The 57,671-nt window shown below is 49.8% G+C and carries 51 protein-coding genes and 3 tRNA genes; 34 read left to right on the top strand and 20 right to left on the bottom strand.

Annotated elements, in window-relative coordinates; all coding sequences use genetic code 11:
* Nucleotides 1-58: 58 nt before the first annotated feature.
* The gene (locus KG631_RS04290; RefSeq protein ID WP_213995647.1) at nt 59-916 is read left to right on the top strand and encodes an HprK-related kinase A; all 858 of its coding nucleotides are present in this window, start codon (nt 59-61) and stop codon (nt 914-916) included.
* On the top strand, nt 910-1,968 hold the full coding sequence (locus KG631_RS04295) for a nucleotidyltransferase family protein (protein ID WP_213995648.1): 1,059 nt from the start codon (nt 910-912) through the stop codon (nt 1,966-1,968). Before KG631_RS04290 ends, KG631_RS04295 begins: the two co-directional genes overlap by 7 nt.
* Nucleotides 1,969-1,985: 17 nt before the next feature.
* On the opposite strand, the gene KG631_RS04300 is transcribed toward KG631_RS04295, so the two are convergent.
* Nucleotides 1,986-3,002: a Na+/H+ antiporter NhaC family protein gene (locus tag KG631_RS04300; RefSeq protein WP_301003601.1), complete on the bottom strand. Its 1,017-nt coding sequence runs from the start codon at nt 3,000-3,002 to the stop codon at nt 1,986-1,988.
* Between KG631_RS04300 and KG631_RS18790 the strand changes: the two genes are divergently transcribed.
* The 7 genes from KG631_RS18790 (at nt 2,986) to greA (ending at nt 12,778) form a co-directional block, all read left to right on the top strand.
* Nucleotides 2,986-3,150, top strand: coding sequence for a hypothetical protein (locus KG631_RS18790; RefSeq protein ID WP_301003602.1), 165 nt, complete (start codon nt 2,986-2,988; stop codon nt 3,148-3,150). The genes KG631_RS04300 and KG631_RS18790 overlap by 17 nt on opposite strands.
* A 338-nt stretch (nt 3,151-3,488) precedes the next feature.
* The gene (locus tag KG631_RS04305) at nt 3,489-5,360 is read left to right on the top strand and encodes an MFS transporter (RefSeq protein WP_213995649.1); all 1,872 of its coding nucleotides are present in this window, start codon (nt 3,489-3,491) and stop codon (nt 5,358-5,360) included.
* A 111-nt stretch (nt 5,361-5,471) separates the two neighbouring features.
* A complete protein-coding gene (locus KG631_RS04310; RefSeq protein ID WP_213995650.1) occupies nt 5,472-6,626 on the top strand; it encodes an iron-containing alcohol dehydrogenase in 1,155 nt (384 codons plus the stop codon).
* Between the two features lie 254 nt (nt 6,627-6,880).
* Entirely contained in the window at nt 6,881-7,690 is an 810-nt protein-coding gene (gene dapB, locus KG631_RS04315) for a 4-hydroxy-tetrahydrodipicolinate reductase (RefSeq protein WP_213995651.1), read from the top strand.
* Between the two features lie 232 nt (nt 7,691-7,922).
* Nucleotides 7,923-9,053, top strand: coding sequence for a glutamine-hydrolyzing carbamoyl-phosphate synthase small subunit (gene carA / locus KG631_RS04320; protein ID WP_213995652.1), 1,131 nt, complete (start codon nt 7,923-7,925; stop codon nt 9,051-9,053).
* 30 nt (nt 9,054-9,083) lie between these two features.
* Nucleotides 9,084-12,305, top strand: a complete 3,222-nt coding sequence (carB, locus tag KG631_RS04325) for a carbamoyl-phosphate synthase large subunit (RefSeq protein ID WP_213995653.1) — start codon at nt 9,084-9,086, stop codon at nt 12,303-12,305.
* Nucleotides 12,302-12,778, top strand: coding sequence for a transcription elongation factor GreA (gene greA / locus KG631_RS04330; protein WP_213995654.1), 477 nt, complete (start codon nt 12,302-12,304; stop codon nt 12,776-12,778). Before carB ends, greA begins: the two co-directional genes overlap by 4 nt.
* A 50-nt stretch (nt 12,779-12,828) precedes the next feature.
* Here greA and KG631_RS04335 read toward each other — a convergent pair whose 3' ends face one another.
* The 3 genes from KG631_RS04335 to KG631_RS04345 form a co-directional block, all read right to left on the bottom strand.
* Nucleotides 12,829-13,965, bottom strand: coding sequence for a sigma-70 family RNA polymerase sigma factor (locus tag KG631_RS04335; RefSeq protein WP_301003603.1), 1,137 nt, complete (start codon nt 13,963-13,965; stop codon nt 12,829-12,831).
* Between the two features lie 4 nt (nt 13,966-13,969).
* The gene (locus tag KG631_RS04340; protein WP_213995655.1) at nt 13,970-14,278 is read right to left on the bottom strand and encodes a hypothetical protein; all 309 of its coding nucleotides are present in this window, start codon (nt 14,276-14,278) and stop codon (nt 13,970-13,972) included.
* Nucleotides 14,279-14,376: 98 nt separating this feature from the next.
* Nucleotides 14,377-14,450, bottom strand: a tRNA-Gly gene (locus KG631_RS04345).
* 235 nt (nt 14,451-14,685) lie between these two features.
* Between KG631_RS04345 and KG631_RS04350 the strand changes: the two genes are divergently transcribed.
* Complete coding sequence (locus KG631_RS04350) at nt 14,686-14,952, top strand: DksA/TraR family C4-type zinc finger protein (RefSeq protein WP_213995656.1); 267 nt, start codon at nt 14,686-14,688, stop codon at nt 14,950-14,952.
* 59 nt (nt 14,953-15,011) lie between these two features.
* Nucleotides 15,012-17,717 (top strand): DUF2339 domain-containing protein, encoded by a 2,706-nt coding sequence (locus KG631_RS04355; protein WP_213995657.1) that lies wholly within the window; start codon nt 15,012-15,014, stop codon nt 17,715-17,717.
* Here KG631_RS04355 and KG631_RS04360 read toward each other — a convergent pair.
* Nucleotides 17,706-19,469: a DEAD/DEAH box helicase gene (locus tag KG631_RS04360; RefSeq protein WP_213995658.1), complete on the bottom strand. Its 1,764-nt coding sequence runs from the start codon at nt 19,467-19,469 to the stop codon at nt 17,706-17,708. The genes KG631_RS04355 and KG631_RS04360 overlap by 12 nt on opposite strands.
* Before the next feature lie 157 nt (nt 19,470-19,626).
* Here KG631_RS04360 and KG631_RS04365 point away from each other — a divergent pair, with 157 nt between their 5' ends.
* Nucleotides 19,627-20,028, top strand: coding sequence for a hypothetical protein (locus tag KG631_RS04365; protein WP_213995659.1), 402 nt, complete (start codon nt 19,627-19,629; stop codon nt 20,026-20,028).
* Here KG631_RS04365 and yhbY read toward each other — a convergent pair whose 3' ends face one another.
* A complete protein-coding gene (yhbY, locus tag KG631_RS04370) occupies nt 20,029-20,325 on the bottom strand; it encodes a ribosome assembly RNA-binding protein YhbY (protein WP_213995660.1) in 297 nt (98 codons plus the stop codon).
* 82 nt (nt 20,326-20,407) lie between these two features.
* Here yhbY and rlmE point away from each other — a divergent pair, with 82 nt between their 5' ends.
* The 17 genes from rlmE (at nt 20,408) to KG631_RS04455 (ending at nt 37,847) form a co-directional block, all read left to right on the top strand.
* Nucleotides 20,408-21,037: a 23S rRNA (uridine(2552)-2'-O)-methyltransferase RlmE gene (gene rlmE / locus KG631_RS04375; protein WP_213995661.1), complete on the top strand. Its 630-nt coding sequence runs from the start codon at nt 20,408-20,410 to the stop codon at nt 21,035-21,037.
* 56 nt (nt 21,038-21,093) lie between these two features.
* Entirely contained in the window at nt 21,094-23,016 is a 1,923-nt protein-coding gene (gene ftsH / locus KG631_RS04380; protein WP_301003604.1) for an ATP-dependent zinc metalloprotease FtsH, read from the top strand.
* A gap of 146 nt (nt 23,017-23,162) precedes the next feature.
* Nucleotides 23,163-24,002: a dihydropteroate synthase gene (gene folP / locus KG631_RS04385; protein WP_213995662.1), complete on the top strand. Its 840-nt coding sequence runs from the start codon at nt 23,163-23,165 to the stop codon at nt 24,000-24,002.
* Nucleotides 23,999-25,333: a phosphoglucosamine mutase gene (glmM, locus tag KG631_RS04390; protein WP_213995663.1), complete on the top strand. Its 1,335-nt coding sequence runs from the start codon at nt 23,999-24,001 to the stop codon at nt 25,331-25,333. Before folP ends, glmM begins: the two co-directional genes overlap by 4 nt.
* Before the next feature lie 120 nt (nt 25,334-25,453).
* Complete coding sequence (gene tpiA / locus KG631_RS04395; RefSeq protein ID WP_213995664.1) at nt 25,454-26,191, top strand: triose-phosphate isomerase; 738 nt, start codon at nt 25,454-25,456, stop codon at nt 26,189-26,191.
* Between the two features lie 2 nt (nt 26,192-26,193).
* Nucleotides 26,194-26,517, top strand: a complete 324-nt coding sequence (secG, locus tag KG631_RS04400; protein WP_213995665.1) for a preprotein translocase subunit SecG — start codon at nt 26,194-26,196, stop codon at nt 26,515-26,517.
* A 12-nt stretch (nt 26,518-26,529) separates the two neighbouring features.
* A tRNA-Leu gene (locus tag KG631_RS04405) sits at nt 26,530-26,614 on the top strand.
* A gap of 75 nt (nt 26,615-26,689) precedes the next feature.
* A tRNA-Met gene (locus KG631_RS04410) sits at nt 26,690-26,766 on the top strand.
* 147 nt (nt 26,767-26,913) lie between these two features.
* Complete coding sequence (rimP, locus tag KG631_RS04415) at nt 26,914-27,369, top strand: ribosome maturation factor RimP (RefSeq protein WP_213995666.1); 456 nt, start codon at nt 26,914-26,916, stop codon at nt 27,367-27,369.
* 34 nt (nt 27,370-27,403) lie between these two features.
* Nucleotides 27,404-28,900 carry a transcription termination factor NusA gene (gene nusA / locus KG631_RS04420; RefSeq protein WP_213995667.1) on the top strand — a complete coding sequence of 499 codons (1,497 nt, stop codon included), beginning with the start codon at nt 27,404-27,406 and terminating at the stop codon, nt 28,898-28,900.
* Between the two features lie 25 nt (nt 28,901-28,925).
* A complete protein-coding gene (gene infB, locus KG631_RS04425; RefSeq protein ID WP_213995668.1) occupies nt 28,926-31,610 on the top strand; it encodes a translation initiation factor IF-2 in 2,685 nt (894 codons plus the stop codon).
* 86 nt (nt 31,611-31,696) lie between these two features.
* On the top strand, nt 31,697-32,113 hold the full coding sequence (rbfA, locus tag KG631_RS04430) for a 30S ribosome-binding factor RbfA (RefSeq protein WP_097111798.1): 417 nt from the start codon (nt 31,697-31,699) through the stop codon (nt 32,111-32,113).
* Nucleotides 32,113-33,066, top strand: coding sequence for a tRNA pseudouridine(55) synthase TruB (truB, locus tag KG631_RS04435; protein ID WP_213995669.1), 954 nt, complete (start codon nt 32,113-32,115; stop codon nt 33,064-33,066). Before rbfA ends, truB begins: the two co-directional genes overlap by 1 nt.
* A 99-nt stretch (nt 33,067-33,165) precedes the next feature.
* Nucleotides 33,166-33,435 (top strand): 30S ribosomal protein S15, encoded by a 270-nt coding sequence (gene rpsO / locus KG631_RS04440; protein ID WP_097111796.1) that lies wholly within the window; start codon nt 33,166-33,168, stop codon nt 33,433-33,435.
* Nucleotides 33,436-33,624: 189 nt separating this feature from the next.
* Nucleotides 33,625-35,754: a polyribonucleotide nucleotidyltransferase gene (gene pnp, locus KG631_RS04445; protein WP_213995670.1), complete on the top strand. Its 2,130-nt coding sequence runs from the start codon at nt 33,625-33,627 to the stop codon at nt 35,752-35,754.
* Nucleotide 35,755: 1 nt separating this feature from the next.
* Nucleotides 35,756-36,652 carry a lipoprotein NlpI gene (nlpI, locus tag KG631_RS04450; protein WP_213995671.1) on the top strand — a complete coding sequence of 299 codons (897 nt, stop codon included), beginning with the start codon at nt 35,756-35,758 and terminating at the stop codon, nt 36,650-36,652.
* On the top strand, nt 36,639-37,847 hold the full coding sequence (locus KG631_RS04455) for a hypothetical protein (protein ID WP_213995672.1): 1,209 nt from the start codon (nt 36,639-36,641) through the stop codon (nt 37,845-37,847). Before nlpI ends, KG631_RS04455 begins: the two co-directional genes overlap by 14 nt.
* Nucleotides 37,848-37,863: 16 nt before the next feature.
* Here KG631_RS04455 and KG631_RS04460 read toward each other — a convergent pair whose 3' ends face one another.
* The 14 genes from KG631_RS04460 to leuS form a co-directional block, all read right to left on the bottom strand.
* On the bottom strand, nt 37,864-38,229 hold the full coding sequence (locus KG631_RS04460; protein ID WP_213995673.1) for a PilZ domain-containing protein: 366 nt from the start codon (nt 38,227-38,229) through the stop codon (nt 37,864-37,866).
* Nucleotides 38,230-38,355: 126 nt separating this feature from the next.
* Complete coding sequence (lipA, locus tag KG631_RS04465) at nt 38,356-39,321, bottom strand: lipoyl synthase (protein WP_213995674.1); 966 nt, start codon at nt 39,319-39,321, stop codon at nt 38,356-38,358.
* A complete protein-coding gene (lipB, locus tag KG631_RS04470) occupies nt 39,314-39,976 on the bottom strand; it encodes a lipoyl(octanoyl) transferase LipB (RefSeq protein WP_213995675.1) in 663 nt (220 codons plus the stop codon). The genes lipA and lipB overlap by 8 nt, the downstream gene beginning before the upstream one ends.
* A 65-nt stretch (nt 39,977-40,041) precedes the next feature.
* A complete protein-coding gene (gene ybeD, locus KG631_RS04475) occupies nt 40,042-40,323 on the bottom strand; it encodes a DUF493 family protein YbeD (RefSeq protein ID WP_213995676.1) in 282 nt (93 codons plus the stop codon).
* Nucleotides 40,324-40,445: 122 nt separating this feature from the next.
* Nucleotides 40,446-41,609, bottom strand: coding sequence for a serine hydrolase (locus KG631_RS04480; RefSeq protein WP_213995677.1), 1,164 nt, complete (start codon nt 41,607-41,609; stop codon nt 40,446-40,448).
* A gap of 109 nt (nt 41,610-41,718) precedes the next feature.
* Complete coding sequence (locus tag KG631_RS04485) at nt 41,719-42,531, bottom strand: septal ring lytic transglycosylase RlpA family protein (RefSeq protein ID WP_213995678.1); 813 nt, start codon at nt 42,529-42,531, stop codon at nt 41,719-41,721.
* Nucleotides 42,524-43,645 (bottom strand): rod shape-determining protein RodA, encoded by a 1,122-nt coding sequence (gene rodA, locus KG631_RS04490; RefSeq protein ID WP_213995679.1) that lies wholly within the window; start codon nt 43,643-43,645, stop codon nt 42,524-42,526. The genes KG631_RS04485 and rodA overlap by 8 nt, the downstream gene beginning before the upstream one ends.
* On the bottom strand, nt 43,638-45,506 hold the full coding sequence (mrdA, locus tag KG631_RS04495; RefSeq protein WP_213995680.1) for a penicillin-binding protein 2: 1,869 nt from the start codon (nt 45,504-45,506) through the stop codon (nt 43,638-43,640). The genes rodA and mrdA overlap by 8 nt, the downstream gene beginning before the upstream one ends.
* Nucleotides 45,507-45,508: 2 nt before the next feature.
* On the bottom strand, nt 45,509-45,979 hold the full coding sequence (gene rlmH, locus KG631_RS04500) for a 23S rRNA (pseudouridine(1915)-N(3))-methyltransferase RlmH (RefSeq protein WP_213995681.1): 471 nt from the start codon (nt 45,977-45,979) through the stop codon (nt 45,509-45,511).
* 6 nt (nt 45,980-45,985) lie between these two features.
* Entirely contained in the window at nt 45,986-46,306 is a 321-nt protein-coding gene (gene rsfS, locus KG631_RS04505) for a ribosome silencing factor (protein ID WP_097111785.1), read from the bottom strand.
* 63 nt (nt 46,307-46,369) lie between these two features.
* Nucleotides 46,370-47,020 (bottom strand): nicotinate-nucleotide adenylyltransferase, encoded by a 651-nt coding sequence (gene nadD, locus KG631_RS04510; RefSeq protein ID WP_213995682.1) that lies wholly within the window; start codon nt 47,018-47,020, stop codon nt 46,370-46,372.
* Nucleotides 47,013-48,056, bottom strand: coding sequence for a DNA polymerase III subunit delta (gene holA / locus KG631_RS04515; protein ID WP_213995683.1), 1,044 nt, complete (start codon nt 48,054-48,056; stop codon nt 47,013-47,015). Before holA ends, nadD begins: the two co-directional genes overlap by 8 nt.
* On the bottom strand, nt 48,056-48,529 hold the full coding sequence (gene lptE / locus KG631_RS04520) for an LPS assembly lipoprotein LptE (RefSeq protein ID WP_213995684.1): 474 nt from the start codon (nt 48,527-48,529) through the stop codon (nt 48,056-48,058). The genes holA and lptE overlap by 1 nt, the downstream gene beginning before the upstream one ends.
* Before the next feature lies 1 nt (nt 48,530).
* Nucleotides 48,531-51,116, bottom strand: a complete 2,586-nt coding sequence (gene leuS, locus KG631_RS04525) for a leucine--tRNA ligase (protein ID WP_213995685.1) — start codon at nt 51,114-51,116, stop codon at nt 48,531-48,533.
* A 132-nt stretch (nt 51,117-51,248) separates the two neighbouring features.
* On the opposite strand from leuS, the gene KG631_RS04530 reads away from it, so the two are divergent.
* The 5 genes from KG631_RS04530 (at nt 51,249) to nhaD (KG631_RS04550) (ending at nt 57,559) form a co-directional block, all read left to right on the top strand.
* On the top strand, nt 51,249-51,740 hold the full coding sequence (locus KG631_RS04530; RefSeq protein ID WP_213995686.1) for a hypothetical protein: 492 nt from the start codon (nt 51,249-51,251) through the stop codon (nt 51,738-51,740).
* Between the two features lie 323 nt (nt 51,741-52,063).
* Nucleotides 52,064-53,548, top strand: a complete 1,485-nt coding sequence (locus KG631_RS04535) for a SulP family inorganic anion transporter (RefSeq protein WP_213995687.1) — start codon at nt 52,064-52,066, stop codon at nt 53,546-53,548.
* An 85-nt stretch (nt 53,549-53,633) separates the two neighbouring features.
* Complete coding sequence (locus KG631_RS04540; protein WP_213995688.1) at nt 53,634-54,488, top strand: universal stress protein; 855 nt, start codon at nt 53,634-53,636, stop codon at nt 54,486-54,488.
* An 80-nt stretch (nt 54,489-54,568) separates the two neighbouring features.
* Nucleotides 54,569-56,020: a sodium:proton antiporter NhaD gene (gene nhaD / locus KG631_RS04545; protein WP_213995689.1), complete on the top strand. Its 1,452-nt coding sequence runs from the start codon at nt 54,569-54,571 to the stop codon at nt 56,018-56,020.
* Between the two features lie 108 nt (nt 56,021-56,128).
* Nucleotides 56,129-57,559, top strand: coding sequence for a sodium:proton antiporter NhaD (nhaD, locus tag KG631_RS04550; RefSeq protein ID WP_301003611.1), 1,431 nt, complete (start codon nt 56,129-56,131; stop codon nt 57,557-57,559).
* Nucleotides 57,560-57,671 lie beyond the last annotated feature (112 nt).

Below are 57,671 nucleotides of genomic sequence, written 5' to 3' on the forward strand. Positions count from 1 at the left end.
GCATAAGCTATGCTACCTACAAGGTTTTGCCGGGAAAACACCCCGAGCAGGAGTAAGTTTGCCGCTTTTTTCATTGCATACCCCGCCTTTTTCCGTTCGTATAGCCTCTGACAGTCCGACGTTATTCAGTGATTTAGCCAGGCTTTATCCGGAAAACGTGCTGCGTCCGGAAGCTGATGAGCAACATATCTATGATTTTCATATCGATTATAATCGACGCTTCAGTGGTAAAAGCCGGCCCTATCATTTTCGAACAGGTACTGAACATTTCCGGATGGCTGATGCTAAGCAGCTGATTCCGACGTTTGAGTGGGGCCTGAACTGGTGTGTGTCGGCATATCAGCAGCAATATCTGGCTATTCATGCGGCGGTGCTGGAAAAAGCGGGGAAAGCGCTGATTATGCCAGCACCTCCTGGTAGTGGTAAAAGTACATTGTGTGCCCTGTTAATGCTACAGGGCTGGCGCTTGCTATCAGATGAGATGTGTCTGATCGATCCTGCTAATGGTCAGTTACAACCCTATGTCCGTCCAGTTAGTTTAAAGAATGCCTCGATTGACGTGATTCAGAGTTATCAAAATGATGTCAGAATATTTCATCGAACACCAGATACTGAAAAAGGCACAGTAGCGTATTTGCGCCCGTCAGATCTCAGTTGGCAGCAGGCCAACTCAACTGCAACGCCCGCCTGGATAGTCTTTCCCGCCTATCAGGCATCGGCAGAGCCGGTAGCGGTATATGACATGCCAAAGGCAGATACCGTGTTGTATCTTGCTCAAAATAGTTTTAATTATGCTGTTTTTGGTGCTGAGGGTTTTAGTTTGCTAAGTCAACTGGTAGAAAATACTGCCAGCTACCGGTTAGAGTATAGCGATACCAGTCAGATGCTGGCATTGCTGGAGCAGCTACTATGCTAGCACCTGCTCTGATTGCCTGCTTTCGCGATCCGCAAGCGTTTCTGCTTAGCGCCAGTGCCGCCAGCTGGACCACTTTGTTACAGGATGCCCGCAGTTTAGGCCTGACCGCACAGCTAAAAGCGCTGTTTGAACGCCATCAAGTATGGCAAGAACTGCCGCCGACAGTACAAAAACACTGCAACTGGGGCTGGCGTTATTATCAGAAGCAGCAAGCCAGTTTATTTTATGAGTTAATGCAGCTGGAACCCTGTCTGGTGCAGGCTAAATACCCTTGTCTGCTATTAAAAGGCGCAGCCTATCAGGCTCTGGGTCTGACAGTTAGTGAAGGCCGGCTTTATTCTGATATCGATTTGCTGGTTGACCGGTCGCAGTTAAAGGACTGTAAAAGCAAACTGTTTTTTGCCGGTTTTTATGAACCTGCGATGTCGGCCTATGATAAACACTTTTATCTGGAACTGTCGCATGAAAACCCGCCGTTGTACCATGTAAAACGTGGCACCGCGCTGGATTTACATTTTGCTTTGTTTCCGTTGGCGGGCCGTAAAAACCTGGCTATGCAACAGGTTTTTGCCAGTGCCAGCCCGATTGAAGGCTCGTGTTTTCGGGTGCCCAGCCTCAGCTATTTATATATCCATGCCGCCATCCATTTCTTCTGGCAGGAGGAGCAGCACAAGCTGGTGAAGGATCTAATTGATTTAGATCTGCTTTACAGCCAGCTGGTAAGTAAAGCGCTGTTGCCACAATTATTACGGGACGCTGAGCAGTTTGGCGCGTTGGAACCGGTTGTTAATACTTTATTGTTAATTGAAAAGCTTTTTAAGCGTTCTCTGCCAGATGAAATTGCCAGACAGCTTGGACAAAGTCCGCAGCGACGAGATGTAGCCCGAACCCTGGTACTGATGCAACTGCAACCCGGTATAAAAGCACATCTGGCCGGTGCAATCTGGTACTTGCGTGGTTATCGGCATAAAATGCACTGGCGGGTTTTAATCCGCCATGTTTGGGTGAAAACCAGCCTGACATGGCGGCAGTATCGGCAACGAACCGATTAGTTGTGCTGTTGGATCACTCAGGCCGGGTTGCTTGCTGTCGGGACGGAGTCTGGAGCGCGCAGTAATATAATGCCGCTGGCCACAACCAATAAAATCAGGCAATAGAAGCTATAAGTTACCACTTGCCAGGGCGAGATGCCGAAGCTGGCCCCCAGCAGCAGCGCCTGCGCCCCATACGGCACCAGTCCCTGACTGATACAAGCGTAAATATCCAGCAAACTGGCACTTCGCCTTGGCGTGATCTGATGTTGCTGCGCTAAATTTTTAGCCACATCACCGGTTAGAACAATAGCAACGGTGTTATTGGCGATACACAGGTTGCTGCTAAAGGCCAGTGCAGCGATAGCCAACTGCTGGGCTTTATTGCCTGCCAGTTTTAATTTGCTGGTTATGCGCTGAATTTTGCCAGAGATCCAACTTAAGCCCCCTTGCTGTTTTATAAACTCACTTAAGCCGCTTACCAGCATCGCTAACAGGAATATTTCCTGGACGCTGGCAAAGCCAGCAGCGATGTCTTTGCCTAAGCCAACGATTTGATAATCTGCAAATAGGCTGCCTTGCAGGGCTGCCAGGACAATACCCAGTAACAGCACCAGGAACACGTTTAAGCCCATTACTGCCAGCACTAAAATGGCGGCATAGGGTAATACCGCGGTCCAGCTGAAGTCGGCGGCAGCAACGTCTGCCGTATCACTGGTAATAAAGCTGTAAATTATCAGGGTTAGTAAGGCGGCTGGCAGGGCAATTTTTATGTTTTCTTTAAACTTATCCGCCATTTTCGCGCCCTGGGTGCGGGTCGAGGCGATAGTGGTGTCGGAAATGATCGATAAGTTGTCGCCAAACATGGCGCCACTTAGCAGCACCCCGGCGACCAGTGCCGGCTCCATATTGGTCTTGGTCGCCAGCCCGACAGCGATAGGGGCCAATGCGCCTATGGTGCCCATCGAGGTCCCCATGGCGGTTGAGATCAGCGCAGCGATAATAAACAGGCCCGGCAGTAACCAGGCAGCCGGCACTATGCTTAAACCAGGCATTAACGGCGGCATCAACGCCGCCAGTCGCCGTCGCCACGCTGGCGAAGGCGCCGGCCAGCAGGTAAATCAGGCACATGGTAATAATATTGTGGTTGCCGGCACCTTTAATCAGCACGTCAATAGAATGCTGCAGGGGTGCCCGGTGTAACCAGATTGCCAGCATTAACGCCGGAATAATTGCCACGTGGCCAGGCAACTGATAAAAGGCATATTCAACATTTTGTGCCTGAAAATATAAACCGCTGCCCAGAAACAACAGGATAAATAGCCCGAGCGGGATAAGTGAGCGTTTAGCGCCCGGTGGACTTAACGGGTTGACCATGATTTACCTCATCAAAAACGGCTGCGAACTATATAGATGGCCAGACGTCTTGTCAATATTTGCAGGAACTGCTGGCACTGAGCAACTAACTTAGGGTATTTTGTTGAAAAAACCTACCGTTTTCAGCGCTGTGTTTTGCAGCCGCAATCGCAAAAGGTGTTGCAATGTCAGCCAGCAAAATTATAAAAAGCCGCCGTTTTCTACCGTTTTTTCTAACGCAGGCGCTGGGCGCTTTTAACGATAATGTGTTTAAAAACTCGCTGATGTTGCTGCTTGCCTTTACTGCAGCGAGCGCCTTGCCCTGGAGTACCGATATTACGATGAACCTGGCGGCAGGTTTGTTCATTTTGCCGTTTCTGTTGTTTTCCGCCACCGCCGGCACCCTGGCCGACAGCATGTGTAAAACCCGGTTGATCCGGATGCTGAAACTAACTGAAATTGTGCTGATGCTGCTGGCGGCGGCTGCATTTTATTTTCAGCAGTACTTGTTGTTGCTGGGTTTATTGTTTCTGATGGGTAGCCAGTCGGCGTTTTTTGGCCCGGCAAAGTACGCTATTTTACCGCAATTGCTGGATGACAAAGAACTGCTGGCTGGCAATGCCTGGGTCGAAATGGGCACCTTTATTGCCATTTTACTTGGTACCATTGTCGGTGGCTTAATTGTCGGGGCAACCCACGCCTCATTATGGATTGGCGGTTTAGTCATATTGTTTGCCGGTTTAGGGTATGTTGCCAGCCGGTTGATACCTGCGGTCGGCCGGATAGATAACGCCGAACACTTTCGTTTCGCGCCCCTGCAGCAGACGTTGCAAACCATCAAAATCAGTTATGCTGATCGTACCCTGTATCTGGCAATTATGGCGATCAGCTGGTTCTGGTTTTTAGGTGCCAGCTATTTAACGCAGTTTCCCAACTTTACCAAGACGGTGCTCGGTGGTGACAATACCGTGGTCACGGCATTGCTGGTGGCATTCTCGGTTGGTGTGGGGTTGGGGTCAATGTTATGTGAGCGCTTATCTGGCAACCGGGTAGAGCTGGGTATGGTACCGCTGGGCTCTATTGGTTTGACGATATTTGGTTGCAGTTTGTATTTCAGTACACCAGAGCAGGTAGCCGGCGAATTACTTGGTCTGGGCGCATTTCTACAGTCTGGCTATGGCTGGTGGGTATTATTCGATTTAACGCTGATAGGCGTGTCGGGTGGCCTGTTTATTGTCCCCTTATACGCCTTGTTGCAAAAGCGGGCAGAGCCGGGCCAACGCGCCAGGATGATCGCGGCCAATAATATTTTTAATGCGCTGTTTATGGTAGTTAGTGCTATCGCCGGTATTATCTTTCTCGGGGTATTAGGCCTGTCTATTACCGAGTATTTTTTAATTCTGGCCATTATGAATGCGGTTGTCGCGCTCTATGTCTACAGTCAGGTACCTGAATTTGCCCTGCGCTTTGTTATTTATCTGCTCAGCCACACGTTATACCGCGTACGCAGCCAGGGGCTGGATAATATTCCGGACGAAGGCGCAGCGGTATTAGTCGCCAACCATGTCAGCTATGTGGATGCGATGCTGATTGCCGGGGCAGTGCGCCGGCCGGTGCGGTTTGTGATGGAAAAAGCGATTTATGATATGCCGGTCGCTAACTGGTTATTTCGTGCTGCCCGCACTATACCTATTTGCAGCAAACAAAAAAGTGAGCAGGTGTATGAAGCCGCATTTGCAGCAATCAAGTATGAACTGGAGGCCGGTAATCTGGTCTGTATTTTCCCGGAAGGCCGGCTAACTAAAACCGGCGAAATGGATAAGTTCCGGCCGGGTATTGAGCGGATTATCAGCGAAAGTCCGGTCCCGGTAGTGCCCATGGCTTTGCAGGGGCTATGGGGCTCGTTTTTCAGTCATCACGGTAAAGGTGCTTTTAAGCTAAAAGGCCGTTGGTGGTCAAAGGTGCAGTTAATTGCCGCTGAAGCCTTACCGGCTGCTGCCGTCAGTGCTGCTGAATTAGAGCAACAGGTTCGCAGCCTGCGGGGTGATAAGCGTTGAACATAAGAATAAATGGGATGTAAGCCCTGCTGGCTGACCTTGAAGCAAGCCAGATTTGCCCTCATAACTAAGTGATGTCTGCAAATCAGCAACAGCTTACCCGGAGTATAAATGCTTAATTTTTCCTATCAGAACCCTACGCGTATCGTATTTGGTAAAAATCAGCTCAGCCAGTTGGCGAAACTTATTCCCGCTGGCAGTAAAGTGCTTATGTTGTACGGTGGCGGGTCAATCAAACATAACGGCGTGTATGATCAGGTGGTAGCGGCGCTTAACGGCTTTGACTGGCAGGAGTTCAGCGGTATTGAACCTAACCCCAGTTTCGAAACCCTGATGAGGGCTGCCGATTTTGTCCGCGAGCAAAAAATTGACTTTTTGCTGCCGGTGGGCGGCGGCAGCGTGATTGATGGCGCGAAGTTTGTCGCTGCCGCGGCGGTATACCCTGGCGATGCCTGGGACATACTAGCCAACGCTGGCAAGATAGAAAATGCGATACCCCTTGGCTGCGTACTAACCTTGCCGGCTACCGGAACCGAGAGCAACGGCAATTCAGTTGTCACCCGCTATGAAACCCAGCAGAAGTTGTCATTCAGCAGCCCGCTGGTGTATCCAACGTTTGCTATTCTTGACCCCACTGTGACCTTTAGTTTGCCGCCACGCCAGGTCGCCAACGGCGTCGTCGATGCCTTTGTCCATGTGATAGAGCAGTATTTAACTTATCCGGTTAATGCGCCGGTACAGGACCGCTTTGCCGAAGGTTTATTGCAAACGTTGGTAGAACAGGGCCCCAAAGCGCTGAGTGAGCCGGATAACTACGAGGTGCGGGCCAATATTATGTGGGCGGCTACTATGGCGCTAAATGGTCTGATTGGTCAGGGCGTACCACAAGACTGGGCCACCCATATGATTGGCCATGAAATTACCGCGGCCTATGGCCTTGATCATGCCCAGACCCTGGCTATTGTCCTGCCGGCGTTAATGCAACAGCAGCGGACGCAAAAGCGCGAAAAATTGCTGCAGTTTGGCCGGCGGGTCTGGCAGCTTAATCATCAGGATGATGAGCGCTTAATCGACGATACTATTAGTCACACCCGGACGTTTTTTGAGCAAATGGGCGTGCCGACCCGGCTGGCTGATTACGGCATCGCCGCCGATGCGGTAGACAAGCTGGTGGCTAAACTGCAAGCCAATGGTATGCTGAAGCTGGGCGAGCATGGTGATATTAGCCTTGAGGTATCGCGGCAGATTCTGCAAAAAGCAGTGTAGCAAAAGCGTATTGAGGTGAAATAAAGGTCGGAACATCTGCCGGGCTCGCCACAGCAACTCGCTCCCGCTGGCGCGTCCGCTCAGACACTCTGTGTCGACCCAACAGACGCCACGACCTTTATTTTTCAAGATCTGCTTACTCATCTCAACAACGCCTTATATAAGAAATAGCCATTAAGATGGCTATTTTGCTTTCTAGTATTGGCCACTTTTGTTTTAATAGCCGCCAATGTTATTTTTATACCGAGTAAGTTATGCCCACTATCGGAATTTTTGGCGCTAACGGCCGCATGGGCCGCGCCCTTACCACTGTTGCCAACGAGCAGCAGTTAAACTTAACTGCTGCTACTGTGCGTGCCGGTTCGTCACTTATTGGTGTCGATGCCGGCGAGCTGGCCGGTTGTGGCAAGCTGGGGTTGGCACTGAGCGAAACGGACGACAGCAGTATTAATAAGGCGGATATCTGGGTTGATTTCACCATGCCCGAGGCGATGCTGGCACATCTTAACCTGGCAGTAGCAGCCAAAAAAGCCATGGTGATTGGCGTTACAGGGCTAACCGATGCTCAGTACCAGCAACTGCAGCAAGCCAGTGAGCATATCCCAATAGTATGGGCGCCGAACATGAGCGTCGGGGTGAATCTGCTGCTGCATTTAGTGCAAACCGCGGCCCGGGTAATGGGCCAGACCGCCGATATTGAAATTATTGAAGCCCACCACCGCTTTAAAAAAGATGCACCTTCGGGCACCGCTATGGCCATTGGTGCCACTATTGCCAAAACCCTGGGCCATGATTTAAACGACGTGGCCGTGTATGGCCGCGAGGGCATGACCGGCGAGCGTAGCCAGCAAACCATCGGCTTTGCCACGGTGCGGGGCGGCGATATTATTGGCGATCACACCGCACTTTTCGCAGATTTAGGCGAAAGGCTGGAAATAAGCCACAAAGCGTCCAGCCGTAACACCTTTGCCCAAGGCGCGCTGCGCGCTGCTTTGTGGTTGCAAAATAAGCAGCCCGGACTTTATTCTATGCAGCAAGTGCTGGGATTGGCCGACTTAACCTAACCTTTTGAGCAACTAAACCTAAAAACATGTTAAAGCAGGTATTTTTGTAAAAACCTAAAATAGCCATAGCCAAAAGTGTGCTTTTCGCCTAGAATAAGCAGGTTTGCCCGGCCTCTGGCTTGCGCCATTTGGCCGGGTCTCTTACCCGTTAAGACGGGATTAGAATTTTGGGTCAAAACGGGTTGTAAAACACAAATAGTTTTCGCCCGTTTTTTGCTGTTTGGAGGTTATTTTGACTAAGTCCGCCCTGCTCGTACTGGAAGACGGCACCGTATTTCACGGTACAGCCATTGGCGCTGAAGGAGTTTCTGTAGGTGAGGTGGTGTTTAACACCTCGATGACCGGGTATCAGGAAATCTTAACTGATCCCTCATATGCAGAGCAGATAGTAACACTTACTTACCCACATATTGGCAACACCGGCACCAATAGTGAAGACGAAGAATCCGGACAGGTTTGGGCCAAAGGCCTGATTATCCGTGACCTTCCTCTGTTAGCCAGTAACTTCCGTAATCAACTATCCCTTAGTCAATACCTTACACAACATAACATTCTTGGCATTGCCGATATCGATACCCGTAAGCTGACCCGGATTTTACGGGAAAAAGGCGCGCAGAACGGCTGTATTATGGCTGGCGATAACCTTGATGAAGCCAAGGCGTTGCAACTGGCTCAGGACTTTGCTGGTTTAGCTGGCATGGATTTAGCGAAAGAAGTGACTGTTAAATCCAGTTACCAATGGACAGAAGGCAGTTGGGCATTGGGTGAAGGCCACCGCCCTGCGGCAGCGGAGCAGTTCCACGTAGTCGCCTACGATTTTGGTGTAAAGCGCAATATCCTACGGATGCTGGCCGACCGTGGTTGCAAGCTCACCGTGGTGCCAGCCCAAACCCCGGCTGCTGATGTGTTAGCGCTTAATCCGGACGGGATCTTTTTATCAAATGGCCCTGGCGATCCGGCGCCGTGTGATTATGCCATCGATGCGATTAAAACCTTTTTAGATACTGATATCCCGCTGTTTGGTATTTGTTTAGGCCATCAGTTACTGGCGCTGGCCAGTGGCGCTAAAACCTCGAAGATGAAATTTGGTCACCATGGGGCTAATCACCCGGTGCAAAATCTTGATAGCAACAAAGTGCTGATCACTGCCCAGAACCATGGTTTTGCGGTAGATGAAGCCACGTTACCGGTCAATTTACGGGCCACCCATAAATCGCTGTTTGATGGTTCACTGCAAGGTATTCATCGCACCGACAAGCCGGCATTTAGTTTTCAGGGCCACCCTGAAGCCAGCCCAGGCCCGCATGAAGCCTCTGAGCTGTTCGACCACTTTATTGCGCTGATGCAACAGCATAACGCCTAGACAAACACGAATTACGGAGATTTAGCAGCAATGCCAAAACGTACCGACATAAAAAGCATTCTGATTATTGGTGCCGGCCCGATCGTAATTGGTCAGGCCTGCGAATTTGATTACTCCGGCGCTCAGGCCTGTAAAGCGCTGCGCGAAGAAGGCTATCGGGTTATTCTGGTTAACTCTAACCCGGCCACCATTATGACTGATCCGGAAATGGCCGATGCCACTTACATCGAGCCGATTCACTGGCAGGTTGTTGAAAAAATTATTGAGAAAGAACGGCCATGTGCCGTATTGCCGACGATGGGCGGCCAGACGGCACTGAACTGTGCGCTGGAGTTGGAGCGTCATGGTGTACTGGCCAAATATAATGTCGAAATGATTGGCGCCACTGCCGATGCCATCGATAAAGCAGAAGACAGAAATCGTTTTGATAAAGCGATGCGCTCTATTGGTTTGGCTTGTCCACGTGCCGGTTTTGCCCATTCGATGGAAGAAGCCTACCAGGTACTGGAAGACATTGGTTTCCCGTGTATTATCCGGCCATCGTTCACTATGGGTGGCTCAGGCGGTGGTATTGCTTACAACCGCGAAGAGTTTGAAGAAGTCTGTACCCGTGGCCTTGATTTATCGCCAACCAAAGAGCTGTTAATTGACGAGTCGTTAATTGGCTGGAAAGAATACGAAATGGAAGTGGTACGCGATAAAAACGATAACTGCATTATCGTTTGTGCCATTGAAAACTTCGACCCGATGGGGGTGCATACCGGTGATTCAATCACGGTAGCGCCAGCGCAAACCCTGACTGACAAAGAATACCAGATTATGCGTAATGCCTCATTGGCAGTACTGCGCGAGATTGGCGTGGAAACCGGTGGCTCAAACGTCCAGTTTGGTATTAACCCGGTTGATGGCCGGATGGTGATTATCGAAATGAACCCGCGGGTGTCACGCTCATCTGCGCTGGCCTCAAAAGCCACTGGTTTTCCGATTGCCAAAGTGGCTGCCAAGCTGGCAGTAGGTTACACCCTGGATGAGTTAGCCAACGACATTACCGGCGGCAGAACACCAGCCTCGTTTGAGCCCAGTATCGACTATGTGGTTACCAAGGTGCCACGCTTTAACTTTGAAAAATTTGCTGGCGCGAACGATCGCCTGACCACCCAGATGAAATCGGTCGGTGAAGTGATGGCTATTGGTCGTAACCAGCAGGAATCGCTGCAAAAAGCGTTGCGTGGCCTGGAAATAGGCGTGTCTGGCCTGGATCCTGTTATCGATATTGGCCAGCCTGAAGCGAAAGAAAAACTGACACGTGAACTGCGTGAGCCTGGCTCGCATCGCATTTGGTATATTGCTGATGCTTTCCGCTTCGGCATGAGCATGGATGAAATCTTTACTCTGACCAACATTGACCGTTGGTTTCTGGTGCAAATTGAAGATTTAATTAAAGAAGAGCAGGCGCTGGCAACCGACGGTTTTGCTGCGCTGGACCAGGCTCGCTTAAAACGGTTAAAGCGCAAAGGTTTTGCTGATGCACGGATTGCTGCGGTATTAGGGGTTAGCGAAAACGAAGTACGGAAAAAGCGGCATGGTTACAAGCTGCACCCGGTATACAAGCGGGTAGACACCTGTGCGGCCGAGTTTGCCTCGGACACTGCCTACATGTACAGCACCTATGATGAAGAGTGTGAAGCTGCGCCGACTAACCGCGATAAAATTATGATTATTGGCGGTGGCCCGAACCGGATAGGCCAGGGTATCGAATTTGATTACTGTTGTGTGCACGCGGCGTTGGCGCTGCGCGAAGACGGTTATGAAACCATTATGGTTAACTGTAACCCGGAAACTGTATCAACAGATTATGACACCTCTGATCGCTTGTATTTTGAGCCGATAACGTTGGAGGATGTGCTGGAAATTGTCCGGATAGAACAGCCTAAAGGCGTTATCGTCCAGTATGGTGGCCAGACGCCGTTAAAGTTAGCCCGCGCCCTGGAAGCGAACGGCGTGCCAATTATCGGTACTTCGCCAGATGCGATTGACCGCGCTGAAGATCGCGAACGGTTTCAGCAGGCGGTTGAGCGCTTAGGCTTAAAACAACCGCAAAACGCCACCGTCACCAGTGTTGAAGAAGCCTTATCGCGCGCCCATGAAATCGGTTTCCCAATGGTGGTACGCCCATCTTATGTGCTGGGTGGCCGGGCGATGGAAATTGTGTACGATGACCAGGATTTACGCCGTTACATGACTGAAGCGGTTAGCGTCTCGAATGACTCGCCGGTACTGCTGGATAACTTCCTGGATGATGCGATTGAAGTCGATATTGATGCGATTTGCGATGGCAAAGAGGTGATTATCGGCGGCATTATGGAACATATCGAGCAGGCCGGGGTACACTCGGGTGACTCTGCTTGTACCTTACCACCACACAGCTTAAGTCCGGCAATTCAGGATGTGATGCGTGAGCAGGTGAAAAAGCTGGCGCTGGAGTTAGGCGTGGTTGGTCTGATGAACACTCAGTTTGCGGTAAAAGACAACGAAGTGTATTTAATTGAAGTGAACCCGCGGGCCGCCCGTACTGTGCCTTTTGTATCAAAAGCCACCGGTGTCGCAGTAGCCAAAGTGGGCGCCCGTTGTATGGTAGGCCAATCGTTGGCTGCCCAGGGTATTACCAAAGAAATTATTCCGCCGTATTTTTCGGTGAAAGAAGTGGTGATCCCGTTTAATAAATTCCCCGGCGTTGACCCTATCCTTGGCCCTGAAATGCGCTCTACCGGCGAAGTAATGGGCATTGGTGACACCTTTGAAGAAGCGTTTGCTAAAGGTGAGTTAGGTTCAGGGACCTTAATACCCACAGGTGGCAGGGCCTTGCTTTCGGTACGTGACAGCGATAAAGTGCGCGTTGTTGAGTTAGCCAAACGAATGGTGGAAATTGGTTTTGAGCTGGACGCCACCGGCGGCACCGCCAAAGCCCTGGCTGCAGCCGGTGTGCCGTGCCGGACAGTCAACAAAGTATACGAAGGCCGGCCGCATATACTGGACCGGATTAAAAACGGCGAATACAGCTATATTGTAAACACCACTGAAGGGCGCCAGGCGATAGAAGATTCCAAAGTGTTACGCCGTGGTGCGCTGCAGCACAAAGCCAACTATACTACAACGCTAAACGCGGCGTTCGCGACCTGTAAAGCGAACGCGGCCAGTGCTTTTACTAACGTAAATTCTATTCAGGAATTGCATAAGAGAGTGAACGGATGAGTCAAATCCCGATGACAGTTCAGGGCGCAGAAGCATTGCGGGTTGAATTGCATGAGCTTAAATCGGTAAAGCGGCCAGCAATAATTCAAGCCATTGCTGAAGCCCGCGCCCATGGCGATTTAAAAGAAAATGCCGAATACCATGCTGCCCGCGAGCAGCAGGGTTTTTGTGAGGGCCGTATTCAGGACATCGAAGGCAAGTTATCGAATGCCCAGATTATTGATATCAGTAAAATGCCCAATAATGGTAAAGTCATTTTTGGTGCCACGGTATCTATTTTAAATCTGGATACCGATGAAGAAGTAACCTACCGGATCGTTGGCGATGATGAAGCGGATATTAAGAACAACTTAATTTCAGTTAATTCACCAATTGCCCGCGGTTTAATCGGCAAAGCAGTAGATGACGTCGCCAATATCACTACTCCAAAAGGTGTGGTGGAATTTGAAATTACCGCCGTTAAATACATCTGACGGTGAACGCGTAATCTGAATAAAAACGCCAGGCAGATCCTGGCGTTTTTTTAACCCCAAAACCATCTGTTGCTACTGACCAGGCCGCTAATTAAACCAGCATAACCGGCCATACCTCCGCCTAGCATGCCAAGCCAGCACCATAAGCGGTTACGGCGATAAACCTTAGCTGCTGATGCATCATGCTGCACTTTTGCCAGTAAACGTGGCTTAATGGTTTGCCATACACCATATTGCAGATAACCCAGGCCTGCTAAAAAAAGGCTGAAGCTCACAACCGGGGCCAGTGCACCAGCAGTAAACTGATAAGACAGTGCCAGCAAGATACCGCTTAACAATACCCAGCCAATACTAATATTGCGGTATTTAAGCAGCTGCTGACGCTCCTTAATACTTTCGGCTCGCTTCAGTGGCTGCCGCATACCTAGAATAACACCAAGCACCCCTCCCAAAGCACCAATCATGGCACCACCAAACAACCAGCTAATTTTGGCCAGGCCACTACTATTTGCAGCTAAGGCACTGGCTGATGCCGCAGCCACCGGCGGGCTGGCGAGAGTCAGGGCGCTGCAAATAGCTGAGGTTAAACCCAGCCCCGGGGCCGTGCTTAGAATAAGCCTGCCATATTTCGCCAGCAGCTGGTCTTTTAACAGCTCGCGTACCCGCTGCAATTTTTTCCGGACATTGTTCTCAGTAATTCCCAACAGTTCGGCAACCTGCTGGCTGTTTTGTTCTTCCCGATAAAACAGCAGCACGATTTCCCGGCTATCCGGCGGTAACTGGCTGATAAAATCGGCTATTATCCGGGTTTGTTGGATTTTCGCCAGGTTGTCTGAGAGTTCGCTGTCTGAAGCAAAATCTGCCAGAATGGCTTCGGCCTGTTCACCGCCTATTTTGCTGCCAACTTTGTTATCGCGCAGGTAATTAAAGGCGCGGTAGCGGGTGGTCTGGCGCAGCCAGGGTAAAAAACTGGCCGGGTTTTGCAGCGTGTGCAGTTGCTGCCAGCTGTGGATAAATACCTGTTGTGCGATATCTTCGCTGGCGTCCAGGTCTTTAACGATGGCCAGGGCAATACTGCTGACACTACGCTGGCAGGCTTTAACCAGGCGGGTAAAGGCCTCTTTATTGCCCAGACTAGCGGCTTGCACGTCTGGGATCAGTTGTTGTTCGGTAATCGACATGCTCATGCTATTAATCCTTTAATGCTGCATCGATGCGTGCAATCAGCCAAGCTGGTTGATCCAGCATGATAAAATGCCGTGCGTGATGATTAAACTCAAGACACTTTTGTGCCATTAACTCTGGGATCATATTAACCGGCTTAACACTGCCAATCACCTCGACCTGAAAGCTATCAACGCTAAAGCTATCTGCCGCATCTGCTTGAACATTGGCAGCCAACATGCCGCCAACGATAGTCATAGTAATAGCGAAGTAGGTCCAGAAGCCAGGTTGTTTTCTGACGTGATTTTTAGTGCTGCTTTTTGGAGTGAATTGCATAGATAGTTCCTTAGTAAATAAGTGAGTAACATTACTAAGTACCGGCAGTAGGAAGTGCTGTGACAAAAAATATTAAAATATTTTTATTTTTGAAAATCTGGAGCGGGTGGCGGGAATCGAACCCGTGTCTAAAGCTTGGGAAGCTTTCATTCTGCCATTGAACTACACCCGCAGGGCATTACTTTGTAATGCAGAGCGCTAAATTACTGCAACAGTGGCCTTGACGTCAATGAGCAAGAATCTGAAAACCAACAAAAACAATCCGTGACGCTAGCAGCAATAAAAGGCAAAGACAATATTGGTTGTCTGTAAAGTATGAGCTGAGTATCGAGTCACACATACTATAATCGCAGCTGATGCTAACCTTACTATCTAAGGCAGGTATTTGTAAGAAATTGGAGGATGCTATGGCAGGTGGCTGGTCACGGGATGGCGCCGTGCAGGATCAAATTGATGCAAGCGTTGACGATGCCGTGCAACGGGTACGAAATAAATTGACTGTTGGTGACAGCGCGGTTCACTGTGAAGAATGCGATAAACTTATTCCAGAGCAGCGCCGCAAGGCGGTGCCGGGAGTGCGGCACTGTATTGAGTGTCAGGCTGCGCTGGAAAAAGAGGACAGGATAGCTGGCGGTATTAATCGTCGTGGTAGCAAGGATAGTCAACTCAGATAAATTTGCTTTAACGCTGCACAGTTTTTATGCTGGATTAACTTTATGTAGGGAAGTGCAGCATGTTAAGTGTAGTGGCGGTGTTAGTAGTGTTGCTGGTACTGGTTGGCTCGGTATGCGGCATTGTTGCCTTAGTGCAACTAAGCGGCTTGCGTCAGCAGCTGGCGTTGTTGGCAGTGCAACTGCAGCGGCTGCAACCCGCTTTGCAGAATAAGACTGCGCAAAGTTTTAAAGCCGTTATTAGCCCAGACCCTAACACCTCTGCCCCCAGCATTCCTGGCTCAGAAATTTCTGAGGAAGAGCCAGCTAATAAGCCTGTGCTCGCGGCAACATCAGCAGAACCTGCTACCTCTGAATTTTTTGCACCACTTGACGTAAACCTCAGCGCTACTACAACTATTGATATGGCGGATTCAAAGAGCAAGCCAGCAGGAACTAACTGGCTGGGCTGGTTGGAGCGGCAGTTGATTGACCGCGGTATGGTTTGGCTGGGCGGGGTAGCGCTGGCGTTTGGTGGGGTTTTTCTGGTGCGTCATTCGCTGGACGCTGGTTGGTTCTCGCCTGTTTTGCGCATTGGCAGTGGCGTTGTGATGGGTTTAATACTGGTAGTTGGCAGCGAATGGTTACATCGTAAACGGCTGTTTAGCCAGGCGCTGGACAATTATATTCCGGCAGCACTAGCCAGTGCCGGTTTTATTACCTTATATGCGGCTTTGTTAATGGCGTACCAGTTTTATCAGTTGTTGCCTGCCGGGCTAACCTTTGGCTTGCTGGCAGTGGTAGCGGTAAGTGCTTCCTGGTTTTCGCTGCGCCAGGGGCCCATTTTAGCGGTTATTGGTATTGTTGGTGCTTATGCTGTACCGCTGCTGGTAAATACCGGCAGCAACAATTTAGTGGCCTTGCTGCTTTACATCGGCGTTGTTACTGCGTCATCGGTATTAGTTGAGCAGCGGGTGCGGCGGGCCTGGTTGTGGTATCTGCCAATGGCAGCTCACTGTTTATGGTTGCTGGTGGCAATTAGCAGCAGTCCGGTTTCACAAGTTTGGCTGTTATGGTTTGCTCTGATATTAAGTATGGCTTTATTGGTGTGGCTATCACGAATCGGCTGGCGTGGTCAGCGGATACAATGGGCAAGTGGGCCGATTACCACCTGGTGGCCGCCATTGCGTGAGCATGCCCTGGGTCTGGTAATATTGCTGTTAAGCTTGTTCTGCTTGTGGCAATTTAACAACCTGACCAGCTATCTGGCGGTTGTCGGTTTGATAGTGCTGCTTTACCTGATGGCTGCGACAGATGGCCGCTCTGAGTTGTGGCTATGGCTGGCGGGTGCTGTGACGCTGTGCTGGGTGTGGCTTAATCCAATAGATTCGGGCGAGTTGCTGCAATGGTTAAGTGGTCCTTTGTTGCAAATTCAGTTGTTGTTAGCACTAATGTTTATGCCTTTACTGATGCGGTTCTGGTTAGCCAGCCGCTTCCATTGGTCTGCGGCTCTGGCTGTGTTGCCGGTGTTGCTATTAGGGCTTAGTTATAACCTGGCTGATAATACAATTCAGCAGCAGTTACAGTCAGGCTGGACGTTGTATGCAGCCCTGCTCGTTATAATTCAGGCATTACTGGCCAGAGCGCTGACCCAAAGCGGCCGGCTGCCTGCGCTGGCCTTTATTCATAGCGCCGGGGCGAACTTTGCGCTCACTCTTTGCTTTACCCTGTATTTGCAAGCCGCCGCTCTGACCGTGGCGATTGCCGCCCAGTTGGTGCTGATGTCGCTGCTCAGTTTTAAGGCAAAGTTGCCGCTGCCTGCCTGGCTGGTAAAAGGCTTAGTTGCCATTGTTTTACTACGCTTGACGCTGGCGCCGCTGCTTGGCAGCTATGAAGGCATTACTATGCTGGGCCTGCATTGGTCGTTGCTGGTGTACCCCATAACCCTGGGCTGTCTGGTTGCAGGCTGGTGGTTATGGCGTGGCAGTGCTCTGCAGGCAGTGTTGGAAGGCGCATGTTTACATGTGCTGGCTGTATTTATTACTGTGCAGACGCAGTACTGGCTCAATGCTGAGCAGCTGAACTTCAGCCAGCTTAATTTTACGACGATGGTCGTTCATAGTTTTAACTGGCTATTACTGGCAGTGGTCTACCAGTGGCGCAGTTATCGGGCGGCTAGTTTGCAGCGCTTATACCGCCTGGCTTGCGGTGCACTGTTGTTATTAGCCGGGTTATTTCAGTTGCAATTGAATACCAGTCTGAACCCGTTTTTTAGTCAGCAGTCACTTGGCAACCTACCTGTGTTTAACTTATTGCTCCTGCTATGGGGTTTGCCCGCTTTGCTGTGTATGTTATTAGCCCGTCTGGGTGAGGCACAGCAGCGCGCAAATATTTACCGGCCTGCCGGCTACTATCTGGCAACTGTATCGCTGCTGCTTTATCTGATTGGCAGTGTCCGTCACGTCTGGCAGGGACAAAGCATCAACCTGGCGTTAGCGACCAGCAATGCCGAACATTACAGTTATTCTGTGATATTTCTGCTGTTGGCCCTACTAACCGTGGTTATTGCTGAATTAAAGCAGTGGCCGCTTCTGCGCAAAGCAGGTTTTGCATTGTTGCTGCTTGTCGTGTGTAAAGTCTTTATTTTTGATTTAAATGAGCTGAGTGGCTTGTTGCGGGCTGCGTCTTTTATTGGTCTGGGTTTGAGCCTGGTGCTGTTAAGTGGCTTGTTCCAACGGTTGCAACAACGGGCAAAAGAACAAACCACCGATCCGGGGTTAGTCAGCTGAACCTGAAAAAGTGGCAGGATTATGATAACGGCCACTGTAATCAAAAAAGCTGTCCAGCTGTTGCCAGCCTTTGGCCTGTTTTTTTAGCAGAATAAGCTGCGGCATCCGGAATTTTTCCTGATCAGCCACCAGCTCGCCGGCTGTTTGGTAGTTTTTAGGTTTAAGCCCCGGCGTGCGGCTGTGGGGGTAAACAAACAGCGCATATAGCGCCCGACGCTGTGCGGCGGTATCCAGTTTAAAATGACGGTAAAACGGGTTGCCATCGATGTCCAGATACTGCACCTGCAGCACGCCTTGCTGATCACTTAGCTGCATTTGCTGACACCGAAATAAATGATGATGTTGCTTGCTCAATACTTCTTTTAAGCGTTTATCCGGATCGATAAGCTGCGACTGGCAGTGCTGACATGCCCTGGCGGCGATGTCATTTTCACCACCGCAATCCGGACAAACCCGGGCTCTGAAGCGGTAGCTGCATTGTTTGGAAGCAGCGTTGGCAATGTGTTCCAGTAAACCCTGACAACGCCGGCCATAGTGCTCGATAATATCACCATCGCTATCGACCAGGCCCCAAAAGGTATTGGCAAATCCGCATTCAGGGCAGGGCACCTGTACTGGCACAGCTTTGCTGGTTGGTCGCGGGCTACCCACTTCCGGGTAGAAGATATCGTAGCCATTGGCGGCATAGTCAATGATCAGGCAATGAGTTTTACCGGGGCTACTACGTAAACCACGGCCTACCATTTGCTGAAATAAACTGACCGACGCAGTGGGGCGCAAAATAGCAATAAGATCGACATGCGGTGCATCAAAACCGGTAGTAAGCACGGCGACATTGACCAGAAATTTCAGCTGTTTTGCTTTAAAGGCGACTATCAACTGGTCGCGCTCGGCATTAGCCGTTGTCGCGGTAAGCAGGCCAGCTTGCTGGCCATTTTCCTGTAGCAGGCCCAGCACCTCTTCAGCATGGCGAACCGTTGCCGCAAATATAATTACCCCTTGTTTAGTGGCAGCCAGCTGACAGAGCTGGCCAACAATCAGCTTAGTTGCCCGGCCCATTTTGCCCAGAACCGATTCAATCTGCTGTTCGCTGTAATCCATACCACTCATTGGCGTAAGGGAGCTAAAGTCATACTGAGCTGACAAACCGTCCAGTAATACTGGTTTAGCTAAATACCCCTTATTAATCAGGGGCCGCAGTGGCAAATCAAAAATGCAGCAGTCGAAAGTTGCCAGTTCAGTTGAGCCTACCCGGCCGTGATAATGACGCTGATAAATCCAGCCCGCACCCAGCCGGTAGGGCGTGGCCGTCAGGCCAAGTATTTTCAGTGTTGGATTGTGTTGCCTTAAATGGCTGAACAGCTGCTGGTACTGGCTGTCTTTATCTAAGCTAACCCGGTGACACTCATCAATAATCAGCAATGAAAATGCCTGATTAAACTGCGCCAGATTTCGTCCTGCTGATTGCACACTGGCAATAACTGTTTTAGCGGAACTGTCTTTCTGATCCAGCCCTGCAGCAAAAATGCTGCCCGCAGTAGTAAGCAAGCCTACTTTCTCGGCATTTTGCGCGACCAGCTCTTTAACATGGGTAAGTATCAGTACCCGGCCTTTGGCTACTCTGGCCAGCTCGGCCAATACCAGGCTCTTGCCTGCACCGGTAGGTAGTACCATCACCGCCGACTGACCACTTTGTTTAAAGTGCGCGACGGCAGCATCAACAGCTTGCTGCTGGTAGTCTCTTAGTTGCATGATATCTTCAAGGGCTTGTTAAGCTTACTTATTTGACGAGCTACTGAGGGTTGATAACCAAGTTCTATATACATAAATTCTTACAATTTTAGTACAGGTCAGAGTTTTGATTTGTGTCATATAGGATAGAGTAACCGGTAGTCGACTGGAGTTACCAATGAAAAATAAAAAAGCATTCAGCCTGAACCTGGAACAACGGGTATTGTGGGTGCGGGCCGACGGTATCTGGAATGCACGCACGGCCAAAGACTACGTGCAGGAATTCCGGCAATTGGTGCAGCCCATAATGGCAAGGCCCTGGGCAGTGGTGCTGGATATTCGTAACTGGCAACTGAGCCCGGCAGATGTATTCAGTTTGCTAAAAGACAACACATATTGGTGTTTTCAACATAACTTATCCCATGTCCAGACCATCTATGCGGATAACGCTGTGGTAATGTGGCAGTTTGTTAAGGCAACTGAGGTAAGTAACCGGCCAGTAAACCTGATAAGCCAGACAGCCGATAGCGAAGATACTGCCCGTAGCGTGGCACAGGCAGCCGGCTTTTTAGATAACTAATCAGCCACGGGGTAACTGAATTTTCTTTGCTTCGCTTGGCCGGTATAGCACCAGCGTTTTGCCAATAACCTGCACTTTGTCAGCTTTTGTTTCGCGGATTATCGCATCCATAATCAATATTTTCTGTTCGCGATCTTCGGTAGGCACTTTAATTTTAATTAGCTCATGAAAGCTCAGCGCAACCTCAATTTCGGCTATAACGCCTTCTGTAAGGCCATTGCCACCCAGTAAAATAACCGGTTTAAGCTCGTGAGCTTTGGCTTTTAAAAATTGTTTTTGTTTATTGGTTAAACTCATAAAGGTAGAATATCCAGATTCAAGCTTGATTTTTGCCTATTGTAGCGCCATCTCAGGCATAACACTATTTAAGAGTGGTACCATGACCAAGAAAAAACGCTCTGCCAGTTCAACTCGCTGGTTAAAGGAGCATTTTGATGATCACTTTGTGCAAAAAGCGCAGAAACTGGGGTTACGTTCCCGCGCCTCTTTTAAGTTAGAAGAAATTCAACAGCAGGATAAGCTGATGAAACCGGGCATGACCGTGGTCGATTTAGGCTCGGCGCCTGGCAGCTGGTCGCAATATGTGGCAGGGGTTGTTGGCCAGAACGGCACAGTAATTGCCTGCGATATTTTGCCGATGGACCCACTGGCTGGTGTGGCGTTTTTACAGGGAGATTTCCGGGAAGAGGCAGTGTTGAATGCCTTACTGAGCCGGATCGGCGGTAAGACCGTAGATGTGGTATTATCTGACATGGCACCGAATATGAGCGGTAATGATACAACCGATCAGGCCCGCTCTATGTACCTGATCGAACTGGCATTGGATATGTGTCAAAAAGTTTTGAAGCAAAATGGCAGTTTTGTGGTCAAAGTGTTTCAGGGTGACGGTTTTGAAGCCTTTTTAAAGGATGTCAGAGCCATGTTCACCACCGTTAAAATACGTAAGCCCGATTCTTCCCGCGCCAGGTCACGGGAAACATATATCGTGGCGACCGGCTTCAAAGTTTAGTACAGTAGCCGGTAACTTTTTATTAAGCGAAAAATGAGGTTATAACCTTGAGCGACATGGCAAAAAATCTGATTGTCTGGTTGGTTATCGCAGTGGTACTTATGTCGGTGTTTAACAGCTTCGGCCCCAGTGAAAATGCAGACAGACAAACCAGTTACACCCAGTTTATCAAAGACATAAATCAGGGCCAGATCCGCGAGGTCAAGATTGAGCGCAGTGGTGTGATTACTGGTTTACGCAACAGTGGTGAGCGTTTTGAAACGGTGTTACCGGTAAATGATCCTGGTTTAATGAAAGATTTGTTGGACCATGATGTACGGGTTATTGGTGCTAAGCCAGAAGAAAGCAGCTGGCTGGCCACTATATTTATTTCCTGGTTCCCAATGCTACTGCTTATTGGGGTCTGGATTTTCTTTATGCGCCAGATGCAGGGCGGCGGTGGCAAAGGTGCCATGTCGTTTGGCAAAAGCAAAGCGCGCTTGATGGGCGAAGATCAAATTAAAACCACTTTTGCAGATGTTGCCGGTTGTGATGAAGCAAAAGAAGAAGTCTCTGAGCTGGTCGATTATCTGCGCGACCCTTCACGTTTCCAGAAACTGGGCGGCAAAATTCCAAAAGGTGTGTTGATGGTGGGCCCGCCAGGTACCGGTAAAACCTTGCTGGCGAAAGCCATAGCGGGTGAAGCTAAAGTGCCGTTTTTCACGATTTCAGGTTCAGATTTCGTTGAAATGTTTGTTGGTGTCGGTGCCTCGCGGGTTCGCGATATGTTCGAGCAAGCTAAAAAAGCCGCACCCTGTATTATCTTTATCGATGAAATCGACGCGGTAGGCCGGCAACGCGGTGCCGGTTTAGGCGGTGGTCACGATGAGCGTGAGCAAACCTTAAACCAGATGCTGGTAGAGATGGATGGTTTTGACGGTAATGAAGGTATTATTGTGATTGCCGCTACCAACCGGCCAGATGTCCTCGACCCAGCGTTGTTGCGCCCTGGCCGTTTTGACCGCCAGGTGGTGGTAGGTTTACCAGACGTTAAAGGCCGTGAGCAGATTTTAAAAGTGCATATGCGTAAAGTACCGTTGGCTGATGGTGTTGACCCATCAGTTATTGCCCGTGGTACCCCGGGTTTCTCGGGTGCTGACTTAGCCAACCTGGTGAACGAAGCCGCGTTGTTCGCTGCCCGGAGCAATTGCCGGGTAGTGTCGATGGACGAGTTTGAAAAAGCCAAAGACAAGATCATGATGGGTGCAGAGCGCCGCTCGATGGTGATGACCGAAAAGGAAAAAGAGGCTACGGCCTATCACGAAGCCGGCCATGCCATTGTTGGCCGCTTAGTACCGGATCATGATCCAGTTTATAAAGTCAGTATTATCCCGCGTGGCCGGGCACTGGGCGTAACCATGTATTTACCTGAGCGCGACCGGGTGAGCCATAGTAAACGTCATTTAGAAAGTATGATCAGCTCACTGTTTGGTGGCCGGATTGCTGAAGAAGTGATTTATGGCTTTGAATCAGTCACGACGGGTGCATCTAACGATATTGAACGCGCCACCGAGTTAGCCCGGAAAATGGTCACCCAGTGGGGTTTCTCAGAAAAGCTAGGTCCACTATTATATGCTGATGAAGACGGTGAAGTATTTTTAGGCCGCTCAGTCAGCAAAAATAAGCATATGTCGGAAGATACAGTTAAAGCGATTGATGCGGAAATCCGGGTGTTTATTGACCGCAACTATGTGCGGGCGAAAAAGCTGATTGAAGAGAATATGGATATTCTGCATGCGATGAAAGATGCGCTGATGAAATACGAAACGATAGATGCCAAACAGATAGACGATCTGATGGAGCGTCGTGAAGTGCGTCAGCCGGAGAACTGGGAGCCTCGTGACAAGGGCAACAGCGATGATGATAGCGCCGGTAAGGCGAAGACCGAGAGTGAAGGCCCGGTTGCTACCGATAAACCTTCTGAGGGTAACTTACATTAATTGAGGCATTATTTGCTGGATTAACAGTATGCACTGAAAGCATACTCTGGTTATACTTCAAACCCCGGCTAGCCGGGGTTTGTTATTTTCAGAACTCCGTTTTCAGAAGTCACCTTTTTAAAGGTAATATTTTTAAGGGCAATAATATGCTGATACAACTCCCCCGACAGCGCCAGTTAGATTTATCCCGGCCGGTTGTGATGGGAATTTTAAATATTACACCAGATTCATTTTCTGATGGTGGCCAGCATTTATCACCAGAGGCGGCATTGCGCCAGGCTGAACAGATGCTGGCAGATGGTGCGATGATTCTGGATATCGGTGGTGAATCTACCCGGCCTGGTGCGGCAGAGGTGCCTTTGCAGCAGGAACTCGATCGGGTAGTGCCAGTCATTGAAGCTATCAGGCAGCGCTTTGACTGTGTCATATCGGTAGATACCAGCAAAGCCGGTGTCATGTCAGCAGCGGTTAAGGCCGGGGCCGATATGATTAATGATGTACAGGCATTGCAGGGCGATGGGGCGCTGCAATGTGCGGCAGAATTAAATGTACCGGTTTGTCTGATGCATATGCAAGGGCAGCCCCGCACGATGCAACAGCAACCGCAGTATGATGATGTTGTTGCTGAAGTAGTAAAGTTTTTACAACGCCGGACCATGGACTGCCAATTCGCTGGGATTGCTAAAAACCAGATTATTCTGGATCCGGGCTTTGGTTTTGGTAAAACACTTAGTCATAACTATCAGTTACTGGCAGCTCTGGCGCAATTGGTAAAACTGGGTTATCCGGTTTTGGCAGGAATGTCCCGCAAATCAATGATTGGTCAGTTGCTGGATGTACCGATAGACCAACGTTTGGCAGGTAGTTTGGCGTGTGCCACAATTGCTGCACTACAGGGAGCCCGGATAATTCGGGTCCACGACGTAAAAGAATCAGTACAGGCAGTGCAGGTAGCTACTGCAGTGCACTATGGAGTAAAAGCATGAGCAGAAAGTATTTTGGAACGGATGGAGTACGTGGCCGGGTCGGTGAGTTCCCGATCACGCCGGAATTTGCGATGAAGCTGGGCTGGGCAGCTGGTCGGGTATTGTCGGCCCGAGGTACCCGCAAAGTACTGATTGGTAAGGATACCCGGATTTCAGGGTACCTGCTGGAAACGGCCCTGGAGGCCGGTTTGGTTGCTGCCGGCGTAGACGTCCGTTTGTTAGGACCAATGCCTACGCCCGCCGTGGCTTATTTAACCCGGACTTTCCGGGCAGAGGCCGGCATTGTTATCAGCGCTTCGCACAATCCTTATTACGATAATGGCATTAAGTTTTTCTCTGCAGATGGCACCAAATTACCCGATGAAGTGGAGTTGGCGATTGAGCATGAGCTGGAGCAGCCGATGGTTTGTGAGCCATCGGAGAAGCTGGGCCGGGCAATGCGGATTGAAGACGCAGCCGGGCGCTATATTGAGTTTTGTAAGAGTCATTTAAAAAATCACTTATCGCTAAAGGGCCTGAAGATTGTAATCGATTGTGCCCATGGTGCGACGTATCACATCGCGCCAGCAGTTTTTAAAGAGCTTGGTGCTGAGGTCATCGCGATTGGCTGTAAGCCGGATGGCTTCAATATTAACGACAAGTGTGGTGCAACTCATACCGATTTGTTGCAACAGACAGTGCTGGAGCAGCAAGCAGATTTAGGCATTGCTTACGACGGTGATGGCGACCGGGTAATGATGGTTGACCAGCAAGGTCGGGTGCTGGACGGTGATGAAATTGTCTATATTATTGCCCGCTGCGCCCAGCGCGAGAAAACCTTGCAAGGCGGCGTAGTCGGGACCCTGATGAGCAATCTTGGGCTGGAACTGGCGCTGCAGGCGCTGGATATTCCTTTTGCCCGCAGCGCCGTGGGCGATCGCTATGTTATGGAATTGTTGCGCGAGAAAAGCTGGCGAATTGGTGGTGAGAACTCGGGGCACGTCCTTAATCTGGACCATGCCTGCACCGGTGACGGTATTATCGCTTCGTTGCAAGTACTTAATGCTATGCTGGTAACCGGTGAGAATCTGACTCAATTATGTGATGGCATGCACAAGATGCCCCAGGTTCTGGTAAATGTTAAATTTGAAAAAGGTACTGCACCCCTTGAAAAGCAGCACGTCAAACAAAAAATAGCCGAAGTGGAAAGCTTGCTTGCTGGTAAAGGCCGGGTATTAATTCGTAAGTCGGGTACTGAGCCGCTTATCCGGGTCATGGTTGAAGGTGAAGATGCTACCTTGGTACGCGACTATGCCGAGCAAATTGCTGCGGCGGTTAAGCTGGCAAGTTAACTGGCAATAACTGCGGTTGCACATTATAACCGCAGTTGGCGACTAAGAAGTCTGGTAATGCTTGTTCTTGGCGCATGGCTTGGTTAGTATTCCGATGATTTTAAATCAGGAAATAATGTTATGTCTGCAAAAAAACTGATCGCTGCCAACTGGAAGATGAATGGATCCAGGGCACTGGTAGAGGCTGTTGTGCAGCAGTTAGCAAATTTATCTACAGCAGTCGATGTGCTGATTTGTCCGCCCGCTACCCTGTTGCCGCACTTTCCGGTCAGCCGGCACTACGCGTTGGGAGCTCAGAATTTAAGCGAGCATAACGAGGGGGCTTTTACCGGTGAACTCAGCGCCGGGCTGATTAAAGAGACTGGCGCGAGTTACGTGCTGGTAGGTCATTCCGAGCGACGCCAATATTATGCTGAGACTGACCAACTGGTTTGCCGGAAAGTGCAGCAAGCGGTTAGCTCAGGTTTAACGCCAGTACTTTGTATTGGCGAAACGTTAACCGAGCGTCAGCAAGAAAATACTGAGCAGGTTATTGCGAAACAATTAGCGGCGGTGTATGCTTCGCACCCCGAATTACTGGTGAAATCAGTAATTGCTTATGAGCCTGTCTGGGCCATTGGTACGGGTGAATCGGCGACACCGGAACAAGCGCAGGCAACCCATGCGTTTATCCGCCGGCAGTTGGCGCAGTATGATGATGCCGCTGCAGCGAAGGTGAAAATTTTATATGGTGGCAGTGTTAACGCCGCAAATTGCATTGCGTTATTTGCTCAAGCCGATATTGATGGTGCATTAGTTGGCGGTGCCAGCTTAAAACCTTCAGAATTTATGCAAATTTGCCAAAGCGCAAAGGACTAAGCATGTACGAGATTATTATTGTAGTTTATTTGTTAGTGGCTATGGCCTTGATTGGCCTGGTATTGATTCAACATGGTAAGGGCGCTGACATGGGCGCGGCTTTTGGTGCTGGCGCATCATCGACTGTATTTGGATCATCGGGTACCGGTAATTTTTTAACCAAAACCACCACTATTCTGGCAACGTTGTTTTTTGTGCTGAGTATTGTACTGGGTAACTACACAGCCAAACAGAGCGCGCCGGTCGATGAGTGGGATCTGTCTGTTCCGGCTGTGGAAGAAGCGCCGGTAAAAAAAGATGACAACAGTGATATTCCGGTAAACTAACCTCTCTTTTCTGCCGAGGTGGTGAAATTGGTAGACACGCTATCTTGAGGGGGTAGTGTCTTCGGACGTGCGGGTTCAAGTCCCGCTCTCGGCACCAACTATATTCGCGGCTTTGCTATGCAATGCTTGCGGTAACAGGCAAGGCGCTATATAATATGCGCCATTACACGGACGCGGGATGGAGCAGTCTGGTAGCTCGTCGGGCTCATAACCCGAAGGTCGTCGGTTCAAATCCGGCTCCCGCAACCAAATCAAAACAACATTTCATTGGCGATATGAGTGTTGTTCGGATGTTATTTCGCCCCGCTTGTTCGGGGCGTTTTCGTATCTGGCGTGTCAGTTTTAAGCAGTAATGGGCGCTATGCCCATTTTTTATTGGTGTATTCGGAGGTCTTTTTGACTAAACAAGAACAACAACTGGTAGAGTTGTTGAGCCCGACAGTTACCGCTGCCGGTTTTGATTTATGGGGCATTGAACTGCTGCGGGCTGGCAGGCATACCACGTTACGGCTATATATTGATCATAGCGATGGTATTACCGTTGAAAATTGTGCTTTGGTGAGCCGTGAAGTCAGCGCTGTGCTGGATGTTGAAGATCCTATCCCTACCGAATATACCCTCGAGGTTTCATCACCTGGTTTAGCCAGGCCGCTGTTTACCGAAGCTCATTTTGCAAGTGCTATAGGTCAGCAAGTCGAAGTTAAGCTGACAATAGCACAAGATAACAGAAGAAAATTCAAAGGCATGTTGCAGGCGATTGACGCTGACATGTTAGTTATGGAAGTCGATGGCAAACCCTATCGTTTGCTGCTGGATAATATAGACAAAGCAAACGTAGTACCGGTTTTTTAAGGTATTCGGGTCGCGTCAGAACGAGGCAGATACAATGGCAAAAGAAATATTATTGGTTGTCGATGCAGTATCGAACGAAAAATCAGTACCGCGGGAGAAAATTTTCCAGGCACTGGAATTTGCATTAGCTGCAGCCACTAAAAAGAAAAACGAAGGCGATATTGAAGTGCGGGTTAATATTGACCGCAAAACGGGTTCCTATGAGACTTTCCGGCGTTGGGAAGTGGTCGCAGATGATGCGGTGCAGGAACATCCTACCCGCGAAATTACACTGTCTGCTGCGCAATACGATGCACCGGAAGTACAAATTGGCGATTTTTACGAAGAGCAAATCGACTCTATTGAGTTCGACCGCATCACCACCCAGATGGCTAAGCAGGTTATCGTGCAGAAAGTGCGCGAAGCAGAGCGGTCTCAGGTAGTTGAAGCCTATATCGATCAGGTAGGTGAATTGGTCACCGGTATTGTTAAAAAGGTTAATCGCGACAGTATTATCGTAGATTTAGGTAACAATGCTGAAGCGATGTTACCGCGGGAAGAAATGTTACCGCGGGAAACGTATCGCCCGGGCGATCGCATTCGCACCTTATTATATGATGTAAAGCCGGAAGCGCGCGGGGCTCAGCTGTTTTTAAGTCGTGCCCGGCCAGAAATGTTGCTGGAGCTGTTCCGGATTGAAGTACCGGAAATCGGCGAAGAAATGATTGAACTTCGCGGTGCGGCCCGTGACCCGGGGTCTCGCGCAAAAATTGCCGTGAAAAGTAATGACCGTCGGATAGATCCGGTAGGTGCCTGTGTTGGCATGCGTGGCTCACGGGTGCAGGGCGTGTCAAACGAACTGGCTGGCGAGCGGGTTGATATCGTGCTGTATGACGATAACGATGCCCAGTTTGTTATCAATGCGATGGCGCCGGCCGAAGTGGCCTCTATTATTGTGGATGAAGACGCTCACTCGATGGACATTGCGGTTGAAGATTCTAACCTGGCAATGGCAATTGGTCGCAATGGCCAGAACGTGCGCTTAGCCAGCCAGTTAACCGGTTGGGAACTGAATGTAATGTCAGTTTCAGATATGAAGAAAAAACATCAGGAAGAGACCGAGAAAGTACGCCAGGCCTTTATGGATGCGCTGGAAATTGATGAAGACTTTGCCGATGTGTTGGTAGAGGAAGGCTTCTCAACGCTGGAAGAAGTGGCATACGTGCCAATCAGCGAATTATTGTCAATCGATGGTTTTGATGAAGAAATCGTAGAAGAATTGCGTGGCAGGGCGAAAGCCGTACTGACCACCCGTGCGCTGGCCAGTGAAGAATCGCTGGAAGACGCCAAACCGACTGAAGCGCTGTTAGCGCTGGAAGGTTTAGATACCCATACCGCTTATGTTATTGCCAGCAAAGGTGTTACCACCCTGGATGACTTAGCTGAGTTAGGTGTCGACGATTTATTAGATATAGCAGATATAACTGAACAAAAAGCCGCAGAGCTGATTATGGCGGCGCGTAATATTGTTTGGTTTAGTGAAAGTAACTGAGTAGTCAACGGAGGTAACAACACAAATGGCAGAAGTCACCATAGAGAAGCTGGCCAGTGATGTCGGTACAACTGTTGATCGGTTAGTACAACAATTTGCTGATGCAGGTATTACTAAAGCTGCAGGGCAGCAAGTATCTGAAGATGAGAAAAAAACCTTGCTGTTGCATTTAAGTAAGCAGCACGGTGGTAAATCGTCAGAACCATCAAAACTTACTCTGAAGCGTAAAGAAAAAACCACCTTAAGTGTGGCCGGCGGTGCCGGACGCAATCGCGAAATTCAGGTAGAAGTGCGTAAGCAAAAAACCTATATCAAAAAACCGGTTGTGGATGAAGCGACGTTGAAGGCGCAGGAAGAAGCGCGTTTAGCTGAAGAAAAAGCCAATGCCGAAGCAAACCGCGCCAAGCAGGAAGCGGAGCAGAAAGCGCGTGAAATCGCTGCAGCAAAAGCAAAAGAAGAAGCAGAGCGCAAAGCTGCTGAAGCGAAAAAACGCGAAGAAGCCAAGCAGGCGCAACTGTTAAAAGATGACCCTGAGGAGGCGGCACGCCGGGCGGCTAAAGAAGAAGCGAAGCGTGAAGCTGAGCATATTCGTCAGCAGCAGGAAGCCGAAGCCTTACGCAAACTGGAAGAAGAAGCTAAAAAACAGGCTGAAGCTGCCCGTAAACTGGCGGAAGAAAACAGTGAGCGTTGGGCGCAGGAAGAGAAAGCCAAGTCTACTGAAAAAGACGACTACCACCTGACCAGTAACGAGTTTGCTAAACAAGCTGAAGACGAAGTTGACGCGAAAGAAGAACGGGCCGGACGTCGTGGTGTGGGTAAAAAAGCCCCAGCTGCTAAAGGCAAAAAGAAAGATGACGGCAACGATAAAGAAGCCTTCAATCGTGCTAACCGTCATACCAAGAAAAAGAAAACGCCAACCAGTATGCAGCACGGTTTTAACAAGCCTGCGCAGCCGGTAGAGCGCGAAGTGAAAATTGGTGAAACCATTACTGTTGCCGAACTGGCAGCGAAAATGGCCGTAAAAGCGTCTGAAGTCATTAAAACCATGATGAAAATGGGCGCCATGGCGACCATTAATCAGGTGATTGATCAGGAAACAGCGGCCATTGTTTGTGAAGAAATGGGCCACAAATTCACCCTGACTAAAGAAAACGAGTTAGAAGAAGCGGTGATGTCAGACCGTGCCGGCGAAGGTGAGCTTGAGCCGCGCGCACCGGTAGTAACCGTTATGGGTCACGTTGACCATGGTAAAACCTCACTGCTGGATTACATCCGTAAAGCCAAAGTCGCTGACGGTGAAGCCGGCGGTATTACTCAGCACATTGGTGCGTATCATGTTGAAACAGACCGCGGTATGGTTACTTTCCTGGATACGCCGGGTCACGCTGCCTTTACCTCAATGCGGGCTCGTGGTGCTAAAGCTACTGATATTGTAATTCTGGTTGTTGCCGCCGATGATGGCGTAATGCCACAAACTAAGGAAGCGATTCAGCATGCGAAAGCAGCAGGCGTGCCCTTAGTTGTCGCGGTCAACAAAATTGATAAGCCTGAAGCTGATCCAGATCGGGTTCGTAACGAGTTATCCCAGTTTGATGTCATTTCTGAAGAGTGGGGCGGTGATACTCAGTTTGTTCAGGTATCGGCGAAATCTGGCCAGGGTATTGATGACCTGCTGGAAGCCATTCTTAACCAGGCTGAACTGCTGGAATTAAAAGCGGTGAAAAACGGCCTGGCCCGCGGTGCTGTTATCGAGTCCCGGCTTGATAAAGGTCGTGGCCCGGTTGCTTCAATTCTGGTGCAGGAAGGGACGCTAAACCAGGGCGATATCGTGCTGTGTGGCTTTGAGTACGGCCGGGTACGGGCAATGCGTGACGAAAATGGTCGCGAAATTAAAGTTGCCGGTCCGTCTATTCCGGTTGAAATACTGGGCCTGTCGGGTGTGCCACAGGCGGGTGACGAAGTTACCGTGGTGAAAGATGAGCGTAAAGCCCGGGAAGTTGCCTTGTACCGTCAGGGTAAATTCCGTGATGTGAAACTGGCCCGTCAGCAAAAAGCCAAGCTGGAAAACATGTTTGCCAACATGGAAGAAGGCGATGTATCAGAGCTTAATCTGGTATTAAAAGGCGACGTACAGGGTTCAGTGCAGGCGATTTCTGAATCACTGGCTAAACTGTCTACTGATGAAGTGAAAATTAAAATCATCGGCAGTGGTGTAGGTGGTATTACCGAAACCGACGTTACCCTTGCTGCGGCGTCACAAGCCATTATCATTGGTTTTAACGTTCGTGCTGATGCGTCTGCTCGTAAGATGATTGAAGATGAAGGCCTTGACCTGCGTTACTACAGTATCATTTATGAACTGTTAGACGAAGTCAGAGCGGCAATGACCGGTATGTTGGCGCCAGAGTTTAAACAGCAAATTATTGGTTTAGCTCAGGTGCGGGATGTGTTCCGTTCACCGAAGTTTGGTGCCATTGCTGGTTGTATGGTGACTGAAGGTATGATTAAACGTCATGCACCAATTCGGGTACTACGTGACAACGTGGTTATTTTCGAGGGTGAACTGGAATCGCTGCGTCGCTTTAAAGACGATGTTAACGAAGTCAGAAATGGCTTTGAGTGCGGTATCGGCGTGAAAAACTACAACGATGTTCGCGAAGGCGATCAGATAGAAGTATTTGAAACCATTCAGGTTGAACGTACTTTATAAAGTACCGCTGGCCAGTAAAACATAGTACAGGGGCCTTTAGTGCCCCTGTTGTGTTCTCCCCGGTACCAAATTTGGATTAGACAATTATGGCAAAAGAATTCTCCCGCGTTGACCGGTTGTCACAACATATAAAAAAAGAGATGGCAGTTATTCTGCAGCGCGAAATTAAAGATCCGCGCCTGCATTCAATGATTACCGTGTCTGATGTCGAAGTATCACGTGATCTGTCACATGCTAAGGTGTTTGTAACCTTTTTAGGCATGGATGACAGCAAGGTTGAAGATAACCTTAAAATCCTCAATGATGCCGCTGGCTATGTACGTAGTTTAATTGGTAAGCGGATTCAGACCAGGATCGTGCCGCATATCCGCTTTGCCTTTGATCAGTCATTGAACGAAGGTATCAGGATGGCGAGTTTAGTGGCCTCAGTTCGTCAGGAAGATGAGCGCAAGCGCAAAGACGCCGGCCTGGAGCCCACTGACAGCGACGGAGCCGATGAGTAATGGCGCGAAAAAATGCCAGAGCAGTCAATGGCATTCTGTTACTGGATAAACCGCTTGAAGTAAGCAGCAATGGTATTTTGCAGCGGGTCCGCTGGTTGTATCAGGCGCAAAAAGCCGGTCATACCGGTGCGCTGGACCCACTGGCCTCCGGTTTACTGCCTGTTTGTTTTGGTGAAGCGACCAAGTTCAGTCAGTTTCTGCTTGATACCGATAAAACTTATCTGGTCACTGCGTGTTTTGGTATTCGTACCAGTACCAGCGATTCAGAAGGTGAAGTGATCAGTGAACGGCCGGTCAGTTTTACTGACACCGAATTAGAACAAGCCCTACAATCGTTACGTGGTGATATTCTGCAAGTGCCCACCATGTACTCGGCGTTAAAACATCAGGGCCAGCCGCTATACAAATATGCGCGGCAGGGTATTACCATAGAGCGTGAAGCGCGGCCAATTAGTATTTTCCGGTTTGAACTGTTAAATCGCGCTGGCAACTCTGCTGATTTTATTGTGCATTGCTCCAAAGGCACGTATATCCGCACCCTGATTGATGATTTAGGTGAGCTACTGGGTTGTGGTGGCCATGTCAGTAAGTTACACCGTACTCAGGTCGGGCCTTTTACCGCTGAGCAGATGGTATCACCAACGCAATTAGAGGTGTTGGCAGAGCACTGCCATACTTCTACAGATTTTAACGCGCTGGATGCGTTGTTGCTGCCGTTGGATGCGGGTATTGTTACTATGCCTGCGTTGCAGCTAAGCCTTGAGCAGCAACATCAGCTACAACATGGCCAGAATTGCAGTGTTACGGCAGATGATATTGAAGCTATCAGGTTACTGGGGCCGGCTGATGTCTTTATCGGTATTGGCCGGATACAGCAGGGGGTGCTGAGTTCACGCCGCTTACTCAACACCAGTGCCGTACAAAAGCCGGCTGTAGAGACAAACACCTTGTAAAAAGGCGGCAAAGTGCTATTATACGCCGGATTTTCTGGGGTCTGCTGGATGAGTGATCGGCGATTCCCTTATTTTAGTTCACTCACATTGGAGTTAAATATGTCATTAAGCGCTGCTGATAAAGCAAAAATTGTTGCTGACTACGCTGTAAAAGAAGGCGATACTGGTTCACCAGAAGTACAGGTTGCCCTGTTAACTGCGTCAATCACTCACCTGCAAGGCCACTTTGCCGAGCACAAGCACGACTTCCATTCTCGTCGTGGTTTGTTACGGATGGTTAGCCAGCGCCGTAAGCTGTTAGATTACTTAAAAGGCAAAGATCAGAGCCGTTACACTACCCTGATCGGTCGTTTAGGTTTACGTCGTTAATCGCTAAGCGATAACGTAGCAAAAAAAGAGGCTTTTCAGCCTCTTTTTTTATGGATTTTTCACAGGAATATTTTTTAGCGCTTTTTTTACTGAACTATCTTTTGTAACAGGTTACAGAGTATACTGTGCAGGCAGAAAACACAGAGAAAGACATCGCAATTCGGCGATTAAGATTAAGGAAATACACACGTGACTCCCATCGTAAAATCATTTCAGTTTGGCCAACATACCTTTACTTTAGAAACCGGCGTTATCGCCCGTCAGGCAGATGCCGCAGTGCTGGCCAGCCTGGGAGATACCTCCGTTTTAGTAACAGTAGTGGGTAAGAAAGAACCTAAACCTGGTCAGGATTTCTTTCCGTTAACCGTTAATTACCAGGAAAAAATGTATGCAGCTGGCCGGATCCCGGGCGGCTTTTTTAAACGTGAAGGCCGGCCCAGTGAGGGTGAAACCCTGACCAGCCGTTTAATCGACCGGCCTATTCGTCCGTTATTCCCGGAAGGTTTTAACAATGAAGTTCAGGTTATTGCTACTGTTGTATCAGTACAACCGGAAATTCAGCCCGATATCGTGGCGTTAATTGGTACTTCAGCGGCGCTGGCTTTATCAGGTATTCCGTTCGCTGGCCCTATCGGTGCCGCGCGTGTCGGTTATGTTAATAATCAGTATGTGCTAAACCCATCAGAAGAAGAGCTGAAAAGCTCGAAACTGGACTTAGTGGTTGCCGGTACACATAATGCAGTACTGATGGTGGAATCTGAAGCCAATATTTTGTCTGAAGACGTTATGTTAGGCGCAGTGATGTATGGCCATGAGCAAATGCAAACGGCGATTAATGCCATCAACGAATTGGCAGCTGAAGGTGCAAAACCCGCCTGGAACTGGCAGGCACCTGCGAAAAACCTGCCATTAATCGCTAAAGTGGCTGAACTGGCTACCGCAGATATTGGTGCAGCATATCAGATCACTGAAAAAGCCAAACGTTATGAGCGTATTGCTGAAATTAAATCAGCATTGCACGCTAAATTGACCGAAGAGCTGGCGGAAGGCGAAGAGCTGGACAAAAGCGAGTTTGGTGATATTTTCCACGACCTGGAAAGTAAAGTCGTACGCAGCCGCATTACCAAAGGCGAGCCACGTATCGATGGCCGTGATCCGGAAATGATCCGTGGTTTAAGCGTAATGACCGGCGTATTGCCGCGTACTCATGGTTCGTCATTGTTTACCCGTGGTGAAACCCAGGCGCTGGTAACCTGTACTTTAGGTACCGCCCGTGATGCTCAGAATATCGATGACTTATTAAGTCAGAAAACCGATACCTTTATGCTGCACTATAACTTCCCTCCGTACTGTGTGGGTGAAACCGGCATGGTTGGCTCACCAAAACGCCGCGAAATCGGTCATGGCCGTTTAGCCAAGCGCGGTGTGTTAGCAGTGATGCCTGATTTTGAAGACTTCCCCTACACTGTACGTATCGTGTCTGAAATTACCGAATCAAACGGCTCCAGCTCAATGGCATCAGTTTGCGGTTCGTCATTGGCCCTGATGGATGCTGGTGTACCGATTAAAGCCTCAGTAGCTGGTATTGCCATGGGTCTGGTAAAAGAGGGCGACGACTTTGTTGTGTTGTCAGATATTTTAGGCGATGAAGATCACTTAGGCGATATGGACTTTAAAGTAGCCGGTACCACTGAAGGTATTACCGCGCTGCAGATGGACATTAAAATCGACGGTATCACTCAGGAAATTATGCAAACTGCGTTAAAGCAGGCCAAAGCGGCCCGTTTGCATATCCTGAACGTGATGGACCAGGCGATTAGCGGTCACCGTAAAGAAATGTCGGAGTACGCGCCGCGTATCTACACCATGAAGATTAACCCGGAGAAAATCCGTGAGGTTATCGGTAAAGGTGGTGCAGTTATCCGTCAGATCACCGAAGAGTCAGGCACCACGATTGAGCTGGAAGATGATGGCAGTATTAAAATTGCTGCAACTACGGCTAAAGCCGCGCAAATTGCCATTGATAAAATCAATGCTATTACCGCGGATATTGAAGTGGGTGCTATCTATCAGGGCGAAGTGGTGCGGATTGTTGACTTCGGCGCTTTCGTTAACGTGTTACCAGGCAAAGACGGCTTAGTGCATATTTCGCAAATCTCTGATGAGCGGGTAAGCAATGTCTCTGAACACTTGCAGTTAGGCCAGAAAGTTGCGGTGAAAGTACTGGAAGTCGACAAGCAGGGCCGGGTGCGGTTGAGTATTAAAGAAGCCAATACTAAACCGGCCGAAGCGGCAGCTAACGCAGAGCAAGACGCATAATATGGTTAGCGTTAAAACTGGTGTGGCAGCGCTGATATTGGCGCTACTTACCTTAAGCGGTTGCGCTACAACGCAACCGTCATCGTCTGCGGCCTGGCTAACGCCAGAGCCGCTGGCGGTACCTTATCGAACTGAGCTGGCTATCGCCCGCTTAACCGAAATTCTGCAACGTGCTGAGTTAACTGAAGAGCAGTCAGCACGTTTATATTATGACCGTGGCGTTATGTATGACAGCGCAGGCTTGCGCTCACTCGCCCGGCTCGATTTTATGCGGGCACTACGGTTGAAACCCGATATGGCAGATGCCTACAATTTTGTCGGTATTCATTACACTCTTAGCGGTAATTTTGATCAGGCTTATGAAGCCTTTGACTCGGCACTGGAGCTTGCTCCCGATTACGAATATGCATACCTGAACCGGGGTATAGCACTGTATTATGCCGACCGCGCAGATCTGGCAGTGCCTGATTTTGTCCGGTTTCTGGAATTACGCCCCGCCGATCCTTACCGGGTGGTGTGGTTGTATCTGGCCGAGTCCGATCTGTCTGAGACTAAGGCTAACGAGCGGTTGACCGCGAATCTGGCCGCATTGGCAACAGATGACTGGGCGACTAACATTGTTCGCTTTTATCATGGAGATATTTCTGAGCAGCAACTGCTGAACTCTGTGCTTGAAGAGCTTGATGGACCGCGGCTTTTAGCTGAGCGTTTATGCGAAGTGTATTTTTATCTGGCCAAATGGCATGAAGCAAAAAAACGTCCTGAACATGCCATCGAATACTACAAAAAGGTACTGGCAACAAATGTTTATGAATTTGTTGAGCACAGGTATGCAAGGCTGGAAATGGCCAGACTGAGAGGGGAAAAGCTCTCAGGTGAGACTGATGCGTTCCATTAGTTCCAGCAACCTAATGTTATTGAAAAGCCGGTTCGCTGGCTTTTTTGCATTATTGCTGGTCGGCTGTTCGCCACACACTGAACCTGTAAGCCAGCAGCAGTTAATCCAACAAGCGACCACTGAGTCAGCAGCTGCGATGCAACTGGGCCGCCAGCGTCTGGCTGACAAAGAGCTAAATGACGCTTTACGCTGGTTCCGGCAGGCTGCACAGCTTGGAGATCACGACGGTTTAAGTCATGCGCTTAAACTACAGCAGCGGTTAGAAGGGCGGTTAGCCACGGCAAAGTGGCTGGAAAAATCGCTGGACAACGCGCAATTAAATGCTGCGATGGTAAGTGAGCAGCAACGGGCAGCACTGGGTTTATGGCAAGCTGCACCAGCAGCTACCGCTAACAGCGGTTACCAGGCGGTTGCCGGTTGTAACCTTACAGTTCAGCCGGTGGCGAGTCAGCAAGCCGGTATAGCGCGTTGGCAGCATTTACGAATGGCTTGGGCTGAAGACCCGTTATTGAGTCAATTGCCGGTCTGTTTTAATGACTTAGTAAAAGTAAATGCTACTGAGCTGCACTGTACAGAACACGCTGAAAAGCGGATTAGCTGTAATTACGCTGCGTTAACCAGCCAGGTGTTAGCAGGACAATTCAGCCAGTTATTAATTATTGCTGGCCAGGGGCTGGCCAGTTACAACAACGGCATAATTCAATTGCCCGATACTGCCAGCCTGGCACTATTACAGCATGAGTTTATGCATGTATTAGGTTTTATTGACGAATACCCATTAAGCCGCCAGGCAGCAGATAACTTGTGCCGTCCGGGCTCTTATGCTACCAATCTGTTATTTGACAATGCGCCAGCAACCCTTGCCTCCTGGCGCGAGCAATGGCTGCCAGCGACAAATACAGCAAGGGGCAAGGTTAAACTTGAAGCGGTTAATACCTGTCAGGCTACGGAGCAGCAAGCGTACCGGGTGGTGGCAACAATTAACCCAATGGAATCATATCAGACTGCGATGCCGGCATTATATAAAGAGCTAATGGTCAGGGCATTGCAGCATCCTGAAAATATAATGCCGGTGCAATACTATTTTGCTTATTTGGCCCGCCAGCAACAAGCCTGGCAGCAATGGCATGCACTTATGCAGCTTGCTGCAGGTCATGGTTACAACGATGCCGTTAACGCGCTACAGCACCTTTAAAGCCTTTTCAAAGCCCTCAGACGTGTTCGTCAGCCGACAACTCAGACAGTTCACGGCTTAATATCTGGCTATCGCCTAAGTTAAGTTCGATTAATCGCTTTAAATGGCCGGCACTTTCCAGATCAATTTTATCGCAGTGTAAGCCAATCACGTCGTCATGTTGATGGGCTACGCTAACCTGCATACTAAAATCAAGCGGATAGTCACTCAGATGCACCCGCAACATCAGCGGGCCCGTTGCTTCAGGCCGCCAACCCGATGGAATATTGATTAAGGCACCTTTTAGAGATAAATCAAGCACTTCGGTGGGATAACTTTGCTCTGCAGTCTCAAGGTGTGCCTTCCCCTGAAAACTGACCCGGCTAAAACGTCGCTGCTCCATATATCCCCCAATTTATTACTGCTGCAAGTGTAGCTGGTTTGCCGGAAAATGACATAACAAGACTAATATGAGAAAGTAATGAAAAAGGCTGCATCAGCAGCCTTAACGGTAAAATGAATCACAGTTTTAACTGACTTCTTCCCCGGCGGCCTGGCGATCAGCATGGTAGCTGGAGCGGACAAAAGGACCACAAGCAGCGTGTTTAAAGCCGATGCTATTGGCAAAATGTTTAATCTCATCAAATTCAGCTGGTGGCATATAGCGCTTAACCGGTAAGTGGTGTTTGCTGGGTTGCAGATACTGGCCCACGGTTAACATATCGACATCATGCTCACGTAAATCTTGTAATACCTGCAGCAGCTCGTCGGTGGTCTCACCTAAGCCAACCATCAGGCCTGACTTGGTAGACACCTCTGGATGCGCCTGCTTAAAGCGCTTAAGTAAGGTGAGGGACCACTTATAGTCAGCGCCAGGCCGGGCCAGTTTGTACAGGCGAGGCGCGGTTTCTAGGTTGTGGTTAAACACATCTGGCGGGCTTTTACTAAGAATTTCCAGCGCGACATCCATCCGGCCACGGAAATCCGGCACTAATACCTCAATTTTAATATCCGGGCTGTATTTGCGGATGGCAGTAATGCAGTCGGCAAAGTGCTGGGCACCGCCGTCACGTAAGTCGTCACGATCAACCGAAGTAATAACAACATACTTTAATTTCATGTCACGAATGGTTAGTGCCAGCTTTTCAGGCTCTTCGGCACTGGGTGGCAGCGGCCGGCCGTGGGCCACATCACAAAACGGGCAACGACGGGTGCAGATAGCACCGAGGATCATAAAGGTTGCCGTGCCGTGATTAAAACATTCCGGCAGGTTAGGGCAGGCGGCTTCCTCGCACACAGAATGCAGGCCATGTTTGCGCATGGCGCCTTTAATCTGGTCGATCCGCTCGGTCGTTTTTGGCAGTTTTATTTTTAGCCAGGACGGCTTACGTAGCATTTCATCCGGTTCGGTTGGTAATACCTTAACCGGAATTAACGCCATTTTATCAGCGTCACGTAATTTAACACCTGGTTCCATACGCGCTGTTTTAGTCATTTTGCCACTCTAACCCTGTTTTAAAACTCAGTTCTGATACGGCCAGTAGCCGCTTAAAAATGTTGCTGATTTCGGTTTTGGCCTGGCTTACTGTCAGCGGGCCACCATAATCTTTACTCTGGATCATTTGCATGCCGGCATAGCCGCAGGGATTAATCCGCTGAAACGGGCTGAGGTCCATGTCGACATTCAGGGCCAGGCCATGAAAAGTGCAGCCTTTTCGCACCCGTAAGCCCAGTGAGGCTATTTTTTTACCGTCAATATATACGCCGGGTGCATCTGGTCGGGCATTGGCAATGGCGCCATATTGGGCCAGCAATTTAATTAGTACCTGCTCAAGCAAGGTAACCAGCTCGCGAACTCCCAGCTTACGCCGCTTGATATCCAGTAACACATACACCACTAGTTGGCCCGGACCATGGTAGGTAACCTGGCCGCCACGGTCTACCTTTACTACTGGAATATCACCGGGCAACAACAGGTGCTCTGCTTTACCGGCCTGGCCCTGGGTAAATACTGCAGGGTGCTCAAGTAGCCATAACTCGTCGGCTGTGTGCTCATCACGCTGGTCGGTAAAACGCTGCATAGCATGCCATACCTGCGTATAGTCCTGGCTGCCTAAATCACGGATCACAAGTTGCTGGCTGAGGCTCACGGTTTACTCCGCTGAAAAACTGGCTGCATTATAGCGATTTGTGCGGCTATTGCGAGTTCAGCACATTAAAGTACGTAGCGGACCAGTTCAATTTTGCCAAGCTCTGTATACAGTAATTCAATGTGGTCTTTACTGGTCACCGTTACTTTTACCGACACTGAATGGTAATTACCTTTGGCACTTGGTTTGACACTGGGGCTGTAGTCTGTGGCGTCAGTATGGCGACATATCACGCTCATCACTGCGTCTACCAGTTCAGGCTCTGCCAGACCAAGCACTTTAAAATTAAACTGGCAAGGGAACTCCAGGTACTGATCAAATTTGGTGTCTTTTACTTCATTAGCCATACGCTTACTCTCATTAACGCAACTGCCGTTTGCCACTCGCCCGGCTGCCAGCTGAAATCGGCCGCCATTGTAACAAAAAATCCCGGCAGCTGCCGGGACTTGTTGGACTGGCATTGACCTGTTTATTCAAACTGCATTTTTACGTAATCAATCATCCGACTGAAAAAGCCGCCGCGGCCGACATCTTCCAGTGCAACCAAAGGATACTCAGCAATATCTTGATCTTCCAGTTTTAAGTAGATAGTGCCAACAACCTGTCCCTTGTTGATGGGGGCAATCAATTGCTGATTCAAGCTGACATCAGCTTGCAGATTGCGACGCTGGCCGCGGGCAATGGTGATCGGTGTGCTTTGTAGTAACCCAAGTTTAATTTGCTCTTTATCACCCTGCCAAATCCGTTGTTCGGCAAATTGCTCACCACTTTGATAAGGTGAAAAGGTTTCAAAGAACCGGAAACCGTAACTTAGTAATTTTTTATTCTCATTGGCGCGGGCACGCTCGCTGTCAGCACCCATTACAACCGACACCAGACGCATACCATCGCGGGTGGCGGAGGTAATTAAACTATAACCGGCTTCACTGGTGTGGCCGGTTTTAATGCCGTCAACTTCCAGGCTGCGATCCCACAATAATGAATTACGGTTGTACTGGCGGATATTATTGTAAGTGAATTCTTTTTCAGCATAAATGGCGTACTCTTCCGGTACATCTCTGATCATGGCTACCGAGAGCTTTGCCATATCTCTGGGGGTAGTGTATTGCTCTGCAACCGGTAAACCGTGGCTGTTACCGAAACGGGTGTTATGCATGCCAAGCCGTTCAGCGTGGGCATTCATCAGGTCGACAAAGGCGCTTTCACTGCCGGCAATATGTTCGGCCATCGCCACACAGGCATCATTGCCTGACTGAATAATGATACCTTTATTTAAGTCAGCGACGGTTACCTGAGTGCCAACCTCGATAAACATCAGGGATGAACCCGGGAAATTCTTGGCCCAGGCCTTTTCACTGATAGTGACCTTGTCATCCAGGCTGATATTGCCGTTCTTCAGCTCGGTACCGATAACGTAACTGGTCATCATCTTGGTCAGGCTGGCTGGCGACAGTGACATATCGGCATTTTCTTCAGACAACACCTTGCCGGTATCGAAATCTATTAAGATATGGCCTTTTGCAGCAACACTGGGTGCCTGCGGAACCACCACCTGGGCCTGACTGATACTGCTGAAACAAAAACTACTGATGGCAACAATGCCGGAAGTGATGATGCGTCTATAACTATTCATGAGACCCGTTCTTTTATTATTGGAAATAGTGAAAGTAAAATTTAATGTCAAACATTTGCTCATTACTGCCTTAGTTTAACGGCACCCTTTGTTTAACTGCACTGTTTGTTTAACTGCATAGGGCACTGTCAAAAAAATAGGCACCGGGGTATTGATTGGCTTTTAATTTAGCCAGCCAGCTCCGGGCTTGCCGCTTGTCTTTACTCGGACCCACTAGTAAGCGGAAAATTCCATCTGCCGCCTGAATCTGGGTTGGTACAGCCAGTTTCCTGGCAACTTCAGCACTTAACTGGTTTAGCTTATCATTATCTGTACTGGCAAAGATCTGAATATAACACTGTTGGTTAGTACTGGCTAAGTCTTGCGCCAGCATAGCCGGAGATTTTATAAGCTCTAACTGAACTCTGGCTGTACCCTGCTGCAACATCCCTATTTTACTGGCGGCCGAGTAAGACAAGTCAATTATCCGGTCGCGATGAAAAGGACCACGGTCATTGACCCGGACTATCGCGCTCTGGCCATTGTCAAGATTAGTGACTTTAACATAGGAAGGAAGAGGCAGCGTTTTATGGGCGGCTGTCATGGCAAACATATTGTAAGTTTCGCCATTCGATGTCAGGTGACCGTGAAACTTACTGCCATACCAGGACGCAATACCTGTTTCCTGAAAGGTGGTTATATCCGCTATTGGTGAATAGTGCTGACCAAATACCTGATAGGGCCGGTTACCACCACGACTTAGCGGCTCAGCTTTGGGGGCGGGGTCGGTCATTTCCAGTAAGGTAGGCAAACGTGTCGGGATACTATCCTGTTGTTGCTGATAACGACCGGCATTTGGTGAGACGGGTTGTGACGGCGAACTGCAACCTGTCAGGATCATCAGCGTCACTGATACTATTGAACAATAATAAAGTCTAAACATTCGCTAACATCCGTTTATGGGTACTTACCGACATTAACACACCAAATGCAGCCATCAGGGTCACCATAGAGGTGCCGCCATAACTGACTAATGGCAAGGGTACGCCGACCACAGGCAATAACCCTGAAACCATGCCAATATTAACAAAAACATAAACAAAAAACGTCAGGGTAAAGCTGGCCGCCACCAGTTTGCTGAAATTATCCTGCGCTTTGCTGGCGATAATTAAACCCCGGCCAATGATAAATAAATAAATCGCCAACAACAAAATCACGCCAATCAGGCCAAATTCTTCACTTAGTACTGAAAAAATAAAGTCAGTGTGGCGCTCGGGTAAAAACTCCAGTTGTGATTGGGTTCCTTGTAACCAGCCTTTGCCATCAACACCGCCAGAGCCAATAGCAATTTTTGACTGGATGATATGATAGCCCGAGCCCAGGGGGTCTGTTTCCGGATTTAAAAATGTCAGCACCCGTTGTCGCTGATAATCATGCATTAAAAAATACCACATGACCGGCGCAAACGCTGATACCAGCACGGCAATAAAGCTTATCAGCCGCCAGCTCATGCCAGCCATAAACAACACAAATACGCCGGACATCGCGATTAACAACGAGGTGCCTAAATCTGGTTGCTTGGCAATCAGCAGGGTCGGAATGGCACACATTAGAAAACCAATAAATAAGTGCCATACGCGGGGGGGCAGATTATGGGAGGCAATAAACCAGGCCACGGCCATCGGTACGGCCAATTTCATAATTTCTGACGGCTGGAATTTCATAAAACCTAAATCGAGCCAGCGCTGGGCGCCTTTGCCAACATAACCAAATAACAGGACAGCGACCAGCATCAATAAGCCAACACTAAACAGGGCAACCGCCCAGCGCCGGATGGTTTGCGGGCTTAGCTGGGCTACGCCTACCATAACGGCTAAGGCAATCCCCAACCGGATTACCTGCGCTTTCATCATCGTCTCGCTCTGGCCGGTTGCACTGTATAAAATCACCAGACCGAAGGCCAGCAATGCCAGCAGACCCAATAGCAGTGGCAGGTCAATATGAAAAGCAGCAAATTTGCCGCTACGCTGCGCCGGGTCGACCATAGTGCTACTCATTGCTATTTACTCCGGCTGAAAAATAATAATCCAGCAGCTGACGGCCAATCGGTGCGCCGACACTGCCGCCGCCGCCGGTATTTTCAACGGCAATTGCAAATACCACAGTTGGGTTGTCTGCCGGTGCATAGCCAATGTACATGGCATTGTCGCGATGTTGCTCTGCCAGGGCATCGGCATTGTATTTTGCATCCTGAGCAATAGCGACAACCTGGGCGGTGCCCGTTTTGCCAGCAGAGCTGTACAGGGCTTTTTTAAAAGCCGGATGGGCGGTTCCTTTCAGCGTTGCTACGGTGCGCACCATCGTGTCTGCCACGACCTCCCAGTTCTTTTCGTCAATAACATTAACAGCGGGACGAAGCCCGGGGTCGACTAACTCGCTACTGTCGGCAGAACTCAGCTCAGCGGCCATATGGGGGGTTGGCATCATGCCTTTATTGACGATAACAGCCGTTGATAAAGCCAGCTGCACAGGCGTGGCGGTCCAGAAGCTCTGCCCAATACTCAGTGGTACCGTATCACCCGGGTACCAGGGTTGATTAAAGCGGGCCCGCTTCCAGCCGCGTGACGGCATATTGGCACTGGCTTCTTCATGAATGTCGATGCCGGTGCGCTCACCAAACCCAAACTGGCGCATATAGTCCGAGATCCGATCAATGCCGAGTTTTATCCCCAGATCATAGAAATAAATATCGCAACTTTCGGCCACCGCACTGTAAACATCAACCCAGCCATGGCCACCGCGTTTCCAGTCCCGAAAACGATGGTCACTGTTTGGCAAGGTAAAGTAGCCCGGATCCCAGACTTTAGTATCGGGTTGCACGGTATCAGTTTCCAGCCCGAGCAGCGCCAGGTGGGGTTTGATGGTCGAAGCAGGAGGATAGATACCCTGGGTAGCCCGATTGATCAGTGGCCTGTCTGGTGAGTGTAACAATGCATTGTAGTTACTGCTGCTGATGCCATGGACAAATAAATTCGGGTCATAGCTCGGGTTAGAATAAAATGCCAGCACAGCACCGTCGCGAGGGTCCATTGCGACGATAGCGCCGCGGCTTTGATTGAGGGTTTGCTGTGCCGTAAGCTGCAGGCCAACATCCAGGCTCAGCCGGATGTTTTTGCCTGAGCGGGCGGGTACTGAGCGCAATACCCGGATAACCCGGCCCCGGTTATTTACTTCCACTTCCTGAAAGCCCATAGTGCCGTGCAGCTGTTCTTCGTAATAGCGCTCCAGTCCCAGCTTGCCTATTTCGCGACTGGCAGCATAATTTGCCAACCGGCCTTGTTCATCCAGCCGGCGCAAATCATCAGTATTAATTTTGCCAATGTAACCCAGCGCATGAGTAAATAAATCGCCAAAAGGATAATGCCGGCTTAAGCGGGCCTCTACGGTGACGCCGGGAAAGCGGTGCAAATTTACCGAGATAACTGCAACTTCCTGCTCGTCTAACCGCTCTTTCAGGGCGATGGAGTTAAAGCGTCGTTGCTGCCTGACTTGTTGCAGAAAATCCTGTTGCTGCTCAGCGGATATCGCAATTAACTGAGCCAGTCTGCGCAGCGTCGTCTCGATATCATCAATTTGTTCGGGTACCAGTTCCAGCGAAAATACCGGCCGGTTTTCAGCCAGTAAAATACCGTTGCGATCGCTGATTAAACCGCGGTTAGGCGCCAACGGCAGCACTTTTATCCGGTTACCTTCAGAGCGGATCTGATAATCCTGATGCGAGCGTACCTGCAGGTTGTACATATTAAGCAATATCACGCTGAACAAGCCGCAGACTACCAGCATCGCAACCACCGCTCTGCTGTTAAACAGGCGGGTTTCGGCGGCAATGTCCTGCATGGCAACGCGTTTTTTCAGCATAACTACTCGCGATGATAAGGGTGATTAGTACTGATACTCCAGGCGCGGTACAGTGCTTCTGCCAGTACCACCCGCACCATGGGGTGAGGCAGGGTCAGGGCGGACAAAGACCACTTCGCTTCGCTGGCGGCAATGCATGCTGGTGACAGCCCTTCCGGCCCACCAATCAGTAAGGCAACATCGCGGCCATCTTGCTGCCACTGCTCCAGCCGCTGGGCCAGTTGCGGGCTGCTCCAGTTGTCGCCGGTGACTTCCAGGGTGACAATCCGGCTGCCTTTACTCACTGCTGCCAGCATTTTTTCACCTTCGAGCTCAAGGATCCGCTTGATATCAGCATTCTTACCGCGTTTTCCTGCCGGAATTTCTATTAACTCCAGTGGCATGTCGCGGCCGAAGCGTCTGGCATACTCATTAAAGCCGGTTTGCACCCAATCGGGCATCCTGGTACCCACAGCGATCAGACTAAGCTTCATACCGGATCAGGCACTCCAGAGTTTTTCCAGTTGATAAAAGTTACGGGTTTCATCCAGCATCACATGCACGACTACCGAATCTAAATCGAGCAGTACCCACTCACCGCTGCTTTCGCCTTCGATGCCCAGAGGCTGGACACCGGCTTTTTTACATTCGGCCGCTAAGTAGCCCGCTACCGACTTGGCATGGCGGGTAGACGTACCCGAGCAGACCACCATAAATTCAGTTACGCTTGATTTGCCGCGGACATCTAAAGTTACGATATCACGGCCTTTCATATCATCAATTTTGTCTGTGACAAAGGCGACCAATTCGTTCGTTTGCACCTATTTTCCTCAATACTCACTAAAAGCGGCTATTTTACCACAGTTTTTCCACGGTTATAGCGCTTAGCTCTGATAGAGTCGATGTTGCTGAATATAGTTCAGTACTTGCGGCGCAAGGTCACTGATATTTTTCTTCTTTTCGGCAAGTGCTGCCCGGATGGCGGTGGCGCTGGGCGTAAATTCTGGATTGTTCAGCTCAATAATGCTGCCACAATCCCGCTGCTGCAGCACCGATATAGCCGCGCCAAATTCTGCCAGCAACGCCGGAGCATCGCCAGCCTGGTGATGGTATCCCGGCCGCTGGCAGACAATCAGGTGACACAGGTTGAGGATTTGGCGCCAGTGATGCCATTGCTTAAAATAGCAAAGTGAATCCATGCCGATAATAAATGCCAGGGTTGTTGCCGGCATGCGTTGTTTTAACAGCGCCAGACTGTCGGCAGTAAAAGAGGGGTTGTCGCGGTTAAGTTCCAGTGGCTGCAATTGCATTTTGGGTTCGTCAGCTATCGCCAGTTCAACCATTTTCGCTCGCTGCCGGGCATTAACCCCGGGACTGGCGCGGTGTGGCGGTATATGGCAGGGCATAAGTTGGAGCTGATCCAGCCGGCAATGCTCCAGCACATAGCGGCCACAGGCCAGGTGCCCCTGATGAATGGGGTCAAAGGTGCCGCCGAAAATGCCAATCAGCGGCCTGGCAGCAGCTGAGTTAATCATCACTGTGTTGCTGTAAACTGTAGGTGCGGGGCACAGGTCTGATAAATAAACAGACTAGGTGGCCAAGTGCCGTTGCAATATCGGCTAATTTGCCTGCTTTGTAAAGCCGGTCAAATGCCGCCAGCTCCTGTAATAAATAGTGCAGATAACTTAATGATAAACGCTGTAGTGCCTGCTGATACAAGGGCTGGCGTTTTGGCCAGATGGCCAGTTGTTTATAAATCTGACTTAGCGCAATACCTTGTTGCTGACTGTGCTGAAGCTGTTGCAACTGCTGAATGTCCCGCTGTAATTGCCAGATTATTATCGCCGGCTCTAAGTCCTGCTGCAACAGCCGCTGTAACCGATGCATAGCCTGTGGGCCCTCGCCGGCAAGAATGGCATCGCCCAACTGGAATACGGTAAAACTGGAATGATCAGCCAGAAACTCTGCTAACGCCTCAGCATCAACCTGTTGGTCTGGATGGGTTAAGGCCAGTTTTTCCAGCTCCTGCCGGGCTGCCAGCAAATTGCCGGCACTATGATGTTGTAGCAGATTAAAAGCGTCACCGGTTAACTGCAAATTCAGCTGGCGGGCACGTTGTTGCAACCATTGCCGGGCCTGACGGTCATCCAGTGGATAAATAGCGAGCTGCACCGCTACTTGCTGCAGCTGTTTAAACCAGGCCAGTTTACTGACCTCAGCAAAACTGCGCTGACCATGTATCACCAGCACAATGTCAGGAGACAGCGCACTGGCAAGTTGTTTTAACTGGTCGCTGGCTGTCGGGGGCAGTTTTTGGCTGAGTTCCAGTTCTATTAAGCGTTTCTCAGCAAACAGGGACATGGCGCCCAGTTCGTTGTGCAGCTGACTCCAGTCAAACTGGTTATCAACGGCAAAGCTGAGCCGTTCGTCATAGCCCTGGTCTTTGGCCGCGAGGCGAATGGCATCAATGGCCTCGAGCTTTTGCAACGGCTCTTCGCCAAAAATCAGATAACATGCAGCTAACCCTTGCTGAAGCTGGGCAGCCAGCTGGTTAGCATACAGTTTTTGCATCAGTCTAACCGGGCCAGTTGCCGGATAATTCGATTGGCCGCCTGTTGCCGTAACTCACTGAGTAATAAGTCAAGCTCCCGGGCTTTGGCCAGCGCCTGGTTCGGATCATCCTGATAATCGCGGTATAGTTCAAACTGATTAAAAGCGGGTTCAGCGCCCGGCATAATTAAATAATAACTGACTTTGTAAATCAGCTCATACTCGGCCACCTGGCCACTGGGAAACAACGACAAGGTCCGTCGTTCCAACGTGTCACTGACTAACTGAATGGTCGGGGCATCAGACGCCATACTGTCCAGTAAGCGCACACTGTTCTGACTCAGACGTTCATTCAGCAGCTCAGCCAGTTCAGAATGGGCATCACTTTGCACATAGACTGCCGGAAACTGGCTAAGTGGCAAGTTGCCGCGCAGGTGAAAGCCACAGCTGCCCAGTGCCAGTGTCAGCACGACGCCTATTGCCACTCTCAACATATCAGCCAACCACCAGATTAAGCAATTTACCCGGAACGTAAATCACTTTACGAACGGTTACCCCGTCCAGATAACGCTGCACGTTGTCATCCTGCTTGGCTTCCTCAAGTACCTGCTGTTCAGTAGCGTCGGCACTGACCGTTACTTTAGCCCGCACTTTACCGTTTATCTGCACTACCACCAGCTTTTCGTCTTCCACCATCGCCTGTTCATCAACGGCAGGCCAGGGGGTTTGTTCAATACCCTGGCTCTGGCCCATTTGTTGCCATAAATACTGGGCTACATGCGGGGTTATCGGATTCAGCAGCTGTAATAATGCCAATACCGCTTCATGCATTACTGCTTTGTCCTGAGCGCTTGCCAGACTGGCCCGTTGCAATTTATTGCTCAGTTCCATAATGGCGGCAATGGCAGTATTGAAAGTATAGCGCCGGCCGATATCGTCGCTGACTTTGAAAATGGTTTTGTGCAGCTCGCGCCGTAACGCTTTCTGCTCGTTATTTAAGGTGCTTAATTGCAGTGGCTCTGGTGCGCCGGCTGCTTTTACGTCCTGCACCAGAGTATAAATCCGCTTAATAAAACGATGTGCGCCTTCCACGGCAGAATCCGACCATTCCAGGGTTTGTTCTGGCGGAGCGGTAAACATCATAAACAAGCGCACGGTATCGGCACCATACTGGTTAATAACCTGCTGTGGGTCGATACCATTGTTTTTTGACTTGGACATTTTGCTCATGCCGGCTGACTGCACCGGCAAACCATCGCTTTGCAATACCGCCCGGGTGATCCGGCCTTTGTCATCGCGCTCGACGGTGACATCCTGTGGTGCTAACCACTGTTTGCCACCGTTATCGGTTTCGCGATAAAAGGTTTCAGCCAACACCATGCCCTGGCACAACAGCCGTTTAAAAGGCTCATCACACTGCACCAGGCCAACATCACGTAGCAATTTGTGGAAGAAGCGGGCATACAGCAAATGCAGAATGGCGTGTTCAATTCCGCCGATGTACTGATCAACCGGCAGCCAGTAATTGGCCTTGGCCGGGTCCAGCATGGCTTTATCATAATCCGGGCTGCAATAACGGGCATAGTACCAGCTCGACTCCATAAAGGTGTCGAAGGTATCGGTTTCATGAAATGCCGGTGCGCCGTTATAGTCGGTTTTGGCCCAGTTTGGGTCGGCTTTAATCGGTGAGGTGACGCCGTCCATGACCACATCTTCCGGTAAGCGTACCGGCAGTTGATCTTCCGGCACCGGCACGACAGAGCCATCGGCCAGGTTCAGCATCGGAATAGGGGTACCCCAGTAGCGCTGGCGCGACACGCCCCAGTCACGCAGGCGATAATTAACCTTGACCTCGCCTTTGCCCAGGCTGGCCAGTTTGGCGGCAATGGCGTTAAAGGCCTCAGTAAACGCTAAACCATCAAATTCAGCTGAATTAATCAGGGTGCCTTTTTCGGTGTAAGCCTGCTGAGTTAAATCGGCAGCCTCGCCACTGTTTGCCTGCACAACTTGTTTAATGGTTAAACCGTACTTAGTTGCAAATTCATAGTCGCGCTGATCATGGCCAGGTACCGCCATCACGGCGCCTGAGCCATAGTCCATCAGTACAAAATTGGCGACCCATACCGGCAGTTGCTCTCCGGTCAGCGGGTGGATTGCAAAAATGCCGGTGGCACAGCCTTTTTTCTCCATGGTAGCCAGTTCAGCTTCAGCCAGCTTGCCGCCTTTGCAGTCTTCAATAAATGCGGCCAGCTGCGGGTTAGATGCTGCCGCTGTACGTGCCAGCGGGTGCTGTGCCGCCACTGCCAGATAGGTCACCCCGTACAGGGTATCCGGCCGGGTAGTATAAACTTCAACTTCACTCTGCTGTCCGGCAATATCAAAGCGGATATTGACGCCCTCAGAGCGACCAATCCAGTTTTTCTGCATGGTACGCACTTGCTCAGGCCATTCAGTCAGCTGCTCTAAATCGGCCAGCAGCTCTTCAGCATAAGCGGTAATTTTTATAAACCACTGGGCCAGCTCGCGTTGCTCGACAACTGCGCCAGAACGCCAGCCGCGGCCATCGATAACCTGTTCGTTGGCCAGTACACATTGGTCTACCGGATCCCAGTTGACGGTCGCCATTTTTTTGTAAACCAAACCTTTTTCATACAACTTGGTAAAAAACCACTGCTCCCAGCGGTAATAATCAGGTTTACAAGTGGCGACCTCCCGGCTCCAGTCGTAACCAAACCCCAGCCGTTTCAGCTGGTTTTTCATATAATCGATATTTTCGTAAGTCCATTTAGCTGGCGCCGTTTTGTGGTTGATCGCCGCGTTTTCCGCCGGTAAACCAAAGGCATCCCAACCCATTGGCTGCATCACATTTTTGCCCTGCATCCGTTGAAAACGACTGACTACATCGCCAATGGTATAGTTACGGACATGACCCATGTGCAAGCGCCCGCTCGGATAGGGGAACATTGACAGGCAATAAAACTTTTCTTTGCTGGGATCTTCCGTTACCTGAAAGGCATTAGTTTGCTCCCATTGTTGTTGCAAAGCGGTTTCAATTAGCTGCGGGTCATATTGTTGTTGCATTTACATCATCCACGATAAAGTTCTGGCAGGGCCGGCATGGCCGGAAAAAGTGGCTATAGCATACCGCAGCGCGGTTTTGACAACAATAAGCAAGCGCGTTGTCTATACTGGAAAAACTACCAAGGAGACAATATGAGCGATTTTTATAAAAAGTATCAACGTTGGCTGGCCGAATTCAACCGCAATTTGCAGCAAAACCCGGATAACTACGATAACCAACTGGTTAAGTTTGCAGATACGTTAAAAGCCTATCTTAAAGCGGGAAAAGAGCTGAGCGCATACGAGACACGCTTATTTATTGAAACTCTAAAGCGCCAGTGGCACGAGCAAGAGCAAGATACCCAGAAGGATATTCCGGCTGCAGAACAGGCTGCGCCTTCGCTGTGGCCTGAAGCGTTGTGGCAGGAGCTTAGTAATATTACCGATAAAACCCAGCTGGAATGGCAGGAGCTGACTCAGGATTTCAAACATCAGGGGGTGTATTATCAGGGCGAAATGGTCGGTATGGGGCGTTATCGCTGCAGCAACTGCTATCAGCATATTGATTACACCCATCCGGCTGAGTTACTACCCTGCAGTAATTGCGACGGCGTGCAGTTTTACCGGGAGGGGTTGCCGGTTTAATTTTTCCACACCACCTAACATTGTAGGCAGCAAAAGAATAGCAGTTTTGATGTTTTATTGGGCTGCAAGCCAGTTTAACCCTGTTTTTACTGGTTTTGTCGCCTTTAAACCCCTATAATGCGCGCTTATTTTTTTACAGTGTGTAATTGTTGACCAACTAATAACCAACGAGGATAGGCCGGTGTAACGCGCAGAACCCCTGATAAAGTGCAAATAAAGTTCAAGGCTCAAAGCGGAAAATGCAGCCTGGTGTAGGCACTTTAAACGCAGTTTATGCTAAGCGTCTGTGCTGAATGTCGGAAAATAACTTGTTGGACATGTAAATGATTAATTCTCTGAAACGGAACTGGTTCTCCAATATCAGAGGCGATGTTCTGTCTGCTATCGTGGTAGCGCTCGCCCTGATCCCTGAAGCTATTGCTTTTTCTATTATCGCCGGTGTTGACCCCAAAGTCGGCCTGTATGCCTCTTTTGCTATTTGTTTCATTATTGCTTTTGTTGGTGCCCGCCCGGCGATGATCTCTGCCGCTACCGGTGCCATGGCGCTGCTGATGATTACCCTGGTTAAAAACCACGGCCTGGAATACCTGTTGGCGGCGACCTTGTTATGCGGCCTGATCCAGATTGTGTTTGGCATTTTTAAACTGGGCGACTTAATGCGCTTTGTTTCGCGCTCAGTGGTCACCGGCTTTGTTAATGCGTTGGCCATCCTGATTTTTATGGCGCAGCTGCCTGAGCTAAGCGGTACTTACGGTAGCGCCACCGTCTATGGTATGACAGCGCTGGGCCTGGCTATTATTTACCTGTTTCCTTATGTTACCAAAGCAGTTCCATCGCCGTTAGTTTGCATCATAGTGCTGACCGGCCTGGCGCTGTATTTCGGACTGGACATTCGTACGGTAGCCGATATGGGCGAATTGCCGGATAGTCTGCCCATTTTCCTGTGGCCGGACGTGCCGCTGAATTTTGCAACGCTGCAAATTATTTTCCCGTATTCGCTGGCGCTGGCGGTGGTGGGTATTCTGGAGTCGTTAATGACGGCAACGATTGTCGATGATTTGACCGATACCAGCAGCAATAAAAACCGCGAATGTGTTGGTCAGGGGGTGGCGAATTTAGGCTCTGGCTTAATTGGTGGTATGGCAGGCTGTGCGATGATTGGACAGTCAATTATCAATGTCAAATCAGGTGGCCGTACCCGGTTATCAACCTTATTGGCCGGTATTTTACTGTTGATTATGGTGGTGTTTTTAGATAAATGGGTCGGGCTGATCCCAATGGCTGCGCTGGTCGCCATTATGATCATGGTATCTATTGGTACCTTTAGCTGGTCGTCGGTTAAAGACCTTCGCAAAAACCCGAAAAGCTCGTCAGTTGTGATGATTATGACGGTTATTGTGGTCGTCGCCACCCATAACCTGGCCTATGGTGTGCTGGTTGGGGTGCTGCTAAGTGCCTTGTTTTTTGCTAATAAAGTCGGTCAGATTTTGTATATCGGTTCTAAACTTACTGCCAATGGCCAGCAGCGCGACTACCAGGTAGTCGGCCAGGTATTTTTTACCTCTGCCGAACAATTTATCGGCGCCTTTGATTTTAAAGAAGCGGTTGAGAACGTGACCATTGATTTAAGCCGGGCCCATTTCTGGGATATTACCGCTGTCAGCTCACTGGATAAAGTGGTGCTGAAATTCCGCCGCGAAGGAACAGCAGTGGAGCTGATTGGTTTAAATGAGGCCAGCGCCACCCTGGTCGACAAGTTTGCTGTACATAATCAGCCTGATGCCGTGGAAAAGTTGATGGGACACTGATTTCAGTTAAGTTGATCTTAGATAATTTGTGCTTAGCTGAAGCAGCGTAAGCTGAGCCGATTACTGGCAACAGGAGATAATAACGATGACAAGAAAAGTAATGGCATGTATTGATGCCTCGCCCTATGCCGAAGCTGTATGTGATTATGCCGTCTGGGCAGCAAAACGTTTAACGGTGCCAATGGCCGTTATTCATGTACTGGATAAAGCCCAGCATACTCACACCCCCGACTTAAGTGGTAGTATCGGTTTAGGTTCGCAAGAGGTATTATTGCAGCAACTGGCTGAGTTGGACGAAAAGCATGGCAAGCTGGCAATGGAGCGGGGCCGTTTAATGCTGGATGCGGCAAAAAGCCGGGCCGAACAGGCAGGGGTAGAAGGCGTGGATGAGCGGTTGCGCCATGGCACCCTGGTTGAAACCCTGGTTGAACTGGAAGAGGAAACCCGCCTTCTGGTGCTGGGCAAACGCGGTTTTAGCAGTGCCGACGCGCATGGCCATATGGGCTTGCATGTAGAACAGGTGATCCGCAGCCTGCATAAACCCATTTTATTAACTCAGCAACGTTATAAAGCGCCGCAGCGGATTATGCTGGCCTATGATGGCAGTGCAACTGCACTAAAAGGTCTGGAAATGCTGGCAGCCAGCCCGCTGGGCAGAGGGTTGCCGGTACATCTGGTGATGGCGGGTGCCAATATTGAGGCGGCTCAGCAGCAAATGGAAACGGCAGCGCACATTTTGCGCAATGCCGGTTTTGAGACCAAAGTGGCAATTGTTGGCGGTGAGCCCGATGAAGTGCTTAACCAGTACCAGCAGGAGCACCATATTGACCTGATGGTGATGGGGGCTTATGGCCATTCCCGGATCCGCCAGTTTATTGTTGGCAGTACCACTACTGCCATGATTAGCAAGGCAAAGTGTTCCTTGTTAATCCTTCGCTGATAAAACAGACAACCCGGCTCCCCGCCGGGTTGTCTGTTTTATCGTATTACTAGTGTTGTTTAAATTTGAAGTAGCCAATCATGTTTAAGTTCAGCATCATTCTGGGTAGTTTATTTGCGTTATTGTGTTCACCTGTCGCCTTTGCTGCCAGTGGTCCGCTGGCCCTAACGGCCTCCACCACCGGTTATATTGCCTTATTTATTTTTATCATCGCTTATATCCTGGTGATGCTGGAAGAGAAAATTCATTTACGTAAGTCAAAGCCGGTACTGGTTGCGGCCGGTATTATCTGGGCGTTGATTGGCTGGCGCTACATTCAGGCTGACATGCCCACAGTAACCGAAGAGGCATTCCGCCATACCTTACTGGAATTTGCCGAGCTGATGCTGTTTTTGCTGGTCGCCATGACCTATATTAACGCGCTGGAAGAGCGGCGGGTGTTTGATGCGCTGCGCAGCTGGATGGTCCGAAAGGGCTTTAGTTATCAGTCAATGTTCTGGATAACCGGTATTCTGTCATTCTTTATTTCACCGATCGCCGATAACCTGACCACCGCGTTACTGATGTGTGCGGTAGTAATGAAGGTGGCAGAAGGTGACAAAAAATTTATTAATCTGTGTTGTATAAACATTGTCGTTGCTGCCAACGCCGGCGGTGCTTTCAGCCCCTTTGGCGATATCACCACGCTGATGGTGTGGCAGGCCGGCGTATTGCGCTTTATGGAGTTTCTGGCGCTGTTTTTACCGTCGGTGGCCAATTACCTGATCCCGGCCATTATCATGAGTTTCTTTGTTGAAAAGCGCAAACCCTCGGCAGTATACGAAGAGGTTGAACTGAAGCGTGGTGCAATCCGGATTTTATGCCTGTTTTTACTCACTATTGCCACAGCGGTGGCCTTTCACTCGGTGCTGCACTTACCGCCGGTCCTTGGCATGATGACTGGCCTGGGTTATTTACAGTTTTTCGGGTTTTTCCTGCGGGTTACGTTGCCGGGTTCACTGGCCCGTAAAAGAGCCATGGCTGAACGGGAAGGCGATCAGGAGCGAATTAAAGCCCTGGGACAGATAGTGCCCTTTGATGTATTCAGCCGGGTTTCCCGTGCCGAGTGGGACACGCTGCTGTTCTTCTACGGGGTGGTAATGTGTGTCGGTGGTCTGGGTTTTATCGGCTATCTGGAGCTGATGTCAACAGTGCTGTATACCGAGTGGAATGCCACCTACGCTAACATTGCTCTGGGCTTAATTTCGGCGGTAATCGATAATATCCCGGTAATGTTTGCGGTGCTGACCATGATGCCGGAGATGTCGCACGGCCACTGGTTACTAATCACCTTAACCGCCGGTGTGGGCGGTAGCCTGTTATCAATTGGTTCCGCTGCCGGGGTGGCACTGATGGGCCAGGCCCGGGGCTATTACACCTTTGCCGGCCACCTGAAGTGGGCGCCGGTCATTTTACTGGGCTACATTGCCAGTATTGCCGTGCATTTATGGCTAAATGCCGCCAGCTTTGCCGAGTATGGTGTGGCAAGTTAACGATAAAAGTATTTTTAGCGTGAAAATTTTAGCCTGGCTCAATTACGCCAGGCATCTGCCAATCTTATTTAAGATATAACCGAGGGTGTGCACGTGAAACAGTGGCTGCTGTGGCTGATAGTGGGTGTGGTATTTACGCCGGCGGCATATGCTGCAACGGGCGAATTGGACTTGACTCGCTCTGCGGTAGGTATTAGTGCGCTAGTGCTATTTGCATTAGCTTATTTGCTGGTAATGGCAGAAGAGAAAATACATCTGCGTAAATCCAAACCGGTGCTGGTGGCGGCCGGTATTATCTGGGCGCTGGTGGCGTGGCGTTATATGCAGGATGGTATTCCCGGGGTTACCGCCGATGCGTTTCGGCACACCCTGCTGGAATTTGCGGAGTTAATGCTGTTTTTGCTGGTTGCCATGACCTACATTAACGCGCTGGAGGAGCGGCGGTTATTTGATGCTTTAAGGGCGTGGATGATCCGCAAAGGCTTCAGCTATCGCAGCTTGTTCTGGATTAGTGGCGTACTGGCTTTTTTTATCTCGTCATTTGCCAACAATATGACTACCGCTATGCTGATGTGTGCAGTGGTAATGAAAGTCGCTGAAGGCGATAAGCGTTTTATTAACCTGACCTGCGTTAATATCGTTATCGCCGCAAATGCCGGAGGCGCCTTTATACCGTTTGGCGATATTACGACGCTAATGGTATGGCAGGCGGGTATTATTACCTTTAACGAGTTTTTTACGTTGTTTTTGCCAGCGGTAGTAAACTACCTGGTGCCGGCAATAATAATGAGCTTTTTTGTTGAACGCCGATACCCCGCTGCCTTACAGGAAGATGTTGAACTTAAACGTGGCGCGCTGCGCATTATGACATTATTTCTGGCCACAATAGCGCTGGCTGTGCTGTATCATTCCTGGCTGGATTTACCGCCGGTGCTGGGTATGATGACCGGTCTGGGGTTGTTGCAGTTCTTCGGCTTTTTCCTGCGCAAAACCCTACCCGGTTCGCTGGCACGCAAGCGGGCCATGGCAGAGCGTCAAGGAGATATGGAGCGGATCCGTTCGCTTGGTCAAATCGTACCCTTTGACGTATTCAGCCGGATCGCCAGGGCTGAGTGGGATACGCTGCTGTTTTTCTATGGGGTGGTAATGTGTGTTGGTGGTTTAGGTTATATCGGCTATCTGGAGCTGTTATCAACCACCTTGTATGGCAATGGTAACCCGACTGTAGCCAACGTCGTGTTGGGCTTAATGTCATCAGTGATCGATAACATTCCGGTAATGTTTGCCGTGTTAACCATGCAGCCGGATATGGCGCATGGCCAATGGTTGCTGATTACCCTCACTGCCGGGGTTGGTGGTAGTTTGCTTTCCATTGGCTCAGCCGCTGGCGTCGCATTAATGGGCCAGGCCAGAGGCTATTACACCTTTGTTGGCCACCTGAAATGGGCACCGGTAATTTTACTGGGCTATTTTGCCAGCGTTGCAGTCCATTTGTGGCTGAATGCTGCCAGTTTTGCGGAGTATAGCCTGGTGAGCTGAGTCGGCATTGGCTGAATAAAGACGGTTGCCGTTTAGCGGCGAATCATCTGACAACTGCTAAGCTTAGTCGCATAACCTGAACACCAGCCTGCCTCGCTAGTATTTAACTGGC

It is taken from the genome of Arsukibacterium sp., from assembly GCF_018402695.1.
In the GTDB taxonomy this organism is placed as follows: Bacteria; Pseudomonadota; Gammaproteobacteria; order Enterobacterales; family Alteromonadaceae; genus Alishewanella.

Coding starts and splice junctions, on each gene's coding strand:
- tpiA (WP_213995664.1), top strand. CDS start 25,454: ATGTCTGCAAAAAAACTGATCGCTGCCAACTGGAAGATGAATGGATCC.
- yhbY (WP_213995660.1), bottom strand. CDS start 20,325: ATGAGTTTAACCAATAAACAAAAACAATTTTTAAAAGCCAAAGCTCAC.
- carB (WP_213995653.1), top strand. CDS start 9,084: ATGCCAAAACGTACCGACATAAAAAGCATTCTGATTATTGGTGCCGGC.
- KG631_RS04335 (WP_301003603.1), bottom strand. CDS start 13,965: ATGAGCATGTCGATTACCGAACAACAACTGATCCCAGACGTGCAAGCC.
- truB (WP_213995669.1), top strand. CDS start 32,113: ATGGCGCGAAAAAATGCCAGAGCAGTCAATGGCATTCTGTTACTGGAT.
- greA (WP_213995654.1), top strand. CDS start 12,302: ATGAGTCAAATCCCGATGACAGTTCAGGGCGCAGAAGCATTGCGGGTT.
- lptE (WP_213995684.1), bottom strand. CDS start 48,529: ATGTTGAGAGTGGCAATAGGCGTCGTGCTGACACTGGCACTGGGCAGC.
- dapB (WP_213995651.1), top strand. CDS start 6,881: ATGCCCACTATCGGAATTTTTGGCGCTAACGGCCGCATGGGCCGCGCC.
- KG631_RS04480 (WP_213995677.1), bottom strand. CDS start 41,609: ATGAATAGTTATAGACGCATCATCACTTCCGGCATTGTTGCCATCAGT.
- KG631_RS04460 (WP_213995673.1), bottom strand. CDS start 38,229: ATGGAGCAGCGACGTTTTAGCCGGGTCAGTTTTCAGGGGAAGGCACAC.
- KG631_RS04295 (WP_213995648.1), top strand. CDS start 910: ATGCTAGCACCTGCTCTGATTGCCTGCTTTCGCGATCCGCAAGCGTTT.
- rlmE (WP_213995661.1), top strand. CDS start 20,408: ATGACCAAGAAAAAACGCTCTGCCAGTTCAACTCGCTGGTTAAAGGAG.
- rodA (WP_213995679.1), bottom strand. CDS start 43,645: ATGAGTAGCACTATGGTCGACCCGGCGCAGCGTAGCGGCAAATTTGCT.
- infB (WP_213995668.1), top strand. CDS start 28,926: ATGGCAGAAGTCACCATAGAGAAGCTGGCCAGTGATGTCGGTACAACT.
- KG631_RS04305 (WP_213995649.1), top strand. CDS start 3,489: ATGTCAGCCAGCAAAATTATAAAAAGCCGCCGTTTTCTACCGTTTTTT.
- rlmH (WP_213995681.1), bottom strand. CDS start 45,979: ATGAAGCTTAGTCTGATCGCTGTGGGTACCAGGATGCCCGATTGGGTG.
- ftsH (WP_301003604.1), top strand. CDS start 21,094: ATGGCAAAAAATCTGATTGTCTGGTTGGTTATCGCAGTGGTACTTATG.
- leuS (WP_213995685.1), bottom strand. CDS start 51,116: ATGCAACAACAATATGACCCGCAGCTAATTGAAACCGCTTTGCAACAA.
- KG631_RS18790 (WP_301003602.1), top strand. CDS start 2,986: ATGCTTAAACCAGGCATTAACGGCGGCATCAACGCCGCCAGTCGCCGT.
- nlpI (WP_213995671.1), top strand. CDS start 35,756: ATGGTTAGCGTTAAAACTGGTGTGGCAGCGCTGATATTGGCGCTACTT.
- ybeD (WP_213995676.1), bottom strand. CDS start 40,323: ATGGCTAATGAAGTAAAAGACACCAAATTTGATCAGTACCTGGAGTTC.
- folP (WP_213995662.1), top strand. CDS start 23,163: ATGCTGATACAACTCCCCCGACAGCGCCAGTTAGATTTATCCCGGCCG.
- mrdA (WP_213995680.1), bottom strand. CDS start 45,506: ATGCTGAAAAAACGCGTTGCCATGCAGGACATTGCCGCCGAAACCCGC.
- glmM (WP_213995663.1), top strand. CDS start 23,999: ATGAGCAGAAAGTATTTTGGAACGGATGGAGTACGTGGCCGGGTCGGT.
- KG631_RS04350 (WP_213995656.1), top strand. CDS start 14,686: ATGGCAGGTGGCTGGTCACGGGATGGCGCCGTGCAGGATCAAATTGAT.
- nusA (WP_213995667.1), top strand. CDS start 27,404: ATGGCAAAAGAAATATTATTGGTTGTCGATGCAGTATCGAACGAAAAA.
- rpsO (WP_097111796.1), top strand. CDS start 33,166: ATGTCATTAAGCGCTGCTGATAAAGCAAAAATTGTTGCTGACTACGCT.
- KG631_RS04540 (WP_213995688.1), top strand. CDS start 53,634: ATGACAAGAAAAGTAATGGCATGTATTGATGCCTCGCCCTATGCCGAA.
- KG631_RS04355 (WP_213995657.1), top strand. CDS start 15,012: ATGTTAAGTGTAGTGGCGGTGTTAGTAGTGTTGCTGGTACTGGTTGGC.
- KG631_RS04340 (WP_213995655.1), bottom strand. CDS start 14,278: ATGCAATTCACTCCAAAAAGCAGCACTAAAAATCACGTCAGAAAACAA.
- KG631_RS04365 (WP_213995659.1), top strand. CDS start 19,627: ATGAAAAATAAAAAAGCATTCAGCCTGAACCTGGAACAACGGGTATTG.
- KG631_RS04535 (WP_213995687.1), top strand. CDS start 52,064: ATGATTAATTCTCTGAAACGGAACTGGTTCTCCAATATCAGAGGCGAT.
- rbfA (WP_097111798.1), top strand. CDS start 31,697: ATGGCAAAAGAATTCTCCCGCGTTGACCGGTTGTCACAACATATAAAA.
- KG631_RS04530 (WP_213995686.1), top strand. CDS start 51,249: ATGAGCGATTTTTATAAAAAGTATCAACGTTGGCTGGCCGAATTCAAC.
- nadD (WP_213995682.1), bottom strand. CDS start 47,020: ATGATTAACTCAGCTGCTGCCAGGCCGCTGATTGGCATTTTCGGCGGC.
- KG631_RS04300 (WP_301003601.1), bottom strand. CDS start 3,002: ATGCCTGGTTTAAGCATAGTGCCGGCTGCCTGGTTACTGCCGGGCCTG.
- holA (WP_213995683.1), bottom strand. CDS start 48,056: ATGCAAAAACTGTATGCTAACCAGCTGGCTGCCCAGCTTCAGCAAGGG.
- KG631_RS04455 (WP_213995672.1), top strand. CDS start 36,639: ATGCGTTCCATTAGTTCCAGCAACCTAATGTTATTGAAAAGCCGGTTC.
- KG631_RS04310 (WP_213995650.1), top strand. CDS start 5,472: ATGCTTAATTTTTCCTATCAGAACCCTACGCGTATCGTATTTGGTAAA.
- nhaD (WP_213995689.1), top strand. CDS start 54,569: ATGTTTAAGTTCAGCATCATTCTGGGTAGTTTATTTGCGTTATTGTGT.
- KG631_RS04485 (WP_213995678.1), bottom strand. CDS start 42,531: ATGTTTAGACTTTATTATTGTTCAATAGTATCAGTGACGCTGATGATC.
- lipA (WP_213995674.1), bottom strand. CDS start 39,321: ATGACTAAAACAGCGCGTATGGAACCAGGTGTTAAATTACGTGACGCT.
- KG631_RS04360 (WP_213995658.1), bottom strand. CDS start 19,469: ATGCAACTAAGAGACTACCAGCAGCAAGCTGTTGATGCTGCCGTCGCG.
- secG (WP_213995665.1), top strand. CDS start 26,194: ATGTACGAGATTATTATTGTAGTTTATTTGTTAGTGGCTATGGCCTTG.